The sequence below is a fragment of the Saliphagus sp. LR7 genome, assembly GCF_003344565.1.
GTDB classification, from domain to species: Archaea; Halobacteriota; Halobacteria; order Halobacteriales; family Natrialbaceae; genus Saliphagus; species Saliphagus infecundisoli.
On sequence record NZ_QPND01000005.1, the window covers coordinates 172,138 to 227,304 of the forward strand.

Below are 55,167 nucleotides of genomic sequence, written 5' to 3' on the forward strand. Positions count from 1 at the left end.
ATTTAGGGAGGGGGTATAGGCTACGAAGTTTACGACGGGGGTCCCACCGAGTGACAGGATTGCTGCGACAGGATGCATAAGATGGTTTGTAGAGTATATCACCTCAACGTCATGACGAAGGCGGTAGATTGCTGCATAAAACAGGAGGCATATGGCAGCAAGGAACTCACCAAAAACGTTCAGCGGGGTTCCAACCGGCCGGTCATGAAATGGTGATTGGATCGGTCGATGAATCTCAACACTGTTCCGCGTCTCTATACTCGGCGACTCATTCAATCGGAGCGTGATCACCGATATATCAAACCCCTTCTCGGCAGCATTCTCTGCGACTTCAGTGTCGGTGAATGCCCCACCAGCACTAATTGGGTAGTAATCCCTGGCAAGGACCAAGACACTCATATCAGTTCAAATGAGAGCACCTCCATCAGTGTTTGGACTGCTTCTTGGTAAGGGACGATGCCAATAACGTCTGGGTCGGGATCGGCATTACCAGGAGGATGACAATCGACCCGAACGCGTGAGGCACTCCTCCGTAGCGAGAGACACAAGTTATTAGCAGACGGTAGTTTCAACACTACCTATGAACCCGGTCTTGTTTATCAGCGTGGACTGTCTCCGGGCGGACCACCTCGGGTGTTATGGGTATGATCGACCCACTTCACCGAATATAGACTCGTTTGCTGATACAGCGACCGTCTTCGAACACGCATACTCAAACTGCCCAGGTACTCGATGGGCGTTTCAGTCCTTGCATACGGGAGTGTCAACGCTACAGATTGACGGACTTGGCATCCCAGAAGAGTATTGCCCGCTGGCATCATATTTCTCCGACCACGGGTACGCGACTGGAGGCTTCGCAGTCAACGGCTTCGTGAGCAGGGATTATCGGTATGACACCGGATTCGACACCTACTATAGCGTCCAAGACTCGTCAGATCAGCACGGCCTTTTGGGGCGAGCTGGACAGGCGATTAATGACACCCTCAATAGCGACCTCGTCCTTGAGAAGGTTCTGAGACCTGTGCGTGAGAAATTGCGCTCCTCTCAAACAGGAAAGGGCAACCGCTTTCAGCCCAGTCACTCGGACAGGGATACGGTTGATCAGGCCCTCTCATTCGTTGACGACCATCAGAACGAGGCGTATTTCCTGTGGGTGCACTTGATGGACGCCCATACCCCATATGGGTACTGGCCCGATCACCTCGAAGCCCTCCGTGGTGATGCCGATATCGAACACACGATCCATCCGGGGCAAGAGGAGTTGATAGAGCAGGGCGAGGAACCGCCACAGAACGTTATCGACACCTATGACGCGGGGGTTCGGAGTACTGATGAACAGATTGGTCGCCTGCTTAATGTCATTCCTGATAATGCCACTGTCGTCCTGACCGGGGACCACGGTGAAGAGTTCGGCCGCTTCGGCGACTTCCACGACGCATCGCTATATGGCTCCATGACTCAGGTCCCGATCATCATCCGCACTCCAGGGATTGAGATCGGCCGATCGCAGACCCCTGCTCAGCATCTCGATATCCCACCGGCGTTACTCCATGCGGCTAACATAGAGGCCCCTGAGGCCTGGGAAGGCGAACCACTACAAATATCTGAAAGGACTGTTGATGAGCCCATCTATCACACCCTGGGAAAGGATAAAATCGCCGTCAGAGAGGGTGACTGGAAATATATCGAATCAGAGGGGAGCGGGGAACTCTATCGGGCCCCCCATTCGGAGATTGAGGAGGAGCCAGCAGACGACCCGGATCAACGCGACAAACTCCGTACATTGGCCAATGAGTATCGTGCTTCGGCTGGGTCTGCCGGGGCCGGAGCGTCTGAATTGGGTGAGGGCGACCTATCCGATGAGGTTGAGGGTAATCTCGAGGATCTCGGGTATCTGTGACCTTCAGTATTGATACCCATATATAGGTCTCGGGGCACAAACTTTATAGATACTCTCGAATAAACAGATTAGTATGACAAGTATCCCATACATAATGGATATATTAGATAAAGGCGCCCCAAACACTGACCTCACTTACCTTGGGCAAATATCCGAGGAATATGGGCTTAATCCTACTTCCGCGGTTGAATTTGAACGAGTAGCACGATTTTCTTGGAGGGGGTGCAGTCTGCCGGTTTTAATTGGCGGCCTGAGAAGACATCACCGATTTGACGCACTTCGCCGTGGTGCTGACGTGGTAACCTACCACCACTGAAACGGCACAGACGCTGAGAAGAACCTGCCTTGTCACACGCGAAAACGCCCTCAAAACGACGATACGCTAAACCGCGGAAGTAGGATTAATAAAGAGACGATAAAGAAAGCGGTGAAGGACTCAAAAGAGGTTAGTAGGGTTTTAGACACCGTTATTCGGAGGCCCATCCCGAGGGAATCAGCGACGAATCCCGCATGGAGTTGGAAGCAGCGCTCAGGGCATGGTTGATGGAGAATCGCTATATACTCCTCTCGATACACCAAGCACCCCCGAAAACCCAAAACTCAACTAATACTACTTCGGCGGTTGGGCGAGACTGGCGTTTCAGACTGATTCACGAACCTCGTCGTACGGGCTATAGACTCGAACAGGGGGTAGGTGTGGGGTTTTCGAGGCCATACGTTCCGAGGGGCATCACCCCACTTGTCACGGGAAGTTAGCAGTTCTCTTCTTCTTGAAAACGAGAGACCGCGACGACTTTGAACCCGTCCACGCTACTCGTTCATCGGCAACCGCCGAAATACTACTAAGACCTACACTCAAATTCGCTGAGAGCAGTCTTGGAGGCACTAAATAACTAACAAAAATACCAATATCATCAACCCCACCTCAAAGACAACACACATTCCAAACTTAATCAGAAAATCCTGGTGCTCTCTGACGGTCATATTGGTCCGTGGGCCTCCATACAGATAATCCCACTTGTTGGCCTCTAAGCTCAAGGTGACACGCCGTTCACGCTGGTCAGCCTGTAATTTAGTCTCAGTACTTCACAAAGCCAGTTAGTTGAGGCGTCTGCTTGCTGAAGATGTGCCTAAGACCCAGTGGCGACGCCCCGCCAGGGCGGGCGTCGCCTCTGGTGATGGCCTTTTGAAGAGTTCGTCGACATGGTAATTAGGGCGGCGTGGACGGCCCTCGCAGCGCGTCGGGCCGTCCCCGCAAACCGGCCACCGGATGGCCGATTCCACCGATAACTGGTGACCGAGCCCGCCCTGCCGATCAGTGGCAATGCCGTCGCGTCAGCGGCTGACCGCCGCCGACTGCGACGCTTCCTCGTCTCCTGACGCCTGGATGAATCGTTGGAGCACACGTCCAGCCCAGATTCGTCGGTAATTCAGGCTTCAGCGGCAGTGAGCTGAGGACGCTTTGTGAGGTACTGAACATCTCAATCAGTTCTTCTTGTTGGTCTTCGTCGAGTTTCGGGGGTCGGCCACCCCCGAAACTCGGCATTAGCCCCTCTATTCCGTCCTCGTTCCAGGCGTCCACCCAGCGACCACCGGTGGTCGCCGACCGGCCTTCGCGGTCGGCGGCCTCTGGGATCGAGTCACCTTGATAGAGGTTTTTGAGGAAGCCGAGGCGCCGAAGATGATGGTCGTCGTCGGCCTCACAGAGCAACTCGTCCATCTCTTCTTCGGATAGGTGGCGCTTGACCTCTTTTCGACGTGACCGTTCCATTGCGTAGATATCACACGTAAGTCTCAAAAGTTTTCAGACTCATTATTCCGCGCGCTCGTCGAAGAAATGTTCCTCGATTTGACACAGCAACTCAGCTTCGCTGCTGCCTGGCTCGATCAGTTCCTTGATGTCAATAGCTTACGCTAGACCCTATCACGCCCGAGGTCGCGTCCACGCACGAGCGCAGGTGTTTCTTGCGCTCTGCCTTCGTCTCGTTATCGCACTCACCAACCACGAACGCGGAGACAATCCAGGGAGCACGATCATCACGGAGTGAGAACTCTTCTATGACACCCTCAGACGCTTACCCTAATCCGATCTGATCGGCTGAATGTGTCTAAGGAGAAAATGATATAACAGTGGGATTGAATTTACCAGTATGGTTCGAGTTGGGTTATATTTGGGCTCAAAAAACGACCCCATAGGCAATATAGAGCAGGTATTCGCCGATTGGGGCGAGTATATCGGCTCTGATTTCGATCTTGAGGCATTTGGCAGTGCACCCTCCCCCCAACACCTTCATAAATATTATACGAGGGTTGAAACCACCCAGAGAGGCAGTAGAACCCCGTTCGGGGAGATATACGACGCCTATAAATCCACGGTGGAGTACGCGAAATCTCGCAATCCGGATGTCCTAATCAACGTTTGGAAATACCACACTCATGCCCCAGGGGTGGCAATTGCGGGACGGCGAGAGGGTGTGCCTACGGTGACGCGCATAACTGGAGATGTATATAATGAGTATCATTACTACAATGGGGCGAAACGGGTAGGGTTATATTTTCTTGGCAATGTCCTCGGACACATCCCCCCGAAGTTATCTAATAAGATGATTGCTCTCGGGCCGTATGAGCGAAATCAGGCAACAGCCCGTGGCATTTCACACGACGATGTTGTTTTGCTCCCCCCACCGAAACCTGGGTCAGACCGCTTTTCACCCCCGGAAAATAGGGGGGGTTACAAAGAGGATCTCGGCCTCCCAAGTGATTCAACAGTTGCATTATTCGTTGGCCGCCTCACAGGCGAAAAGGGAATGCCCTTTCTCGCCGATGTCATGCGGACCGTGCTCGCCAAGCAGGATATGACGTTCGTCTTGGTCGGGGAGGGTCCGTTCAGCCAAGAATTGAAAGAGGAATTTGGTGAGGATGTCATTCTCCCGGGAAAGGTCCCCCATGACGTTATTGACGAGTATTACAAGGCAGCCGATACGTACGTTCACCCCTCCCCATACGAAGGCGTCCCGCTGGTTATCCTCGAAGCACTTTCCTGTGGATTGCCGGTTGTCGCTCGTCCTGCGGGGGACATTCCATTCATAGTTGATGGCGGAAACCTGGTCACAGAGTCCGACGAAATGGCTGATTGGCTACTCCAAGGGCCGCACCCCCCATCGTGGAAGAATCAAGAATATTTCACCGACGAATATCAGAGCCAAGCACTCCGAAAGTTGGTGTCTGAATTGGCGTAATCATAACATCCTACGCTCATCTTGATAAACCATAATACCGATTTTGCTGGTGACTCAACAGCAGCCAACGATGGACGAGGAGTCAGCTCATTCTTTCTCCCACGGCGTGAGCGATGCTTCGAGCGTTTCCGTCTCGCCGAAGCGGGCGAGACGGTGACGTGTGTCCACTACGAGAGTGAGACCGTTGTCAACCGAGGTACCACGGGCAAAGACGCCCAGCAGTACTGGTGCAAGGACTGTGAAACCTACTTCAATGACCTCACGGACACGATCTTCGGCCAGCATCGGTTCGCTCTCGAAGAGATGTTCTACATCGTAAAGGAGATGCGATCTGAGCCGACCGCTCAGATCGCTCGTGACCTTGAGCGAGACTACGAAGCCGTCCTCAACTTCGTTCACAAAGTTCAGGACGTCAGCGGCGATATCGACGAGTTCGAACTCTTTGACGTGTGCGAAGCTGATGAGGTCTACGTCACCGCTGGTGAGAAAGGACTCGAAGACGAGGATGGGAGTCCGCGCTGAGTGATTGGCGTAACCTTTGAGCGTTCCAGATCTGTAAACTCCGTCTCGTCATCCCGTGGGCTCCGGTCTCCGTGAAGGGATGATCAAACGTTGCGCAGACCACTCCGCGCGGACTCTCAAAAAGGGGCGCGGAACCTTCGAATCAGACAAACCGCCAGTATTGACACTCGTCCGTCGGATCGACGGACGAGTTCGGTTTCTGGTCTGTGAAAATCTCCAAAACGCTGACGAGGATATCGCCGAGTACGGCGACGGAAGCGTGATCCTCTGCACCGACGACTACACGATCTACGACGACATCGAGGAGACGGAGGGGGTGGACGGCCATCTGGCCGTCACCCACTCTGAGATCTACGTGATCGGTGACGCCCACACAAACACGTGTGAGAACCGCCACAGCTTCCTTCGCCAGTGGTTGGCGAAGTTCCGCGGCGCCTCGAAGCATCATCTCCAGAAACACCTCCATTTTCTCGCACTGAAGCTCAATTCACCGGACGACTGGTTCGAGAAACTGCTGTGTTACAATGTGTCGGGATGAGCGATAATACTTACTTCTCAGGCGGCTGTTTTCGGTTGCTACCGAGGTGTGTGAAGAGTTCTATGACACCCTAAGTTGGCCAACTGTAACGAAATCTTCTACTAGCTTCCAACTGACCGATCGAATGTGAGTTCGATCGCCGATAGTCTCAGTGGACTTGTGAAGAGTGCGGGTATCGTACTCGCAGGGACTGTCGTAGCAAATATTCTCGGTCTTCTCGCAGAGATTTTAATCCCGCGGGCGCTGGCTCCAGCAACGTACGGACGACTTGGTCTCGCGTTCGGAATCGTCAGTGCAGTCAGTTCGCTGGCAATTCTGGGAATTCCGAACGGCGTGACTCGATCCCTTTCAGAAAAAGAATCAGCCCACGACGAGTTGGACGTGCTCCGGAGTGGGTACGCGATTTCGTTCGCAGGGGCCGTCCTTACAGCCGCTGTCATCTACCTTGCGCGCTTCGAAATCGCTGCACTCATGGATGATCCCGAGGTTGCGCCGCTACTTGTCGCGTTTGTTCCTTATCTCCTCGCGTTTCCGATCGCGAAAGTGAGTGTAGGAATCCTCCGTGCCGAGGAACGCACTACCGCCGCAACGCTGGCCGAGCGAGTCGGTCCTCGAATGCTCGGCTTAGCACTTGTTGCTGGACTTATCGTTGCCGGTCAGCCGGTCGCCGGGGCTATCGGCTACTGGCTCTCCTTTTCGATAGTGGGCGCACTGTTGGCGCTCTATGCTGTCCAACAGCACATCAACTTCGGTTCGTTCATTGCTCGTCTTCCGAAGCGCGAAACGGTTCATGAACTCTGGTCATTCTCGTGGCCACTGGCTGCAGCTGCTTCGTTGCACATCATGCTTGCGAACATCGACATCATCATGATCGGCTACTTCCTTGAGTCGGAGTCTGTCGGCTACTACCGTTCGATCCAACCGCTAAAACAGGTGATCTTCTTTTTTTCAGGATCGTTTGCATTTCTCTTCTTTCCTCTCGCCACGAAACATTACTCACAGGGTGATTTCGACGGTCTCGACACGCTCTATACCGTTACGACAAAGTGGATTGTCTGGCTGACGTTCCCCGCAGTCCTCCTGTTCACGCTATTCTCGCCGGCCGCCATTCGTCTATTTTTCGGGACGGCATACCTCCCTGCAGCTCCCGCCCTTTCCGTACTGATGGCAGGGCTGTTCTACCGTGTACTTGTCGGATTGAACGGCGATATGGTCAAAGCGATCAACCGGTCACGCATCGAGTTATATTCGGCAATCGCCGGCGTCGTCGTGAACGTCTTGTTGAACGCAGCGCTTATTCCCCGCTTCGGGATCATCGGGGCGGCGTTCGGGACTGTCGTTGGTTATTTCATCTACAACACAGTCGAAGTCGTCGCGATTTACTTGGCGATCAAGAGCCACCCGTTCTCAGTGGCTGCATTTAAACCGCTGGTACCGCCGACATTAGTTGGTATCGGTACCCTTGTACTCATCTCTCAGCAGGCACTCGGGTTACTTGCGTTCGCCGGTATCGGTGTGTTGCTGTGCGTCACCCAGTTCGTTTCGATGATCCTGACTCGGAGCCTTACTGACACAGACCTCCTCCTTGTTAAGGAGTTCGAAGCACGCTTCGATATCGATCTGTCATGGCTTACGTCTCTCATTCGTAGGAGATCTTGATAAGGACTATCTACATTCGGTAGTTCCCATCGATCCTGATTGCTGACTCGATTTCTGGAGCAAAACGAACGAGATCAAAAGAACCGATTCCGTGAATCGAGCAAAGACGGCGGTCTCACGTTAGTGAGGGCGCCGTCACTAGAGAGATGATCCATAGCGGTCGCTCATTCACAGGACTGGCGCTGGACGCGGGCAGGCTCAGCCCGCGTCCAGTTGGCTGTAGGTCGCTGGGATGCCGACGCCGTTGGTTGGTGCTTCCCACTTCCGGCACAACGCGTCGTCGAGTACGTGATCAATCCACTCACGGGACACCTCGAAGCGAAACCAGACAGGCAGTGCTCGCCCGCCGCTCGAGTGGTCTGCGCAATGTTTGAGCCTTCAGAGAGCCTACTAAGCCCAAATGGCGACAGGTCGTCGGATAGACATGACGAGGCATTTGTCGGAAGAGCAGCTCAATGAGGTGATTAACGACGCCCAGAAGGCGGACGAGACCCGTCTCGTCCGGCGGCTCTGTTTCGTCAAAAACCTCTATCTCGATGATTCAACCAGCATGGCCGCGCGACGCGTCGGCGTCTCGCGTCACACCGGTGATCGATGGCTCGCTCGGTGGAACGCGGAGAGTGTTGACGGGCTTCGACCGAGCTTCGCGGGCGGGCCGCCCGCGAAGCTCTCCCCTGACCAGTTCGAGGAGTTCTTTTCGCTTCTCGAAGACGGCCAACCCTGGACACCACAGGAGATCGACGCCCTGCTCTGGGACCGCTATGGCGTCACGTACGATCGAGCCCATCTTGCTCGCATTCTTCGGGCTGACGGCATGCAGTACGCGAAACCGCGACCGATGGATCCTCGACAATCACCCGATGCTGAAGCGGATTTTCGTGAGCGCCTGGGAGAGGCGCTCACGAAGGAGACCGATGAGGAGCCACTCGTTCTCGGGTTCTTCGATGCCTCGTGGCCACAGCCGTTCGAGAACTCCCAGCGGATGTGGTCGTACGACCGAACCGTCGAAATCGATAAACCGCTGGTCACGGTTCCCTGGAAAACGCTCGGCTTCTACGCATTACTCGGGAAGAGTACGCTTATTGTCCGAGAACGGACGACAAAAGAGAGTATCTGTGCAGCGTTAGAGGCGATCCGCGAGCAGAATCCGGTCGGCCGGATTTTGCTCATCGCTGACAACGATGGCGGTCACCACGCCCATCTCACCCAACAACGGGCCGACGAACTCGGTGAGTGGTTGGCGTAACCTTTGAGCGCTCCAGATCTGTAAACTCCGTCTCGTCATCCCGTGGGCTCCGGTCTCCGTGAAGGGATGTTCAAACGTTGCGCAGACCACTCATCGAGTTCGTCTTCCTTCCCCCATACTCGCCGAACTTCAATGCAATCGAACCGCTCTGGAAAACCCTCAAGCGAAAGATTTCGCCAGAAATATTTGAGGAACAAGATCACTTCAGATGGTTCGTTACTGACACATTCCTAGACCTTTCGAACCGTCTTGGGTTCGCAAACAAGTGGATCGACACGTTCCTCCCCGATGTGCAAAAGTTACGCTAACCACTCATGGCTTCGACTCCGGGGATCGGTATCTCGTCCAGTAGCCCAAGCGCTAAGGTTTCAAGGTCAGAGGCCGTAAGAACAGTGTCTGGTTGGTAGAGAAATCTCATAATCACCCCAACTAGACGTTCTCTGAAAATCTAACCTCGTCAGTTGTGACTATCCGATGACTCGATGGGAACTACCGACATTAGGAACCCTCGATTCAAGATTCGGCGATTGTGCCATGTTAAATACTAATACAGTCAAGTGCACTCGAAGATAACGTCCAGTGGCAATTATACGGACAATAATCGCTGAATCGAGTTCTTGACAGTGTGAGTACGATGCCACCCTAATTGCTCATGGGCCTTTTCAGTATTCACCTCAAACTCTTCAACGAGAGTCTCATTTTCGCGTGGATTCTCAATGAGTTCGATTGGTATATCGAGACTACGCTTCTCGATTGCTGTTTCCCGAACCAATTCAGCAATCGCCACCACCGACAGGTCCTCATCACTAGCAACCTCGTACCGTTCGATGCCCGTCTCACCGGTCGCGAGTTGTTCGAGTAATCGTTCAGTACTCCGGATATACACGCGCGCGACATCTTTCACATGGATAAAATTCCGAGATTGTGTCCCTGGCTCGTAGACTGTCAATGGCTCCTCCGAAAGCGCTCGATTCACGAAGAAGTTGATTACCGTCGGCTTCGAGACAGAGGTCCCCTCAATCTCGTGCTCACCATAAAGATTCGATTTCATGTACATATGGACAGGAAAGGCTCCGTCAGCCAATGACTCCACAGCGCGTTCTCCGAGTACCTTCGTCCGTCCATACCAATTCATCGGGTCACGAGGATGATCGACTGTAATCGGGAACGACTGCGGATCGCCGATTGAGGCCATACTAAACGGAAAGACTAGTCCCGCACCAGTTTGACGGCAGAACCAGGCAACGTTGTTCGTCCCTTGTACATTCACTTCGTACGCGAGATTCTCGTTTTCTTCACAGTCCTCGACACCGCTTACTGCCGCCAGATGTAGTACGACATCGGAGCCCTCAAGAGCTGACTCGAGTCGCTGACGGTTACGAATATCGACGTGGTGGATATCTACCTCCTCAATCAACTCCACCTGTCCACGATACTGATTATCGAGTGCAATGATCTCCCACTCCGGATGAGTTTGCTGTAGTTGCTGAACAACACGGCTCCCGATATATCCTGCAGCGCCCGTTACCCCAATTGTTGGTGAATCACTCATGGTCACACATCGATCGTCAATGAACGGCTAATTGGCTGTGAACTCGGTTGCGCTCCATTGAACCGATCAATCAGATCGCGAACGCCCTCTTGTATCGTCCACTGTGGCTCGAATCCCGTCTCCGACAGTCGATCGAAATTGACGTGATAGGAGGGTCCAGGCTGTTCGTCTTCGAGGTACGTAATTTCGAGTGAATCGTCGAGTTCATCAGCGACGATACGAGCGATATCTGCGATCTGGTAGTTGTGATCGGAATGTCCCACGTTGTACACGTCATGCTCCCACTGATCCGGATGAAACACGGCGTGTTTGTACGCACCCGCTGCGTCTTCGACGTGGATGAATGGCCGCCAATTGTTCCCGTCTCCATACACAGTCAACGGACGATCCGTCAATCCCCGAAACACGAAGTGGTTGACGACGAGATTGAACCGGATACCAGGAGAATACCCGTAGTTCGTGCTCATGCGCAACGACGTCGCGTCGAACCCGTACTCCGCAGCCCCCTCCTGGACCAGCTGCTCGGCCTCGACCTTTGATTCGGCGTACGGATTCAACGGGTCCGGTTCCGTCGCTTCATCGATATTCCTGCTCGCAGCACGCCCGTAGTTGTTACACGATGAGGCGAAGACAACGGTTTCGACATCAAACTTCCCAGCGGCAGTAACGACGTTCTCCGTTCCCTCGTAGTTGACCCCGAACGTCTCCTCACGCCGGTCGTGTGTACTGCTCGCGCCAGTAATAGCAGCGAGATGAACGACGCGATCGACACCGCGCATCGCACTCTCTACATCCCCATAGTTGCGGATGTCCCCCCGAATGAACTCGAGACCGTCCCCAACAGCACCCATTAGCGAACGCGGCGTCCCCGAGACGAGAGAATCGAGGACAACGACCTCGGAGACGTCCGGTTCAGCAAGCAAATCCGGAACGAGCACACTTCCGATATATCCACAGCCTCCGGTAACGAGAACCCGCATCTATCAGTCCTCCGTGAGCACACCAGGGAGGAACCGGTCTTCGTGAGATGTGATGGTATCCTCGTACTCGACGAGCGTGGCGAGTACCGACCGCATTCCCTCCTCAAATGTCATTGACTGCCCATCGATAAGATCGTCGTATCGGTCGTATTCGATCTCCATCTTGTGAGTCTCATCTTCCTCACGTGGGTTCTCGAAGTGTTCGACCTCGACACCGAGATCGAACTCGTTTGCGACGTCGGCGATCGTTTCGGCAATCTCGACGATGCTGATCGCCCGGGTGACCTGGTTGTAGACGGTATGATCCGCCGGGCGATCATCCACATCGGAGACCGCCAGCTGAGCCAGTCCCTCAACGGCATCTTCGAGCGCAACGAACGGCTTGCGCTGTTCGCCACGTCCGTAGACAGTCATCGGGTAGCCGGCGATCGCTTGGGCACAGAAACGGTGGGCGACGACCCCGAAGTAGTAATCGAAGTCAAATCGGGTCGACAGTCGGGGGTCGGAGACCGTCTCTTCGGTTTCGGTCCCGTAAGTGATGGCTGTCCGCACGTCAGAGATCGGAATGCCGAACTGCTTGTGCGCCAATCGCATGTTCGCGGCATCGTGGCTCTTCGTCAGGTGATACCACGAGCCAGCCATTGCCGGAAATGGAACCTCGTCCTGATCGCCCTGGTTTTCCATGGTGGCGCCTCCCTCCGGAATCGGGAACTCGGGGGCCCCATAGACGCCAGTCGTCGTGGTCTCGATGAAATGCGTATCCGTGAGGCCGTGTTCGTCGAGCCCCCACAACAGATTCCGGGTCGCCTGCATGTTGTTGTGTTGGGTGTAGTTCGCCCGTTCACCGTTGATCTGGGAATAGGGAGCCGAGGGTTGGGCTGCTGCATGAACCACCGTATCGGGTTCGTGCACCGAGAGGAGTTCGTCCACGAACGACCTCTCGGTGAGATCTCCCTCGACAAAGGAGAGGTTCCGGAGTCCGTGCACTTCTCGGGCAGCGGTGAGACGTTCATCAATCGACGAGACGGGAAGTGCACTCGTCGACCCGGTCGATTCGACCCATTCCCGTCGGGCGAAGTTATCTACAGAAATGACGCGATCATCCGCTTGTGATGCGATTCGCAACGACGTTGGCCATCCAATATACCCATCTCCGCCAGTGATGAGAATTGTCATATCTATCTACCAAAAACTCACAAACCACAGGCAAAAAGATTGCTATTCATAAGCTGGAACGATAATGGAATAGAGACAAATATTGTATAGAAAAGTAACAGTACGTATTCGCTGACGATCGCAGAGTCGTATAAACTCATAGATAGATTAAGTATTAAATATGTAGTTTCAGCTTGAGGGTAATACTTAAGGAGGGGTGCGAAGATGCCTAAGTAAACATGAGTAACTTATCTGTGGAAGCAAACGAGAGTGCTGACGAGAAGATTGACGAAGAACCCGATCACCTTAGTGAGATTCCAGATGGAGCGGGTTGTGTCGAAATCTGGGAGAAAATCAGTGAATCGCGCGTCGAGAACGACTGAACCGAACTCACACTCACGCGCCTACAGGCGGATCTTGTCTCTCAAGACACTGATCTAACTGATTTGTCGGCTCGTAGCCAAGTCGGTCTTGGGCACGTGTGATATCTGCCTGACTGTCCTGGGTATCGGCAGTACGTTCGTCGGTATATACTATCTCTGCATCCGGGTTCACATGCTCTTGAACGGTCCGTGCCAGTTCATTGATCGTTGTTCGTCGCCCACTTCCGATGTTGTACGCATTGCCAACGTAATCCGTAATTCCAGCACGGAGGTTCGCCTGTACGACGTCGGAAACATGCACGAAGTCGCGAGTCTGCGTGCCATCCCCTTCGATCGTGATTCGGCCGTCAGCGGCTTGGTCGATAAATGTCCCGACGACACCACAGAATTCCGACCCCAATAGACGTCGGCCGTAGATGTTGAAATACCGGAGGACGACGGTTTCGAGTCCATAGAGGTCGTTCCATATCCGGGCATAGTGGTCGATAGTGAGTTTCTGTACTCCATACGGTGAGCTTGGTCGTGTCGGTGCTGTTTCGGGAATCGGTAGCGTTGACTGGTTACCGTAGATCGCAGCGCTCGAGGCGACCACGATGCGGGCATCGATATCACGAGCTACCCTGAGAAGGGTGAGCGTTCCATCGACGTTGACTGAATGTGCTTCCATCGGGTTATCAATCGACACCGACACACCTCGAATAGCAGCCTGATGGAAAATAAGATCAACGTCCTCCGCAGCGCGGCGAACCCTCTCCTGATTACGAATATCCCCATCTACGATCGTCGCTTCCGCTGGGATCTGATCCCGGGAATTCGTATTGAAATGGTCGAAGGCAATAACCTGATTATGATCTACAAGCGTATCAGCGAGATAGCTACCGACAAAGCCAGCAGCCCCAGTTACAAGGATAGTTTTCCCTCGCATCATGTTCCTAGTTGTCAGAGCAGTAGAATTGACTTGAGTATTGTTATCCTGCTACTAATTCTATCCGTAGCTGTTAGATAGTGTGCATTAAGGAGAAAGTGGGTCACAGCGAATGTCCGTCAGAATGCGCCGAGAACCCTATCTTCGACGGCGTCTCTGTCCACGCTCCGTGGGCCGAAAGCGATTCCAAAGTATGGCCATCAGTTATCCGTCGCTAACGGCGATCCACACCCAGTCGATCACATCAGTGACCGCACGACTTCATCCGGTACGTGCTGAACCGACCTGATCCGTGCTCAAAGAGTGTGGGGGGAGTGGTGAAGCCGATGAGTCGCTCTGGGCAGTCGCTGTCGGCACGGATCGCCGCCGACGCGACAGCGTTTCCACTCACGAGGGGTGCCTCTCGCGAGGACACCTTATCGGAAGAACCGGTCGTCAAGTGGTTGATTCGCTGGAACAGACCTGCGAACGCCAAGCGCTGTCCACACAGCGCGCAGCACCATCTCACAGAACTCCATAAACGACCACTCCCAGAGGCGGCGCCCCCCGCGGCGGGGCGCCGCCAGGCTTCACACCGCATCCAAGCAGACACTCGCTCTAACCCGATGTGATCGACTGCCACTACTTCGAAAAAGCGTCGTTAATACTTAAATATCAATTGAGATAGTAGTTTCGATCCGAGATCGGACTCGGTTCAGCGAGACGGCGTCGAGAACGGATCCGACCGCCCCAGACGATCCGACTCCGCTGGCGCCGCTACTCCGGCGCTTAGAGGCCGGGAACCCGAATCCGAACTCCGCAGACACCGCGCCTCGTTCGAACTCGTCGTCTTCGAAACAGTATTACCCTCGTGAACGTACTCCCGAGCCGATGGATGTTGCGTTCGTGAGCAACGTCGTCTACCCCTTCGTCACCGGCGGCGCCGAAAAACGAATCCACGAAATCGGCACCCGCCTCGCACGCAAAGGCCACGACGTCACGATCTACGGCCGCCACTACTGGGACGGCCCCCAACTCACCACCCACGAGGGCCTAACCCTCTACGGCGTCGCCCCCGCCCAAGAACTCTACACCGACGATCGGCGCTCCATCACGGAGGCGATCGACTTCTCGGCCCGACTCCTCCCCCATCTCCGCCGAACCATCGACGACCACGACGTCGTCGTCGCCTCGGTCTTTCCCTACTTCCCGGTTCTCGCCTCGAAACTCACCGCCCTCCAGACCGACACTCCGGTCGTCACTACGTGGCACGAGGTCTGGTTGGACTACTGGGAGGGATACCTCGGACGGCTCGCTCCGTTCGGTAAAACCGTCGAACGGCTCACGGCCAAGACACCCCAGTATCCGATCGCCGTCTCTAGGGTCACCGCTGATCGCCTCACGAAAATCGGCCCCGCGAGAGACGAGATCGAGGTTGTCCCCAACGGGATCGACGTCGAACGGATCCGAACCACGCCACCAGCCGAGAACGGCTACGACGTTCTCTTTGCCGGACGACTCATCGAGGACAAGAACGTCGACCTCCTGCTCGAGGCGTTCGATCACGTCGCCGCAGCCCACCCCGACCGTACCCTTGGCATCGTCGGCGATGGCCCCAAACGCGAGCGACTTGAAGCCCAAGCGAACGACCTCGAGCACGCCGACCAGATAACGTTCGAGGGCTTTCTCGAGGAGTACGACGACGTCCTTGCCCACATGCAGGCTGCAGACGTCTTCGCCTCTCCCTCGACCCGAGAAGGGTTCGGGATCACCTACGCCGAGGCAATGGCCGCCGATTGTACCGTCATCGGCGTGGATCACCCCGAAAGCGCCGCCGGTGAAGTCATCAGTGACGGCGGGTTCGTCGTCGAACCCACGAGCGACACACTGGCGGCCACGCTCGAGCGCGCACTTGGAACAACCCAGTTGTCGGTAGAACCGACTGCCGTCGCGAGTCAGTACGATTGGGATGCGATCGCCGAGCGCGCCGAACGGGTCTACCAGGACGCAATCGACCAGTAGTCACCGCGTCCTCCCAATACCCACCGATACCGACCGATCAGATACGAATGCTGGCGACGCTCCGGTCACAAATCCTCGCCTCGAGAAGCGTCACCACCAACTCCCCATCATCACCCGACCCTGTCGAGTTTCGAACCGACCGCTGGACGGTCACACTCGGATGCACCCTACCCATCTCCAGTGAACCGCGGTGAAACGACCAACACGAAGACGAGCATCGAGAGCACGCCGTACTTCTTGAGAAAGGCATACGTCCCCGGGCCACCGCGCCCACCGGGGACCGGTTGTGGCTCCCGAATCGAAACGGAGAGCAATTCCCCCTGGATCACGACCGGCCACTTCCCGCCCAACACCACATCGCCCGGATACCCCAGCTGGATCCCGGTCTCGAGAAGCGGCGCGAACAGAACCATGAAATTGCCGTCGATGACGTCAATCAACAGGTGACTGTACAACAGCGCAATCGCGACGGGCGCGTACCGAAGCCGCCCCGCCACTCCCCGCTCGACGAGCACCACGATCAGCGCGATCGGAAGAAGCGTCACCACAGAATGGAGCCCGCCCGGCACGGCCACGATCTTGTCGGCATCCGGCAGGATCGCAAACCCGGCCAGCGCGAACGCGAGCGGGTGTTCGAACAACTCCGAGCGAAGGACGTAGACGACGGCGATCGGCAAGAAGAGATGGGTGAAGAAATCCATCATCCACCCGGTTTCCCGCCACGCCCATAATCACACTGTCTCGACTGCGCCCAGCCGACCACCCCACGCTCGTCGTCAGCCGGACTGCCATCCTAGTAAATGTCTAGCCCTAGACGACGGTCGAACGGGCTTACGGCCTAGATTCCCCTAGTGGCGTGTCGGAGACCACCGTCTGGGGTACTGTCGATCCGATCGCTCCACAACAAACCCAGAACGAAATATCTCTATTCCACACCAAATTATTAGTATTCAGCGCTCAAACCCATCCTCATGGCCGATCACCCACCCGTCTGGCCGGATGGAATGGATGCGGCCGACCGTGTCCAGCATGTGGCACTCACCCGAACCAACCCACGGAATGCGGGCTGGATCGCCGAAGAAGCCAACGTCTCACGGGACACGGCCGCCAAATATCTCAGCCGGATGGCCGACCAGGGAGAGCTCACCGTCGTCGAGACGGCCGACGGGACCTGCTACAAACCCGACGGCGTCACCCAGTTCCTCCGTGACGTGAGAGGACTCACAGAAGAACACTCCGTCGCGGAGTTGACCGACGAGCTCCGGGCGATCGGGGACGAAATCGACTCCTGGAAAGCGACCTATGATGTCGCCTCACTCGAGGAGCTCCGTCGGACCATCGGCGACGATACGCTCTCGGAGGACGAACGCCGTGACCGCCACGAATGCATCGAGGAGTGGGAGTACAACGTCCAGATGCGCGAGGCCCTCCAACTCGCGATCAGTCTCCACCAGTCGCTTACGAGATTGGATGTGGATCCACGTCTCGACACGTCCGATTCAGACACGCTCCCCCAGGAAGGGTAGCCCAATGGTGGTCTTCCTTGTGGGCGGTCCGGGTCGAGGATTCACCCGGCGCGAGGGGCTTCGGCGTCTCAAAGAACGACTCGAGAAGGAACCCGGACTGTCGGGTATCGTCCATCGCGGCTTCGGCCTCGGTCCGTCGTGGCCGACGTCGATATCGAGGTGTTTCTCGGCACCGAATTCCCGCGCTCGGAAGCGACCCTCGAGGTGGCGTGGCGACCACGAACGGCGACGGACGTCCAGCGTGTCCAGTGGGCGGACTCGGTGGTCAGTCTTGGATGGCACAAGGATGACGACCACGACGATCTCGGAACCACCCATTTTCAGCGAGACTCCGGAAATCAGACCGTCCACGAGCCAGGGAATCTCGATGTCGAAGCTCCGTTGAGCTTCCTCGAAACCTGTCTCCAGCGACTGCCTCCCGAACTCGATGAGACGATTGACATGGAGAATCACTCCGGAGCCGATCACTAACCTCGCTTGCGTCCAAAGAGTCCCGACGCTGCCGCTTGAACGACCTGCATGACGAACCCCAGACCGTCGCCAAACGTGACCCCCGAGAAGGGGTCCTCGTGATGGTCGCGGCTCGCGACGACAGCGACCCCCTCACGGCCCGGAAGATCGCCGCTTTCTTCGGGTGCTCATCCGCGAGCACCCTCGAGTACCTCCACGATCTCGTCGACCGAGGCGAGGTCACGTCGAAGGCGGTCACTAACGACTTCCGCGTGTGGTGGGTCCCGAGTCCCGAGAACGAGCGTGACGTCCTCTCTGGGTATGGCTCGTTGACGGGAACGGATCGGTCGTCGAAAAGTGCCGTGAAGCGGGAGCCACCGGCCTTTGCGAGGACGGCCGTACGGGGTCCTGAACGGAGGCGTCTGCCCGACTACTCGTCCGACACGAGCAACCCCTCCAAAATTCGCAACTCCTCGTCCTCGGAGATCGCCTCCGACTGCAGACAGGCGTGGGCGACCTTGTGAACCAAATCGGGGTCGAGAGCCACGCCACCGCTCACCGACCGGTCCTCGAGCTGTTGGTCGAGCCGGTCGACGCGTGCGGAGAGTACGTCGAGCTGATCGGCGAGAGCGGGTGCTTCCTGAACCGTGGCCTCGTCACCGGATTCACTGGGATTCCCACCCGGTTCGTCTCCGACCGCCTCCACTGTGTCCCCACCGCTGGTCCCGGCCCCCTCGATCCCGGTCGCCGTACCACCGTCGGGTTCGGCCGCCACCGCCCCCTCACTAGCCCCAGCAGGCGCCCCGAACACCAACTCGGTGAACGCCTCGGGATCCGGGCTCGCAGGCTCGTCCGTCGTCCTCGTGGGCTCACCGTCGGCCCCCGTAGCGGGCCCGCCATCGCTTGCCACCACGGCCTGTCCAGCATCCTCGCCACTCACCTCAATGCCCTCACCCTCCGCAGACTCGCCGTCATCCTGATCGGGCGACCCACCGCCAGTCTCCTCGGTGGCCGTCCCGGCCGGATCGCCGTACTCCTTGAGCACCTGCTCGACGAGTGCGGTGGTCGCCCCGCCCACTTCGTCGGCGATGGCCTCCATCGCCGCCTCCGGCTGCGACGCAGCGACATCCAGGATCTGTTTGTGAACGATCGCTCGTGGGCTCTCGGTACTCGACGTCCGTCTTTGGTCCGCTGTCGTGTGTCCTCGATTACTCATAGCTCCCCCACATGATCCCCTCGACCGACTGAACGGCACGCACCACCAACGTCCTCGCGTCAGGTCATCTCGTGCACGCTAATAGAACCACTGGCTATATCTGGAAGTAAGCTTATATAATATAAAGAGTATGCACACTGATCCTCGACCCCAGTCCTCGTACTCGTCGAGATACTCACCGGAGAGGCGCTGGAAGCGCGCGACCCCGAACCCTAGTCCTCGTCGATCACTAGAGCGATCACACAGCCCACACGCGACGACCCTCCCTCGATTAATCACACGTCACAGGACCCACTAGCGATCGTTCCAAATATCGTCATATATGAACTGTTTTGATGCCTGACCTGAACGGGACAGTAAGGACGCCATCGTCCTCGCAGGGGGCTATGCCACGCGACTCTGGCCGATCACCGTAGACCGGCCCAAGATGTTCCTTCCAGTCGGCGACACCACCGTCATCGACGACGTCCTCACGGACCTCGAGGCCGACGACCGGATCGAGACGGTCTACATCTCGACGAACGAGCGCTTCGCCGACGCGTTCGAGAGCCACCTCCAGGAAGAGACCTACGACAAACCCGAACTCTCGATCGAGGATACGAGTGACGAGGACGAGAAGTTCGGCGTCATCGGCGCCTTAGCCCAGCTCGTCGAGCGTGAGGGGCTTGCGGACGATACGATCATCGTCGCGGGCGACAACCTCATCAGCTTCGGGATGAGCGACTTCATCGACTACTTCGAGGAACGAAATCGTCCGGTGCTTGCGGCCTACGACGTCGGTAGCACCGAGCACGCCACCTCGTATGGCGTCCTCGACGTCGGCAACGATCATGAGATCCGCGACTTCGAGGAAAAGCCCGACGAGCCGCCGAGTACGCTCGTTTCGGTCGCCTGCTATGGGTTCCAGGCGAGCGACCTCAACTCCCTCGAGACCTATCTCGCGGGCGAGAACAACCCCGACGAGCCGGGCTGGTTCGTCCAGTGGCTCGTCGAGCGCGACCGCGTCGACGCCTTCACGTTCGACGGTGCCTGGTTCGACATCGGGACGCCCGAGAGCTACCTCGAGGCGGTCGCCTGGCGCCTCGAGGGCGAGTGCTAATCCATCCCGGGGCAACGATCGACGAGGCCACGATCGGGGCGAACGCCTACGTCATGGACGGCGCTCACGTCGAGGACGCGACCGTCCGCGAGAGCGTCGTCTTCCCCGACGCCACCGTCTCGGGGAGTACGCTCACGGACTCGATCGTCGATACGGGAGGCGAAGTCCACGAGATGGACGTCGACTCGGCGTTGATCGGCCCGGAGCTGACCATCGACGGATCGTCAGTCGATCCCTACTAATTCGAGCACCCATCGAAAGACCGGAGCAAAAGTGGTGGGGGATCACCCCGATCTTTCACACGGCCCCGGGGGCGCATACCCACGACCGCGACCGTGTGGTGCTGGATCAAAGCCATTGGATCAAAACACCACTGCACTAGAGAACACAACTAGTGGCTACCTCCCCTCGTCACGAGATGCGCCCGTTGGTCCATGGGTTCGAACGAGGATCCCCGACAGCGAATGGATAGGCCAGTATATCGCTCCAGAACGGTACAATCGCGTATAGAGAACGGTGTTCGCCTCAATATCGGCGGTTCGTCACCCCAACGTTTATCTCTTCGACTGAGTAGTTAGCAATCAGTATGGAGCAACTCGGTGAAGAGTCAGTCGAGCGTGATCCAGTGCTCGCTGTCCTCGAGGGCGACGACTGTACGCACTGTGACTCGGGGACGCTCACACGCGACGACTACAAAGGCGACGACGCCGTCGTCTGTGAGGAGTGTGGCGTTCCTGGCGCCCGATCCCTGTAAGGCCCGGCGAACCTAGAGACGTTCGTTCCGTTCGGTTCTCGGTGTGTGCCATCCGTAATCGACGTTCACCGTCCTCGAGTGTTCCCAGGTGACCCGATGGAGACCGAGCGACCACACTCGAGACACACAGAACCCGAAACCGACGGGAATTATCACGGTCGCTGAATACTCTCTGCGTATGCAGGACCACCGCGTTCTCGTCACGGGCGGGGCGGGCTTCATCGGCTCGAACCTCGCGATCCACCTCGCAAGCGACAACGACGTGATCGCGATCGACGACGAATACCTCGGCACCCCCGACAATCTCACGAGCGACGTCGACTACCGCCCGGTGGGCGTCCTCGACGACGACCTTCCCACGGACGTCGACGTGGTCTTTCACCTCGCTGCACTCTCCTCGTATGCGATGCACGAGGAGGACCCAACCAGAGGCGCCCGCGTCAACGTCGAAGGGTTCGTCAACACCGTCGACCAGGCGAGACAGGACGGCTGTGACACCGTCGTGTATGCCTCGACCTCCTCGATCTACGGCAGCCGAACGGAGCCCTCCCCCGAGGAGATGCCCGTCGCCGTGAACACGGGCTACGAAGCCTCGAAACTCGGTCGCGAGCGCTACGCCGAGTACTTCCACAACCACTACGACATCGCCACCGCAGGAATGCGCTTCTTTTCAGTCTATCAGGGCTACGACGGCGCCGAAGGCCACAAGGGCGAATATGCAAACGTCATCGCCCAGTTCGCCGACGACATCGCTCACGGGCGCTCGCCCGAATTATATGGCGACGGCACCCAGACCCGGGACTTCACCCACGTCGACGACATCGTCCGCGGGCTCGAGGCTGCCGCCGACAACCGACTCACCGGCGTCTATAATCTCGGCACGGGCGACCCCTACAGCTTCAACGAGCTCGTCGAGCGCCTGAATGACCACCTCGACACGGACGTCGATCCCGAGTACGTCGAGAATCCGATCCCCCAGGACGTCTACGTCCACGACACCTGTGCCGATATCACCAAAATCCTCGATGACGCCGGCTGGAAACCCCAAATCGACCTCGCGGAGGGCCTCGAACGAGTCTGTGTACCCTACCAATAAGACAACAAAGCACTCCGTGAAGCGACCGTCACGGAAAACAGGACCACGTCCTGGATAGCTCGCTCATTCCGAACGCACCCCCGGCACGGTCAGGATGATGAGAGACCGGCCACGTGAATCTACGCCTCGAGTTCGACGTCCGAACTCCCACAGGTCGCACAGACGTCGTCTTGCCAGCTAACGGTTTTATGGATCGAACGCTCCGCCTGACACCGATTACAGTAGCCCTCCACCGTGGTATCACTCATCGTCTGGATGCCCCCTTGTGACACGAATGACGTGTGAGTCGCATAAGTCCTGCCGTGGGAGCAATCAAAGACGATTCGATGAGGCGAAATAAACGAGCCGCACAGGCACAGTCGACACCGATCTCCGTCTACGATGAGCGGGCCAGTGACCACCGGAACGCGGTGGGCGGCCACGACCCTAGTACTAGTGCCTTCCCAACCGTGGAGTTGCTAGTTCTCCGCTGCTTCGATTGACGGATACAGCCGGTGAAGTTGTATCCGCGCATCCTCATTTGTGAACTGCCAGTCAACAGTAACATCCTGCTCGTTGCGTGCTCGTTCCCACGCAGCGACCTCCGTTCGGAGGGTCGCTGCGTCCGGAATACGGCGGTTGAGACACTGCGTCTGGAGCGTACTCCAGACGAGCTCGGCCATATTCAGCCAACTCCCGTGCGTGGGCGTGTAGTAGAACTCGAACCGATCAAGATATTCGCGTGCTTTCTCGGGTGGGAAGAACCGATAGAAGGCAGCTGGATTGTGTGTGCTGAGGTTGTCCAAAACTACCCGGATGCGGTCTGCATCCGGGTAGTCGTCTGCAATCGCTTGCATGCAGTCGATCCACTCACGTGTTCGTCGCCGTTCGGTTACCTGGAGGCGACACCAGCCAGTCAAGGGTTCAGTCGCGACGTGAAGCATGCGTTTGCCGTTGCGTTCGTAGTGGTGATCTGTTCGAGCGACCGCTCCCGGTGTCGCCGGGAGCGGGTCGCGGACGTGCTTGCGCAGTTCCTTGCTGGACTCGTCGAAACAAATGACCGGGCGGGTATGGTCGTACGGTTCTTGATACAGTGACAGGAGCGTTTCCATGCGGTAGACGAACTCCGGGTTCTCTTTGGGAGGAATGAGCCAGTACTCAGAGCGATGGGGCTTCAGATCGTTTTTTTAGCCGCTGTCTCACGGTTTCTTCGGAGATCGAGTCGAACTCGATCTCCTCAAGGGTGACAAGGCGCTCAGCGAGGAGTGCGTAGGTCCAGCGGGACCGTCCTTCTGGCGGCTCTGAACACGCGAGAGCGACGAGGTGGGCTTCACCGCGGCCATCGAGTTTTGGCGTGTAGTCTCGGTCGGGTTTGCGGCGATGAATCGCCGCAATCCCTCGCTCGGAATAGGCTCTACGTGCATTGTAGACGGTTTTGGTGTGACAGCCGACGTGCTCACTGATTTGGGAATCAGTGAGCCCGTCATCAGCCTTCAGAAGGATCTTTGCACGGGTGATATCTTCAGCCCGGTGGGTGCCTTTCGAGGTGAACGTCTCCAGTTCTTGGCGCTCCTCCTCAGACAGCTCAACAACGTGCTGCTTTCTGCTCATTCCAGCAGATACGTGCTCAGGAGAGATAAACTAGCATGTCCGCGGTTGGGAAGGCACTAGTGCGGCTTCAGCCTTGAGCTGCTAGATACGAACTAGAGGCGCTGTAGGCTCTGAATCTATCGATTCACTATTGAAGCGGCACTAACCTAGAGCGGTGCGGCTGGTGGCGTCGGTGACGACCGATCAACGACATCCTCATCCGAGTCCGAATCGATATGAAACGCTCGGATATGATGTTTCATCGGCCGGTAGTCGGATTCCCCTATCTCGAACACACGGTCACAGAACGGACATGTCTGGTACATCCCTTCCCCCATGAGGGCATCACTCATGGATTGATTTCACTCTTTCGTCCCTTACCGAATCGGCTGGAATCAAGTACGGGCGCGGATGGCGGCTAGAATCATCCCGTAACCGCGCGTGTCGAGCCGTGTGCGTCGTCGTTCACTAGTAGAATCGCGTTCAGGCGAGTGCCTGGAGCACGGTCCACTCGTCGCCCGTCGAGACGACGAGCGCGGGGTCGCCATCACCAGTCGGATCCCAGCTCTCCCCGTCAGCGAGGACGATCCGCCCGAGCTTTCCTTCTGGGGGCTCACTGTGGGGCTCGAAATCGACGTGGGTGAGGTCGTTCAACCCGCCGCCGTAGCGATCGCCTTGGTAGGTCTGGACGGTCGTCGATGGCCACCGTCGCGTCGAACCATCGACGTACACTGCGCTGTCGTCGATCTCGGCGATTCGTTCGACGGCGCCAGCCACGAACGGATTGTGAAAGTACGTCCCCTGATCCGAGACGTCTGGAAACCGCTCGTCCTCGTTGTCGATCTGCTGGGTGAAGGCGGTCCCGAAAACGTTCGCGAAGTAGGCGTTCTGGAAGACGTTCCCGATGGCCCGGGCCTCCTCGATGTGGATGCCGTCGTAGGTAGCTTCGATATTGAGATACGAAAACAAGTTGCCGAACGAGTACTCTTCGATGTTGAGCGCGACGTCACCCTCGTTTTCGCCGGAGCTAAAGCTCCCCTCGAGACCCGAAAACTGAACGCGCCGGAGGTCAAGCCCGGTGCCACCCGCCGAGTTGTGGACGCCGTAATGGTAGGTGTTGAGCGCGAAGTTGATCTGGCAGGCGCCGTCTCCGTCCGGGTTTTCGTTGGCAGTCGCAAACCGGGTGAAACAGCTATTGTACGGGTCACGCAGATCCTCGGATCCCCAGACGAACGTGTACCCATCATTATCGCCCTCGAATCGGACACCGATGATCTCGACGTAGAACATGTCGGTGCCATCTGAATCCCGGATCTGGATCCCGGCCCCATCGTCACTGCCGGCACGAATGCGCGACGATTCGAGCCCATCACCGTAGATCGCCCAGTTGTTGCGAAGGCTCTCGTACTCCGCGAGATCGATCTCCCACGACGTGGTTCCGTCGCCGTAGAAGCCGCTCGGATAATAGATCACGCCGCCGCCGAGGTCGTTCAATCGGTCGAACGCCTCGCGCATTCCCGCCGTTCCGGACGGCGACGTATACGGATCGTCCGGCGTGCCGGCTCCGGAGACACTCGGGAGCTCCGAGACGTACACGACTCGGTTTTGCTGCGCTGCCGAAAGCCGATCGACGATGATCGATTCGACTGGCTTGGCGTCTCCGAGACGGTTCGTTCCTCCTCGCTCCCCGCTGTGGTCGTGATCTTTCGGAGCAAACGGACGTCGACCGCTCTGTGCGTTCGCACCTTGGGTGCCCGCAAACAGCGCGCCTGTGCCAAGTCCCGTGAGGGAGCCGAGTAGCGTCCGCCGACTGTGTGAGGCATCACTGCTCGGTGATCGCGTATTGTCTCCTGACATCGAGTGACAACTGGCGTCTCCGTATGAAAAGGTAAGTGTCTAGTAGTATTGTATCGATTATCTCGGAGAAAGTCTCGATATATTGCAGTACCATCAACGATATTTGGGTGTAGTAAAATCGTCTTTTTCGGAGACTATGGTTCCGTGACTCATCCTCTCTCGGTCGTTCTGGACCCTGAGGAGCTCCAGTGGCGAAGAGAATTTTCTATCGTTTGGAGAGTATGAATCGCAGCTAAACAGATAATTGGTAGGTAGCGAGGGTGACTCCATGAGAATCCCGCTGAAATACCTGGAGCGTGAAGTATGCCATGGAGTTACCCTCTCTCAGTAGCTAAATTACCGCCCTGTATCGAGCACGAGATTCGGTCAGGAACCGGCTGGAATTGAAATGCATCCGATGCTCACTGCAGATGCGAACGCGAAGGCACACACGTTGTGACCGGCGACCAAAGGCGGATGATGGCGCCTTCTACGACGTGCCCGGTATTGTTTAGTACATGAATGTTTGCATCAATGAATACAGTATCCGGAAGATAACAATGGGTAGCTTCCGTGTTGCCCCTTCTATGTGCGGTATTGTCGGTGCATACGGATGGGTGGATGAGAGTACGCTGTCTTCTATGGTCGACTGGATCGAACATCGCGGGCCGGACGAGGAGGGGAGATATCTCGATCGAGACGCTGGAGTAATGATGGGGGCACGCCGCCTCTCGATCGTTGACCTCTCCGGCGGATCGCAACCGAAAGGCAACGAAGATGGAACGGTCAACGTCGTTTTCAACGGGGAAATCTATAATCACGCGCCCCTTCGGGAGTCGCTCGAACAGAAGGGGCATCGATTCGAGAGCGAGTCCGACACCGAGGTCCTGGTCCATCTTTGGGAAGAGTACAGAGAGAAGATGGTAGATCACCTCGAGGGGATGTTCGCCTTCTCGATTTGGGACGAAAAGGGGGATACGATCTTTCTAGCGCGCGACCGTCTCGGAATCAAACCGTTGTACTACGGCCAGACGGACGGCGGCTATGTATGGGGAAGCGAGCTCCCCGCATTACTGATCGGGGGGGTCGATCGAACGGTCGACCCCGCGGCCGTTTTCAACCACTTCTCGCTTGAGTACACGCCCGGTTCGCAAACGCTGTTGCGGGATGTCCGGAAAGTGAAACCAGGTCATACAGTAGAAATCGGACCCGAGGGTGTTCGGGAGCGGGAATACTGGAACGTTCTGGATGTCGAAACCGGCGGCTCAACGATGAGTTTCGCAGCGGCGGCGGATCGACTGCGGAATATGCTGGAGCGGTCAGTCGAGAACCGCCTCATGGCGGACGTTCCAGTCGGGGCGTTTCTTTCCGGTGGCCTCGACTCGTCGGCCATCGTGGGCATAGCCTCACAGCGCAGGGACGATCCGCTCGATACCTACGCCGTCTCCTTCGACGACGCGCGGTTCGATGAGAGCGAGGAGGCTCGTCTTGTTGCCGACCACTTTGGAACGAACCACCACGAGGTCAACGTCGACCTCTCGTCGATGGAACTGTTCGATGAAATGATCCGATACCTCGGCGAGCCGACAGGCAACTTACAGATGCTCCCCCTCTTTCTCCTCTCTGAACGCGCTAGCGAAGACGTGAAAGTCGCCCTCGCGGGCGAAGGTGCGGATGAGCTGTTTGCGGGCTATCCTCGATATCGAAAGGTGTCGGAGTATAAACGAAAAACTGACTTCCTCCCGCAGTTTACTCACGACATCGCGGGCTCTATCGCCCCGGTTTCGCCGGTCGGCGATAAGTACTTTCGGTACTACTCCTGGCTGAGAGACAACACCGAGGTGACGCTGCACCACACGTGCGGGTTCATGCCGTTTCGCCCGGAACCCGGCGAGTTCCTCAATACGGCTGAAACCGCCGAGTCGGCCGGGCTTCGCACACATGTGAATGAAGTAACTAGAAAGATTGACGATCCGGCTCCCGAACAGCACATGTCTGCTTTCGAAGCCAAGTACACGCTCCCTAACTTCCACCTGTTCAAAGCGGATCGCACGAGCATGGCGCAGTCGCTCGAGCTCCGAGTCCCGTTCTTGTCAGCCGATATCGCTAAATTTGCCCACTCTCTTCCGATCGAGTACAAGATCACGGAGGGGGGTGTCAAACGGGTGCTGAAACGCGCCGTCGCCGACCTGCTCCCCGAGGAGATCATAGAGCGGAAGAAGATGGGGATGCGACCGCCCGTCACGGACTGGTTCCGGGAGGAACACGAGGCGATCGAAACGTGGTTCGCCAGAGAGACACTCGAGAACGTGCCCTATGTCGACGCTGACAGGGCCACGGCGCTGCGGACCGCTCACCGGCGCGGTGACGAGTCGGTAGGGCGCACGCTCTGGATGATTCTCACATACGTCGCGTGGTATCAGACGTTCATCAACGAGCACACCGCGATCATCGATGGCGCCGCGAACGATATCCGTACGACGGATCCGAATCCGTGAACTACTCCGCCCTACCGCGCTCGGGCCTACCCGACCCTCGCTTGTTGAGGACGGAGCTTCCTGTTTCTGTGTCGGGACTTGCAGGAACAGATCCCACAGCGGTCCCAGACTCCGCAGGCGACTTCCCTTCACGGGTGGTTCGGAGTGTCCCTCTCCTACCGAATCGACACTCGACCACAGCCGACGATGCACGCTTGTTGTCGCGTTTGAACAACGCCGGAAGCGTGGTGAGTATCTTACTACCCACCTCGTCCGCCGGGGTAGTAAGAATGCCGATTCGCACGAAAACAAGACGTGCGGGCGCTGTATCCCCTCTCTGCTCGCTTCGCTCGCTGAGGAAGGGGGCTTAACGGCCTCAATTACAGCTAATCGACCGGAATTAGTCGATCTTCTTATCCGACCTTCTTGATTTTGACTCCCCCACAAGAATTACACGTAGTGATTTCACTTTCCGTATAATATTTCTTGCCACACGTCTCACAAATATAGGTTGGGTCTGCTTTAACTGTATCTCCCGTTATGGTTACGGGATGGTTAGCCTCGAGTGTCACGGTTTGGCTGACGCTGCCAAAAATGAGCGAGCCAAGCTTCGAGCGTTTACGGCCACCCAGAATGATATTGTCCGCGTTGAGTTCGTCTGCCGCTTCGACGATTTCTGAGGCTGGATCGCCGTATCTGCTTTCAGTGTGGACAGAAACCCCTTGATCGGAAAGATATTCGGCAACTCGATTTCCGACTTCGAGTTGGGTTACCGACGTCGTTTCCGCCCTGTCACGATCATCAAAGACGTGAAGCAAGGTAGCTTGAATGTCGCTTCCCTCACGATGTAACGCTGCAGCCGCTCGAGCCTGTGACAGTGCGCGGTCTTCGTTCGTGTCAATTGGTACTAATACATGATACATGTCAACGCCTACCTTGCGCATTGGCATAACTGTATGCCTTGAAAAATAATGTAATTTTCAATCGAAACTAGCCGCCGTGTTACTCGTGCACCTATATGTATCACCATATCCCCTGGAAATAATACGAAATAATCTTTATGACGAGTTCTATGACACACTAAGGTAGCGCTAGAGCTGACGCACCGGAGAGACACGGGGACCGCCCGAAACCAGGCCGACCCTAACGGGTCATCGGCGCCCGGGCGAATCGGGTGGTCTCCTGTTCGGGGAACAGCCACTCGCCCTCATACTCGATGATCCCACCCCAGCTCCCGGCCGGCTCCGGTGCAAAATCAACAGGCTCGGTCGGATCGGCCATCGAATACAGCAGCTGCCCGGACGGCGGGTATTCGTCGCCGTCGGGATTCGTCGTGTGGAGACGCTCGCGAAGGTCGTCCGTGGGCTCGTAGTTGAACGTCATGAGCAGCTCGTCCTCCCGGCCCGGGATACCCGCGAGCAGTGAGGCGGGCTCGTGAATGGCCTCGATTCCCCGATCCGGCATCGGGTCGAGGAAGGTGGTTGTCTCGAACTCCCAGTGGCGCAGGTCGTCGGACCGACCGAGCAGTTGGTGGTCGGTGGCAAGTTCACCGACGTACATCAGGAACTCGCCGTCGATTCGGACCGGACGGCCCTCAGGGTCCTTCGGGATGACGGCGCCTTTGGCCCAGCCGCCGGTCAGCGACGCCGGGACGAGCTGGCCGTGTTTCTCCCAGTGGATCAGGTCCTTCGACGTCGCCAAACAGATGTTACAGCGGATGTCACCAGGATCACCCCAGATCCCTTCGGACTCCCAAACCGGGTTGTAGAACATGTAGTAGGTCCCCTCGTACGCGTAGAGCTTGGGGTCCTCACAGCCCCGTTGTTCGTAGGATTCGGTCGGTTCGAGCACCGGGTTCTCGGCATGTCGCCGGAACGACCGGCCGTCCTCGCTCCACGCGAGCCCGATGCGGGAGTCCTGGTCGATGCGGTCGTCCGGCGTCGCCCGGTAGTACGCACACAGGACGTCCGCGGCCTCGATGACCGAGAGGTTGAACAGGCGGCCGGCCTCCCAGCCTCGGTCCGTCGGTTCGAGGACGGGCTCGGTGTCGACGACAAAGGGGCCGATCGCCCAGTCGGGAAGCGAGTCGGGCTCTTTAGTGGCGCCGATCGGGCGCTGTTCGGGGGGTACAGAGCCCATGGCGGCCGCCGCGTCGTCACTCGACATCGATCCCTCCGTCCGCGACGGTGTCGACGCCGTCCTCGGTCGGTGGCGCGTCGGCCGAGACCGAACTCCGGTCGGTAACGGTGTACGCCCTGTCGTCGGTGCCGGTCGTCTTGAGCGCGGTTCCGTCGGCCCCAAAGAGATGGAGCGCCTCCAGATCGAACGTGTACTCGATCGGTCGGCCTGCCTCCGGGGAGACGCCGTCGCTCACGCGGGCCGTCCACGAGGCGTCGCCGACCTCCAAATACAGGTAGTTGTCGCTCCCCATCGGTTCCACGACGTCAAGAACGGCCTCCTGGGTCTGGTCGGACTCCGCCTGGCGATGGGTCTCATCGTGTGGGACACGGATGTCCTCGGGCCGGACGCCGAGCGTGAGCCGGTCACCCGAGGTGATGCCGGAGCGCTCGACCGTCGTCTCGTCGAGCCGATAGTCGAACGTCGACTCGCCGTCGGCGACGAGGTGAACAGTATCGTTACGGTCGATGGCCTCGACCGAGAGGAAGTTCATCGACGGCGAGCCGATGAAGCCCGCGACGAACTGGTTGACCGGGTGGTGATAAATTTCGTTTGGCGGCCCGACCTGCTGGAGGCGGCCATCGTTGAGGACGGCGATCCGGTCGGACATCGTCATCGCCTCGGTCTGGTCGTGGGTGACGTACACCGTCGTCACGCCCAGTTTGCGGTGGAGACGCTGGATCTCCGTTCGCATCTGGGTCCGCAGCTTCGCGTCGAGGTTCGACAGCGGCTCGTCCATCAGGAAGACGTCCGGATCGCGGACGATCGCTCGGCCGAGCGCGACGCGCTGTTTCTGCCCGCCCGAGAGCGCCTTCGGTTTCTTATCGAGGAGCTCCCCGATATCCATCATGGCTGCGGTCTCCTGGACCCGCTGGCTGATCTCGTCGTCGGACTGGTCGGTTTTCATCTTCAGCCCGAAGCTCATGTTCTCCCGGGCAGTCATGTGGGGGTAGAGCGCGAAGTCCTGGAACACCATCGCCATGTCGCGGACCTTCGGATCCTGGTCGGTGATGTTCTCGTCGCCGAGCCGGATTCGCCCGCCGGAGGGGGTCTCGAGACCGGCGACACACCGGAGCGTCGTCGACTTCCCACAGCCCGAGGGGCCGAGCATGACGAGGAACTCGCCGTCCTCGACGTGCAAGGAGACGTCATCGACCGCGACGATCTGGCCACCTTCGTCTGCTGCCGGGAACGTCTTCGTGAGGTTCTCGATACGGAGATCGGCCATGGTTGCCGACGCTGGGTGATCGACTTGCATAATAGTTGGTCTGGGGTTCGTACTCCGTGGCGCATGTTTGACTCACACCAAATCCGATCGTGACCGCCCGTCCCAGACCCAGACGAAACCTGTAGGAAACCAGCGGACGCCCCGAGGAGACGTCAGTGACAGCCTCCACACGACTGAAGTCGTGGGATTCCTCGCGCTCGGGGTGATCACTCAGAGCGCCAGTGATCGTGCTCGAACGCCGCGAACTCGTCGAACTGCGAGGCGACCAGCTCCCACTGGCCCTCCGAGAGGGTGCTGACGTTGGCGCCGGCCGAGAACAGCGAGACGCCCTGGGCACCGCCATGCAGGGCCATCTGGATGGCGGTCTTGAGTTCGTCGTCCGGGACGTATGTGGGCGGCCGTTGGTCGTCCGCGGTCCGGATCGACGGGACGATGGGGCTCCCGGTTCGCTCCTGGAGCGAGCGGACGACGTCGCGGATCCAGAGCGGGTGCATGTCGACGTCGATGTGGGCGGTCCGCAGCGTGAGAACGTCGGCGAGGTCGGCCAGCGAGAGCTGGTCCACACCAAACGTCTCGCGGCTCTCCTCGACGGCCGAGTCCAGATCCGTAAAGGCCTCCAGCTCGACGTTCACCAGCAGCTCCTCGCGCTCCCGTAGCGGCGCCGAAAGCTCCTCGATCAGCCCGGTAATCGTCTCACAGCGCCCGGCAGTCCACTCGACGGAGCCGTCGTCGGCGTTCCGTGCGTCGTGGTGGGTGAGACAGGCCTCACAGAAACAGGAGAGGTAACTCGATTCGTCGTTCATCACCGGCTGGTACTCGAAATGCGTGAACTGGAGCCCATCGATGTCGTACGCTAGGAGTTCGTCCACAACGCCACGGAGGTGATCGCGAACGACCTCGTGGTTAGGACAACTCCAATGCATCCACTCCGCGGAGACGTTCGGATACCTGATCTCGGTCCCCTCGCGGGCGATCTGGACGACCTCCGGGTGTTGTTCGACGAGATACTTATCACAGAGGACGAACAGCGACGGAACGATCGCCACCTCGCGGCCGGCCGCTGCCGTGAGGAGGTCGTCGAGGAGGTCGCGGTCGGGCACCTGGGGCGGAGCCACCTCGGAGTCGTAGAACACGCGCCCGTCGCTCTCTTTCATGACGACGAAGACGACGTTGACCCCGCGTTCGGCCAGGCGGTCGACGACCGCCTCGGCGTCCATCGTCGCCCACGGGTACAGGGTCACTGATCGGAAGAGCGTCTCCTCCCACCAGGCCCCGTGCCCCTCAGGTCCTACAGCCATCATCAGGTTCGTCCTGATCAACCGCGTTAAGCCTACTGCTCCGATCGGCTTCGAGACCCGTATGTTCTATGCTCGCCATAGATGTTTGGCTCGGGCCAAATACAAGCGGAACGTTCTTAATGATCGTTCATCGTTCGCAAGGTAGCACCCCAATGAGCAAATCTCGATTCACACGCCGCATTCCGAACGCCCAATCGAAAGTGCGGCCCTCGGAGAGCCAGGAGGTCGATGGCGAGGACGCGTTCGATCTCACGGCCGCCCTCGGGTCCGAGACCCGCTGGAAGATCGTCCGTGCGCTAGCCGAGGACACGCTGACGATCCAGGAACTCACTGAGGAGGTCGACCTCTCGAAGGGGACCGTGTCCGTTCACGTCCAGCAACTCGAAGACGTCGGCGTCGTCGGCTCGCGGTTCAACGTCAGCGACAGCGGGGGCGTCGAGAAGGAAGTGGCGCTCGTGCTCGACGAGGTCGTCGTCAAGCTCTCGGATCGATAACCGATCGCGACCCATGCGGTCCACGCCGTGTGAACGACCTCGGGGTCAAGCCCCGTGGCATCCGTCTTAGACAATCTGTGAACGACTTCATCGTGTTTTGGTGGTATACAACCCGAATAGTCCGGCGAGCAGCGCGTGAATGATGACGACGACGGGCCAACCTTCCGGCCATACGCCCGGCGCGTTCTCGAATGCCCCGAGGACGCCGAGGACAAGCGTCGTGACCGAAAGGACGGCGAACAGACCGGTGAGCGTCGCGGCGGGGCGCATTTCGTGGGACTCCGTCCTGTGGGATGGTCAAAGGACGGGATTTCCATGAAAGCAAGCAGGAAGCTCACGGCTTTAGTCGTGGATAGCTGACTCCGCCGGTTCGCCGGCGAGATACCGGGCCGCCAAGAGCAGCGTCGCTGCGAGCACCACCGGCGCGAGCAAGACGAACCCCGCGACGGTAAAGGCGAGAAGTATGCCCATCGAGGTGACGAACAGGGCGAGCCCGACGGAAACACTCACACGCGAGAGGGCGATGGTCGCCGATGCCCGGCCCAATTCGAGTGCCGTTGGGGGCGAGGAGCCCTCCATCCGGACGGCCTGGCGGAGACCCTCGTCGACCAACAGCGGGCCATAATACAGCAGGAGATACGCGTACACGACGAGCGCGTCGAACGCAACGAACGCCAGCACGCCAAGTAGCCAGTCGCCGGTCGCGGCCGCACGAAGCCAGAGCCAGCCCGCCGCGTTCACGAGCACGAACGCGGGGACGAACGCCGCCTGAGCCCGCCAGAAGTAGCGCCTGAACGCCCGGATCGCCGCCCGCAATCTAAAGGATTCGTGCATCAGCGTGCTCCGGGCCGCAGCGAAGGCGACGGCGGTCGCCGGCGCGGCGAAAACGACCGTCACTGCCAGCACCGACCAAACGAAACTCACTGCCAAGACTCGCGGCAGGTGGGCGTAACCGTCACGAACGACCTCGCGGGCGAGGCCGAAAAAGTGGACGCGACCGGTCGTGACGTCGTACGTCTTAGACATGCATGAAGAGAAGAGATGAGACGCCTAGGACTTGAGTCCCGACATCGTGACCCCGCTGATGAAGTAGCGACGCAACAGGAGGAACAACAGGATCGTCGGGACGGCCAGCAGCGTCGCACCCGCCATGAGCGGCCCGGTGCTGTCGCCGTACAACCCGGTCCTGGCGAACAGCGTGATGCTCACCGGCAGCGTGTACATCGCCTCGTTGCGGATGACGATGAGGTCCCACAACATCTCGTTCCACCGGTTCATGAACGTGAACAGCGCCACGGTGGCAATGGCGGGCAACGAGTTCGGCAGGACGACCCGGAACACGACGTCCAGTTCAGAGCAGCCGTCCATCCGAGCGGCGTCGATGAGGCTATCGGGCAGCTGCTTGAAGAACTGCGCCAGCAGGAAGATGCCGAAGGAGCTGATCGCGAAGGGGACGATCATCGCCTGGTAGGTGTTGACCCAGCCGAGCTCGACGACGATGATGAACTGCGGGATCAACAGCAAGACCCCGGGGATCATCATCGTCACCAAAATGAAGTTGTAGGTGAACTGCCGGCCGAACCAGTCGAGTTTCGCGAGTGAGTAGGCGACGACACAGGAGGTGACGACGACGCTCGCGACGACCGAGAGGGTGACGATCACGCTGTTGAGCATCTGCCGGAGGATCGGCACGTTCTCCAGCAGGAACTGGTAGTGGGTGATCGTCGGCTCCGACGGCAACAGCGCCGACGAGTACATCTCGCCGGCAGGCTTGAACGACATCGAGACCATCAGCGCAAACGGGAACAGCGGGGCGATGACGCCGATCGTCAGCGCCGCGTACACCGCGAGCTTCTTCGGGGTGAGCGACTCGACGAACGACTCCTCGTCGGTGCCGCCGAGCAGTTCGTCGTCCGTGATCTCGGGGCTCTCACCGGCCATGGGCGCTCACCTCCGTGGACGAAGTGACGAGCGGCATGAGCGACTCCGCCATCACATCGACACCTCCGTCTCGATGTAGTTGCGTTCGACGTAGCTGATGACGAAGATCATCGTCGCCAGGACGACGCCGATGGCGCTGGCAAAGCCCATCTCCAGATAGGAGAACGCCCGCTGGTAGATGGTGAGGACGAACGTCTGGGTCGCCCCGTCCGGGCCGCCCTGGGTCATGATGAACGGCTCGGTAAAGATCTGGAACGCCGTGATCGTCGAGAGGATCACCACGACGAGCATGCTCGGGTTGAGCAGCGGGAGCGTGATGTGTCGGAACTGTTCCCACTCGTTGGCGCCGTCGAGTGATGCCGACTCGTAGACACTGTCCGGGATGGACTGGAGGTTCGCCAGGAAGATGATGGCGTAGTAGCCGACGAACTTCCAGGAGACCATCATCGCGATGGCAGGCATGGCAATGCGTTCGTCCCCGAGGAAGCTGACCTGGGTGCCGAAGATGGCGAGCATATTGTTGAGGAAGCCGTCCGGCGAGTACAGCCAGTTGAACACGACGGCGACGACGACGCCGCTGGTCACGTAGGGGACGAAGTAGCCGGCCATGAACAGCGCTCGACCACGGATAATCCGATCGAGCAACACCGCGACGGCGAGTGCGAACACGATCTGGGTCGGGACGTTCACGAGGAAGAAATACAGCGTGTTCCCCATGAGCTGGATGAACATATCGCCCGTAAGCAGCGTGATGTAGTGATCGAGACCGACGAACGGCCGCTCGGGCGAGATGACTGCCCACTCGTGAAAGCTGAGGTAGATGGCAAACAGGAAGGGGAACAGCAGGAAGACGGACGCCCAGGCGAGCCAGGGGAGGATGAGGACGAACCCCTTCAGGTTGTCATCGTACTCGCCCATCCGGTCGAGGGCAGAGCCGAACACGGGCAGGTGGGCGACGCGCGATGCAACGCCGGACGTCGCCACTGTGCCAGCCCCGCGGACGCGTCGGACGATTGGGTCGAGCATGCGGCCTCTCTCTCACTCGAGTTCGCTCGTGATCTGTTCTTCGGCGCGGTCGAGCCCTGTCTGTGGGTCCTGGTTCCCGCGCGTCACCGGGACGAACGCCTCCTCGCCGAAGATGTTCATCACCTGGGTGTAGGCGGGGGTGTACGCCGGCGGGTGGGAAGTCTCGAGCGCCTCGGCGTAGGGCTGGACCTGTGGGTTCTCCTCGAAGAAGGAGCTGGCGACGTCCGTGATATCCGCCCTGAGCGGGATCTGGAGCGTGTCCTCCATGAACGTCACATCCCGTTCTTCGCCCAGTTCGTACTCGATGAACGACCAGGCCTGAGGTGCCACGTCCGAGGACTGGAAGATGGAGGTGTTTTTCGGATCGGCGTACGTGTGGCTGTTCTGCTCGACACCCTCCGGCACCGGCGGGGTGAGGTGGCTCATCGAGATCTCCTCGTTGACGTCCTGGAAGTACGGGATCACCCACGGGCCGCCCGTGTTGATCGCGGCGAGATCGTTCGGGAACTTCGGCTCTTCGGTCGACTCCTGTGGGATGAGATCGTTCTCGTACAGTTGCTGGAAGAACTCCAGGACCTGAACCGCGGTGTCGTTGTTGAACGCGGGCGTCGTCTGTCCGTCCTCCTGGGTGAACATGCTCTCCTCGCCCTGGGAAGCAGCCAGATAGATCGGCAGGAAGTCGAACCAGCGTTCGGACCAGGTCGGCATCGGTGGGCGGTCCCAGAGGACCTCCGCACTGCTGGATTCGACGACGTTCGGTCCCTCCTCGAGAAGCGCCGAGAACGTCCGGGGATAGTCCTCCTGACTGTAGCCAGCCTCCTCGAAGACGGTGTCGTTGTACTGGAACAACACGGGGTTGGTCTTCCAGGGCGTCTGGTAGAGGCCGCCGTCTGGCGACTCATACTGGGAGAGCAACTCCTCGCCACACCGCTCCGTGAGGAACTCCTCGACCCCATCGAGCTCGTAGAGGTCGGTCGCGGCCTCGTTGGCCTCGAGCTGGGCGGCGAACCCGGGGAAGACGTTCGCGAACACGTCCGGCTCGGTCCCGGAGGCAAGCGAGGAGAGAACGACCTGTTCCGAACTGTCCCCCTCGGGGACCGGGCTCACGTCGACCGAGACGTCGCTGTCGGCGCCGAACTCCTCGGCCGCCGACTCGTGGAAGGTAAGCTCCTGCTGGTTGGGCGACGACCAGAACTTGACGGTGCCGCCACCGCCGCCGTTGCCACCATCGCTTCCGTTGCCGCCGTTGCCGCTATCGTTTCCGTTGCCGCCGTTACCACTATCGCTCTCGTTGCTACCATTACCGTTACCGCCATTTCCGTTACCGCCGTTTCCGTTGCCGCCGTTTCCGTTGCCGCCGTTTCCGCCATCGCCGTTACCGCCAAGGCCGCCGACACAGCCGGCCAGCGAGATTATGGCTGCCGTACTCAATCCCGCGGTCCCCTCGATGAAGCGGCGGCGCGTGTGGTTGCTATCTGATGTCACGGGTGGATCACATGTGCTGCGATCCGATTCGGGAAGATAAATCCAGCCCTGGTCTTTGGCTGCAGCCAAAGACGTTCTACTTCCCTAAAACAGTCGTTTCCGAAATCAGCTCCAGGAGCGGGGTGGAATGGTATGAACGCCATCACGAGCCGCGAGACGCGTGCGTCTTCCGAAGGGGGTACAGCTCTAGATCAAATGGAGTCGATCGGCGCGTCTCAGCCAGCGAGACAGCCATCGAGATAATCGATCGCCCGCGGTACCGCCCCAACGGAGTCCCCTTCGCCTTCGTACTCGAGGGTCACGAAGCCCTCGTAGCCCCGCTCATCGAGGGCAGCCAGGATGTCGTCGTAGTACCCATAGGAGGGCTCGGAGCCGTTCGGGGCGACTTCGTCGTAGGCCGCGTGGACGTGGTCGGCGAGGTGGAGCGAGCGCCGGACGGAGTCGACGCCGTCCACGTAGTTCGCGAGGTCGAGTACCAGGCCCAAGTCGCCGTTGACACCGGACCGAACCCTGAAGACGTCGTCAGCGGTCCGAATGAGGCCATCGTGGTTGTGGTTCTCGACGGCGAGGGTCGTCTCGGCGGTCCGGGCGTAGTCGACACACTCCTGGAGACACGTGGTGACGCCGCGCCAGACGTCGGGGTCGTCGTGGTCGCGGTCGTGGAGCCCCGGGAAGCCCGTGAACGCCCTGAGGACGTCCGCGTCGAGGCGGTCGGCAGCCTCGAGTGCGTCGATGACGGCCGCCACGTCTTCGCGGCGTTCCGTTCGTGTCGCCTTCGCGAAGTCGTTGTAAAACACGGAGAGACAAGCGATCTCCAGGTCGCGGTCGGCCGCGAGATCAGCGACGCGATCGAGCGACTCGGGGTCGGTTCCGGGGAGATGCTCGTCGATGAGTTCGACGCCGTCGACGCCGAGGTCGTCGGCACAGACGTCGAAGAACTCCGCCAAGTCCATTCCGTCCTCCAGTCGGTCGTTGTACGAATAGCTGCTGCAGGCCAGCTTCATTCCTCGTCCTCCCGCGGCAGCGGTAGATCGACGGCACCACCGCGCTCGGAGGATCGGTAGACGCCCATGACGACTTCGAGGGCACGGCGTCCGTCGGCGCCGGTGACGGTTGGCTCGGTGCCCGCGATCACGCTGTTGACGAAGTGGGTGATCGGACCACCGTACTTCGAGCCCTCGGGGACAGGGACCTCCAGGACGCCGCTGTCGTCGGCGAACTCGACGCGAATCGTCCCCTCGATCTTGTCTGCGTAGATGACTCCCTCCTCGCCGACGATCTGCATCGTGATCGATTCGGGGTCCGTCCGCCAGGCGGTTTCGAACGTTCCCAAGGTGCCGTCCTCGAAGCGGAGGACGGCGACGGCGGTGTCCTCGACCTCCGTATCCATCGAGAGGGTGTCGCTGTACCCCATCAGTTCGGTCACGTCGCCGAAGAGATGGTTGATCAGATCGGCGTTGTGGATGCCGATATCGATGAGCGCGCCGCCGCCCGAAGCCTCGGCATCGGTAAACCAGGTCGAGCGGGGCGACCACCCCTCTGGACCGGGATGGCTGAAGCGACTTCGGACGTTGTGGACCTCGCCGACGATGCCCTGATCGAGCAGCTCCTTCGTCTTCTCGTAGACCGGCCCGAAGCGCTCGGTCTGGTCGATCATCAGGCTCGCAGCACTCTCTTCTGCCGCCGCGACCATATCGTCGGCCTCGGCCAGAGAGGTGCTGATCGGCTTCTCACAGAGGACGGCAATGTCCCGTTCCAGTGCCGCGACGACGACGTCTCGGTGCAGGTGGTTTGGCAGGCAGACGCTGATGGCGTCGAGGTTACCGTCCGCGAGCATCGTCTCGTAGTCGGTATAGTAGTTCGGGACGTCGTACTGGTCGGCGACAGCACTCGCCTTCTCCTCCTCGACGTCACAGATCGCCGTGACCTGGGCCTGTTCGTGGGCCTCGTATTCGGGGATGTGGAGTCGCTGGGCGATGGCGCCAGTGCCTACGACGCCGACGTCGATCGAATCCGTGCCCAATCCTTCTCGCTCGGAGGCGATCATGATCTCGGAGCTCATCGAGAGGTGATGATGGAAGCGTGGTTATCAACTTCAGCCCCATATTGGATTCTCTCCGGTGTTGTTTGGGACAAACCAAACAGGCGAAGACAGTGCGAACGGGGATTCCCGACCGCTCTCCAGCAGGCCAACTCACGAGAGGAGGGTGTTCGGATTTCACCGACGAGTATCGATCATACCGTCCAGGTGGAGACCCAATCGCGGTCCACTCCGACTTCGAGCGCCCTCCATAGCGAGATCCACCCCCTGCTGGAAGGATAACCCGAATATAATCGAATTCTTACACATGTTGGATGGAAGAACCCGCGTTCATACTGATGAAGATGTATTACTTACCTGAAATTAAGTTTATAGCGAAGGTCGTAGTCACCGGACTGTGCGGTTGGGGAACCAATACCAATGAGCAAGCACGATAACCGAACGGAGGCAGCAGAATCGGATGGGGACCCGAACCGGTATCCCTACGAAGAAGCAACGGAACTCGACGAGAGCGCCTTCGACGGCGGCAGTATCGGACGACGAACGTTCTTGAGCGTCGCGGCCGCGACCGGGGCCGCGCTCACCCTCCCGGGGGCGGTTTCGGCCCAGGTGAGCGACGACGCCCTCACCGACGTCGCCGAGTTCGCCGTCAACGCGACGCCCGATGGCCACGAGGTGACGCTGGTCCTCGAGTTCGCGGACGTAGCCTCGATGACCGCCTTTGACGACGAGTTCGGCGAGCCCGACTGGGACATCGATGAGGACGACCTTCCGCCAAAGGTCGAAACCCGTGAGAACCCGACGCCGGCCGCCCACGCGTATCTGACCGAGGCCGAGCTCGCGGATGCGCTCGATATGGGCGGTATCGAGTTCGGCGACTTCTCGCCGGGCGCGAACCCGTTCTGGAAGCTCGACGACCCGTACCAGGATGGCGTGTTCCCGTCCTCGGAGGATGCTCGTGACTTCGTCTCCCACGAAGAGGCCGGCGAAGCCTTCCAACACCTCGAAGAGGAGTATCCCGACCGGGTTCGCACGCACGTCATCGGCCAGGGCCCGGGCTACGAAAACCAGCGCACGGGCGAGCTCGACCGGCGCGGCCTCTACGTCGTCGAGCTCACCGAAAACGTCCGGGACGAGGCATCCTTCCAGGAGAAGGACAAGGCAGTCTTCATCGTCGGCATCCACGGCGACGAACCCGCTGGTCGCGAGGAAGCCCCCCGGATCATCGAGCAGTTCGCGAAGGGCGAGGCCGACGACTTCGCGGACGCCCTCGAGGACGTCGTCATTTCCTACGTCTTCGTCAACCCCGACGGCTGGTTCGTCAGGGAACCGATGTACGAGTACGAGGGGTGGAGTGGCACCAACCAGACCCGGTTCCGGCGCGGGAACTCGAGCGGACTCGACAGCAACCGGCAGTATCCGACGATCGGGTGGGCCAACCCGGCGTTCTGGCCCGCCGAGCCCGAGGAGGCGCCCGATCCGCGCCCCGGCTACGACGCGGGCTACGAGGACCTGGTCCCGGACTCATTGGCAACCGTCGAGTTCCTCCGGGAGTACGACAACGTCGAGTACGTCTGTGACTATCACATGATGGGCTCGTCGGCGTCCATGGTGTTGAACCTGGAGTCGAACGCCCCCTACGACCACAACGGGACCCACAACTTGGACGAGGTCAACCGTCGTATCCGCGGCGGAATGAACGACCACTGGGGCAGTCCGGACGCGATCGCCGACGATACAGCTCGTGCGGACGACGGCTATGTCCCGGACCGGTTCATGGATTACGGGTCGATCTACGATTCGCTGGGATACAACATCACTGGCGGATTGCTCGGCTGGGGCGGCCAGCCCGAGGAGTTTGGCGGCCTCGGTGCCGTGACGGTCGCTCCCGAGCTCGTGCTTCGCGACGGCTACGATTACAAACCCTACATCGAGCGCCACCTCCACACCGCCTACCGGATCTCGATGCGGGAGTTCGCTGACATGACCGCCGCGAGTACCAACTCGACGGTCGTGACCGGCGGCAACGATACCGCCTACGTCACGACCGACGAGCTGACCCGCTCGTCGGCGGACCTCTCGCATACCGACGAGAGTCCCGGAACGGGCAACGGCAAGGGCCAGCAACGCGCGACCGACGTCCAGCGGCGCCACGGGACGGTCCAGCCCGGACCCGGCGGCAGCGCGAGCGCGGCGACAAGTTCGCGGACGCACTCGCTGGGGGCACGGTTCGACGCCGGCGGTGTCGACGAGGGCGTCGTCAAACTGGTCAACCCCGGCGGCCAGGTCGTCCGGGCGATCAACCTTGCCGAGAGCGACGAGAACAGCTTCTACGTCCCTAATCCCGCCGACGGCAACTGGTCGATCGAGTTCGACGGCGATGGGGAGTTCGAGGCGGAGTTTACCACCATCGAGACCGACGAGGAACACCCCGATCCGGAGGAAGCCTTCGGCTATTCACAGACCGAGTACGTCGTCAATCCGATGCAGTTCTTCGCCGACCTCGAGCCGTTCCTCGAGGACGGCGGGATGGACGGGCTCCGCGTTCACGACGTCCGCATCGGGCGACTCATGCGTGGAAACTCGGGGAAGCGTCATTACGACAAGCTGGTGATCTCCCACGACGTCGGGCGCGACGACGACCGATACATCTCGGAAATCGAGGCGTTCGTCGAGGCTGGCGGAGACCTCGTGCTCACCGACACCGGTCTCTATCTGCTCGCGGACCTCGAGGTCGGCGAGGCGGCCGCCATCTCTGAAACGGACCTAGAGACAACGGAGGTTACAATAGCCAATCTCCGCAACCGAAACTTCGACCACTACCTGCTCGAGGACATCAGAGAGCTCCAGCACGAGATCTGGAAGAGTCCACAGGTCGGCTACTCGGCCAATGAGGAGGACCAGCCAGTGACGGTTATTGACGAAGATGCGTTCGAGGCCACCGGCGGGGAGATGGCGGGGACGATGGGCGGCTTCGCAGGCTGGGTATACGATCCCGAAGACGGTTGGGAGTACATCGAGGAACGGGGCGACGTCGCCGCTGGCTCCCTGTCGGCCGGCGAGTCGGAGATCAACTTCATCGGTTCGGTCCTGCCACCGGCCAACCAGCGTGAACTCCATCCTTTCGGGATGGCCAACTACGCGGTGACGTTCATGGGCCATACGTTGCTCTGTAACGCGCTGGGCTTCGAACAACACCGGTACGTCAACGGCGACCTGATCGACGTCTGGGGTAAACTCCGGTAACCCAGAGACGCTCCAGAACGGGAGTCGGTCACCGTGACAGTCGGCGACTCCCGTGGTCCGTTCATCGGCTCAAGGACAGAAAACGAGGCCCTCTGTGACGGCCTCTACAGTATTACAGCGAGAGTGCCTCGGGGCTTGACCCCGAGGTACTTCACACGTTTGCCGTCGTGGTCGTGAGAGTCTGTCGGGGTTCGGCTCGAGTGTGGGCGTGCCGGGTCCCGTCGGCGTGTCGGTCTCCTCCGGATCCTCGCGATTACTATTAGTCAGGGTGTGGTAACCACAGTCATGGAGGGCGCAGGTATTCTGATTCCATCCTTAGCGATATACTTTTAAGTACATCGGTAGAATCGGAATCGGTGAGGGAAGCGGCACTACGGGTTGTCGACTGTTTACGTGACCGGTCCTCCGCCGTCGGCGAATTAGCTGAGGCGATCGGCAAAAGTCAAAGTTGGACGTCAGAGGTCGTCAATGATCTCGAGGACACGCACCTCGTGGAACGAAATGACGGGGTTCGGCTGGCTACCACCTATGAAGCGACACTGCTTGCCGAGCTCCTCGAACGATATGCACTCGAAAAAGTGCTAACAGGGACGAAAGAAGATTTTCTTGTTGCGCTACTTCAGGGTCCAAAATCAATCGCTGAGTTGCAAAAACAGGGCTTCGCCAAATCGACGCTCTACAAGCATTTAAACGAGATTCAGGAAACCGGTGCGATCGTACACACGGACGACGGGTATGCCATCACCGATGACACGCTTCGGTCCTTCCTCGAAGCCAGAACCCAAACGACACCGTTCGAAACCGAGTACCGCGCGAACGGCGACCGACTCGTCGCGACGAGCAAAGAGGACGTCGACGGTACGCCGACTGCGTTCTCGGCGTTTACACGCTACGGTGTCGACTATCACCCAGCGAAAACCTACGTATACCGAGGCGATCGCTCGCTGGATCTCGAAGATGTTTTGATCCATGCAGTGACCGTCGCTGAGACCAAGAAACAGATGACGATGGCTGCCGTCTTCTATCTCACACACCGCGCGACCCTTGATTCCAACGACCTCTGGCGGCTCGCGAACAGGTGGGAGTGCGTCGAGAAGTGGGCTGACCTCTTTGCATACATCGATCAGCGAGAGGTCCATCAGGAAGATCTCTTTCTCCCGTGGGGGGAATTCATCGATCTTGCGAGCGAGTATGAGGTCTACCCGCGCGGTCAACATCCTGAGGACAGCCTCCAACGGGGTCTCGAAGAGCTTGGAGACTATCTCGAAACAACCATCGACGCGTATCTCCTCGGGGGCGGCAACCTCATCTTGCGCGACCTGAAGGACTCGACCAAAGACGTCGACCTCGTTGTCGAAGACGGTCAGACGTTCTTTGCAATTGCTGAGTCATTACAGGACTTGGGATACGAGGAGCGCGGCGATCTGGAAGCGGCGTACAACCAACTCGACCCCAGTATTGTTCTCGAGAAGGACGGGTTTCCGCGTTGGGATGTCTTCGTGGAGACGGTTGCAGGTCAGCTTCAGTTGACCGAGGCAATGATCGAACGGTGTGACCAGTCATTCGAGTATGGCGATCTCCGCGTTCATCTGCTCTCGCTGACCGACATCTTCGTGTTCAAATCGATCACCGAACGGGAGGGCGACCTCGAAGACGTCGCGTTGATCGCCCAGCAAGCCGATCTCGACTGGGAGGGAATCTTCGAGGAGATCAAGACCCAGGAAGACCGCACGGGCCGATTCTTTTCGTTTGCCGTGCTCGATACCCTTGATGTCCTCGAACAGCGGTACGATATCGTCGTCCCCCTCACAGACCGGCTCGTCTCGTACTGTCTTGAGAAAGCACTACTCCTGTCGCTGGACGAACCGAAAACGATCGAAGACCTCCGCGAAGACCTGGATTTTCCCGATCACCGGATCTACAACAAACTCCGCCAGCTCGAGGAGGATGGCCGGATTACTGTCGATCGGAGTGGTCGGCTCAACACGTACCAGCGAATCGAGAATGTAGGGTAGGGTCGCAGCACTCCGCGCCCTCAACCACAGTATCACTACGGGTCTCCCTCGGAGATACCAGACGACCGATCGATGGTGTCCCCTGATCCGACACTCACCGACGCAGCCATCCAAGATCTGGCACGCCCACGGTCGTACGACCGGGGAGAGAACTACTATGACCAGAGTACCGTCGTCGAAACAACTCCATCGGTTCGGTCCTGCCACCGGCCAACCAGCGTGAACTCCATCCTTTCGGGATGGCCAACTACGCGGTGACGTTCATGGGCCATACGTTGCTCTGTAACGCGCTGGGCTTCGAACAACACTGGTACGTCAACGGCGATCTGATCGACGTCTGGGGTGAACTTCGATAACCCAGAGACGCTCCAGAACGGGAGTCGGCCACCGTGACAGTCGGCGACTCCCACTTTCTGCTCGTCGGCTCGAGGGCAGGAACCGAGGCCCTCGGTGACTGCCTCCACACGCCTGCCGTCGTGGTTGTGGGGGTCTGCCGGATTTCGGCTCAGCCAGGCGTGGGTGCGTTGGGTCCCGTCGGTGTGTCGGTCTCCTCCGGATCCTCACGGTTGAGGATCGCCTCCCGAACGCGCTCGAACGCCGACTTGTCGGTGCGGACGATGGGAACGGTCATACCACGCCTTCGTGTTAGAGAGTGACACGCTTAGGTCTGGCGGAACCTATCACTTTCCCCGGATCAAAATGGGGTCGAGAACCGAGTCGGGGTTGGCGTTCGGATAGAGCAAGTCGCTGCCGGTCCGACCCGCCCACACGAGCCTATCTGATTGACCGCTCACCACGAGTGGTCATCCCCGATCGAGACGGATCGTCACCCGCTCGCCGGTCGGATCAGCGAGGATCAGCGAGGATCAGCGAGGATCAGCGAGGATCAGCGAGGATCAGCGAGCGCGACGGCCGCTGTCGCCGTCCGCCCGTTGGCCCGCACCGTCAGGTCGTAGGCGCCGAAGACGGCGTCGGCCGTATACCACCCCGCGGCGTCAACATCGCCCGGTTGGTCCACCACTCATCGAAGACGAGGTCGTGTAGACGTCGTACGCCGGTTTGGACGACCAGTCGGCCCGGAACAGCGGCGCGTTCTCGTGTTAGTGGATCTCGTCCCAGATCCCCTACATCACGAAGGCATCGACAACGGGGTGGTTGAACCGGCCTTCAGAAATCGACGCAGATACGCCGCTTCCATGGCCTCGGTCCACTTCTCGCCCCAGGTATCGTACTCCGTGAGCACGATCGAGGGGACGAGGTCGGCGAAGCGATCGAGCGTCGCGAACACCTCGTCGGGCGTCCGCCGATGGTCGACGAGTGGAGATCACGATGGACGGCAGTGACGGAAGCCGTCTCCCCGGTTGCGGTTCGTCTCCGCTGTGGACGAACGGCGAACCGGACGCGTCCGGGTCGGCTCTACGAGCGGCCAACCGAGCACACGGAACGTGTGATCGACGGCTGTCGGCGTGTGGCGGCAGGGAGCCCCGTCTCCGAGAGCGAGCAGAAATCAGACAGCAATACCGCCTAACCCGGCCCGGGCAAAGCGAGCGTACCAGCCACTTCAGACGATGTGTCCTCGGCTACCGGCGGCCCTTTTCAATCTCTGCATGAGCGCGTATGAGGTTCTGGCTGCCCATCGCTCACCAGCCCCCCGTTGTCCGCCGGATGAGGCACGGTCAATCTTCCGTCCACCACATGAGTTGTTCCTTTTCGACGCCGCAGTTCGGACACTGCGCCGGCATCCCATCGTCAATCGCGCCCATCTCACCGCAGTTCTGACATCGCCACATGAGGTGGGCCTCGCCGAAGTCGTGGCCAGACCGGGCGTGTTCGATACTCCTCGCTTCCATCCCCTCACGCGTCGAGACGAAGAAGCCGCCCTCCTCGTAGCCACGGATCCGCCCGAGCGGTTTACCAGCCTCGTTGAACACCGTCTCGCCGGGGACTACCGATTCGGCGTTCTCTTCGGCCTGTTCATCGCCGTCGTCCTCAGCTGGTCGCTCACCACGTCCACTCATTGCACAATTGCCATACCGATGCAGTCGGCCATCCGATCGTTCTCGCTCACGGGGCCGATTTGCTGGAGTATCATCGCGCATTGTTCATGGGAGGTATGGGAAAGAGTTGCACCTGCGAGTGATGGGAGCATCCATGACCTCGCCACAGGACACTCCGCCGTCAAGGAATGGCCCCTTCCGTATGAGGCTCGGAGAGTTCGTCGTGGAACCTGCCTGGCATCCGGCCGGGTTTCCCCATTGTGCAGGAAGCCCCGTCCTCACCGACCGAGGTCTGTGACCGAGAGAGAGGGCGGAGAGGATGTCACGAGCGCAACCGGCGTCTCAGGAAGGGGATAATATCGTCGAAATAGTCGGCCCCCCAGACGGCAACGATGAGCCCACCAACGGTGTTGAATATCATGTCCGTTACGATGTCGTCGATTCCGAACACTTTGACGGGAGAGGTCACACCGAGGAGTTGAGAGAGCCAGACCGCGCTCACCTCGAAAACCTCCCAGACGACGCTAAAAGCGAGCACGAAGACGAGGATGAAGATGCCGCGCAATTTCGGCGGGAGGTCAATCTCGGAGGAGTGCCGTTCGAGAGCCGTCAGTGTGGCGTACCCGGTACCGGCGACGAGAACGGCCGAGACAGTGTGTGTGATCTCATCATACCACGAATAGCGCACGTACAGTCCTAAGGAGCCGATAGCATGGAGAAACACTGCCACGGACAGAAGAAGCACGAGGCCTGCATCCATCGTATAGCTATACTCCCGGCGAAGATAGGCAGGGAAGAAGGTAACAGCCAGCGGGAGGCCGGCGTTCAACACCAACTCGAACTGGAGTCTCACTACCCCATAGACGACGATGGCCGCAAGCGCGACTTGTAGCACCCGGACGAGGCGTTTCTCGAACGCGTCTGAGAACTCCAGAAGGCTACTCGTCATCGAGATCTGGACGAGTTGCTGGGGCGGATATGTGACCCGATGTGCGAGACTCTCGTAAAGTACCACTCGGAGAGCAGGCCTATGGTTACGCCGACGACGGTCACGATGACGATATCGATCTGCAGTTCTCGTTGAGAGGTGAGGAAGCCCGTCTCGAACCACACGTCCGAGTAGTATTGCCCGATCGTCCAGAGACCCTGGACGGCGAGCGTCGATAAGACGGCAAATCCGAGCGCGAAGCGCCGAGTCATCTCGACTGAGGTAAAGACATCCAGCTCGATGGCTATCAATACCCCGAGTGATCCAACGGCGACATAGCCGGCCGTCTCGGGATACAGCTGGTTTCCGCCCGCGAGGACGCCGACCGTGACAATGAGGAGGAGCGGGCCAGGGGCCATCGCCTTCCAGTTTCTCATGCGCCACGGTGGGAACAGACTCACCAAGAGACAGCCAAGCGTGAAGCTCCCCCACAGCCACTCGCCCGCGAGACAATAGTGGACGACTGCAAGCCCCATTACGGCCATCAACAGCCAACCGAGGATCGCGTTCAGTCCCCCACGAGACGCGGCGATATCGAATGGCGTCACTACGAGGGCATTCATGATCCTCGGTAAAAGCCTCTCCGACACTGCGAATGAGCCAAGCCCGTCTCCTGGGCAACGGGAGACCGCAGTTCGTCGGTGCTGGCGATCGTGCTGTTCCGAGGACTGGTGACCGAGCGCGAGGCCGCGATCGCGGCTACCCAGTTTCGTATCGCTCGGCGAGCATCTCGGCCCAGCGCCGGTTCGCATGACGGGTTCGACCGGCGATGTGAGGCGTATGGACGACGTTCTCGCGGCCGACCAGTGGGTCGTCCAGCGGGATCGGTTCGCCGGCGAGCCCGTCGAACACGTCCGCCGCGAGCGCGAGGTCGTCCGCGAGCACGCGTCGGCGGAGCGCGTCGCCGTCGACGATCCCCGCCCGAGTGGCGAGCACGACGAGCGCACCCTCGGGGAGGGTGTCAACCAGGTCCGCGTCGATCAGCCCCTCGGTCTCGTCCGTTTTGGGGACCATCGGCGCGAAGATATCGGCGTCGGAGACGAGGTCATCGAGCGAGTGGACGCGGTCGGCGCCCGCCCGGTGGAAGCACGGCTCATCCGCGTATGGGTCATACGCGGCGACGTTCGCGCCCAGCGACGAGGTCACGTCGGCATACCGGGACCCGATGTTGCCGACGCCGACGACCCGAACACGCTTGTCGGCGATCGTCCCGTGAACGTGGTCCGGCGGCGTCGCGACGTACTGGTAGCCGCCCATCCCTGGCTCCTCGCTTGCCCACTCCTCTCGGTCCCAGTCGTCGTGGGATTCGGTGATCGATGCGTGTTTCTGGGGGAGCTGTCGCAGGGCAGCGATCGTGAGCCCGAGCGCGTGTTCGGCGACCGACGGCGCCCAGAATCCTTCGCTCCCGTGCCAGCGGTGGGTCACACCTTGAGCCTCGACCATCGAAACGACGTCCGAATCCGGCGCGTATGCGTTGTCCGTCAGTACCGTGGCCTCCCGCAGGTCCTCGAACGCGTCGAGGCAGGCCTCGGTGACGGGGACGCCGAAGCTTCCCAGCCGGGTTATCCCCTCGGGGTCATCGACGATTTCGTCGAGCCGCCGGTCGTCGCCCGGTTCGAGGTCGACGTACTTGGTGGGGCCCTTCTCGGCCCAGAGTCGATGCAGTTCCTCCGCGGCAAACGGCCAGACTCCCTCGAAGGTGGGGTGAACGACGACGAGGCTGCGCATGGCGGGGGATCGCGCGATCGGGACAAAACCATATCGGCAGAGGTGGCCTGGACCGCCCCAATCGGAGACCGAAGGGAGACGAGTCCCAGACCCCCCTACCAGTCCTGGCATCTAAGGGCCCCTCTCACGCCGAGACGAGTTCCGAGCGAGATACCGCCGGACCGACGCCAGAGAAACGCCAGCACTGTTGGACCTCCCTCGAGGGCCGTCAACTGATAGGGATCAGCGTGGATATTCGGAGGCCCTCGCAAGGAAAACGGTGTCTCGGGAGAATCGCGCAATGAGAGAAACCACGAACTAATGTGCTGATCCCTATGAGATCCACCCGTAGATGATCGAACTGCCAGCGTGAGCACTGTGTTACGAACGGCTGCATATATCGTGCTGCAAAGATATATATCGACGAGTGCCGAATCGAAGCGTATGTCCCCTGCAGGTCATCCCGATACCACCGACGCTGCCGAGACGGAACGCCAGCGATGGGATCGGAATGCCTCGACGCGCGATCGAGTCTACGAGACCGCGATCCAGCTCTACGAGCCGGCGACCGCCGCCGAGGTCGCCGAGCGAGCACGCTGTTCTCCCGATGGCGCGCGCGAGCAGTTGGAGTGGCTCGCCGACCGGGGAATCGTCGAACCGATCGACGGCCGTCCGAAGCGCTATCAGCGAAACAACGCCTACGTCGAGTGGGCTCGCGCGAACGAGCTCCGGCGCGAGCGCACCGATAGCGAGCTCGAAACCACCCTTCGAGAGCTCCTCGCGGAACACCGTTCCTTTCAGGAGCGCTACGGAGTCGATACGCCCCACGAGGTCGATGCACTCGAAGAGGAATCGATCGAGACGACCTGGGAGGAGATCGGGGAATGGAAGACGGTTCGTCGTGACATCCAGCGGATCGAACGTGCCCGCAAGGATCGGGACGTGTTTCGTGAGACGGGACGCGCGGATTGAATGGACGAGACCACTACCGGGCCGCTGGACGAGGAGGTATGTCGAGCGATCCACGGCCGGCTCACGAGAGACGATCGATTCGAGACGATCGCGTTCGAGCCCGCATCCGACCGGATCCGAACGGTCGTCGCTACCTATGATGGCTCGCTGTTCCCCGAGGCCGTACGGGCCGCACGGCTCGATATCCGATGGTACGTTGGGGGCGATTTTTCGATCCACTACTACGAACGGTGGACGGACGGTACACGGTGGGAGTGTCGGTGGGATCGGCATCCAAAAGACATCGGCCGAGCCCACTTTCATCCACCACCGGACGCTGGCTCTGCCGTGGGGACCGACTTCCCACGTGATTACCGTGACGTGTGGTCGATCGTCACCGCCTACGTCTCGGAGCGAATCGAAACGCTGTGGGCGGAGACGTGACGGCCGTCTCGGGCACGTATACCGGCTCAGCCTCGGTTGGCACAAGGACGACGATCACGACGATCTCGGAACGACCCATTTCCAGCGAGACGTTGGGAACGAGGTCATCCACGAGCATGGAGATCTCGACACCGAAGCGCCGTTGAGTTTCCTCGAGACCTGTCTCCAGCGCCGTCCTGCCAGACTCGATGAGACGACCGACTCGGAAAGCCGATCCGGAGCCGATCGATACCCCCACCCCCTTTCGTTCGGCGTCAGTACTCCTCGACCTGGACGATCCGCTTCGTCTCCGGGTGCGTGAGGTCCCGTTTCCGGAGACCACCGGTGCGTCGAACTCGCATCCGACCGCAGCGATCAGGGCATCTGGGCCATCCACGTAGGGACCCCCGGGTGCGATCTCGTCAGCGATCCGTCCCGCGGCGATCGCCGGCCGTTCGTCGACAGGATGGACGTCGACCCACGCCAGGTCCGCGCGGGCACCGTCGACATCCCCGTTCGGGAGGTTCCCCTCGCCGACGAGGACCTCGGCGAACGCGGGCATCGGGGCGACCCATCGGAGCTGCTCGCCGCCGTTCGTTTCGTAGAACTCGCGAGTCGACTCGACGCCCGCAAGATAGTCGATCAGGAAGGTCGCGTCGAGGACCTTTAGGCGGTGTCGTCGACTCGCTCGCGCATTCGACGCTTCCGCCGTTCCTTCGCCGATCGACGACCCTCGCGCACTCGGTCGACCTCGTCGGCCGACCACCGACCGAATCCGTCGGCGAAGTCACCGGCGCTCTCGTCGGCGAGCAGGCGCTCGAGAGCGTCGTTGTAACTCTCACCCTCCCGCCGGTGACGGTCGATCGTTCGCTTCACCGTCTCGCTCACTCGAATCTGTTCGTCCGCGACGCCCATATGACGTTGACGGTAGCGTTGACGCTACTTTACCGGTTGGCGTCCACCGGTCTCGGAGAGACCAATTACGACCACGTCTTGGGTCCGGACGAATTCCGGATAGCGATCCGAGAGAGACCGTTCGAGTTGGCCGGCCTACCGGAAGCATATCGAACTGGTCGCCGGTACCGAGATCGGCTTGATTCCGACTCGGTCTCCCTGCCAACGACATCGTTCCTGACCGGCGCCGGGGAGACGTCCCAGCCAGTGGGACCGCCAGCTCTCCAGCTGGGAACCCGAAAGCAAGAGCGCCGAGGGCCTCGAACGCATCCGTGCGCCCTGCCAGTAGTGGCGACGTCAGTATTTAGGTTTTCCCCAGTTCACAATAAACGAGCCGTACAGCTACACTCTACACCGATCTCCGTCGACGAAGAGCAGGTCAGTGACCACCGGAATGCGGTCGACAGCCACGACCCGAGGACGAGCCTAGAGCGGTGCGGCTGGCTGCGTCGGTGACGACCGATCAACGACATCCTCATCCGAGTCCGAATCAGCGTGGAACGCTCGGATATGATGTTTCATCGGCCGGTAGTCGGATTCCCCGATCTCGAACACGCGGTCACAGAACGGACACGTCTGATACATCCCTTCCCCCATGAGGGGATCACTCACGAATTGGTTTCACTCTTTCGTCCCTTACGAAATCGGCTGGAATCGAGTACGGGTGCGGACGACTGGCAACCGATCCCATATACGCCCCCCGGTCCGCAAAGCGCGGTGATCCGGACTCCCCCGAAATGATTTGTTGCTCCGGTTGTGAGGTCCTCCTCGATGAGTGAGCAGACGCCGATCCCCCAGCACTGGGAACGCGGATTCGTCGAGGCGAACGGCATCGAACTCCACTACTGTCGCACCGACGGGTCGGGGCCGCCGTTCGTCATTTCCCACGGCTTCACCGACGACGGGTACTGTCGGCTCGACCTCGCCCGTGAACTCGGAGACGACTTCGACGTCGTGTTGTACGACGCTCGCGGCCACGGCCGTTCCGACGCCCCCGATGCGGAGTACGGCGCGTCCGAGCGAGCGGCGGACCTGCTCGGTCTACTCGACGCCCTCGCGCTCGAAGACCCGATCCTGTTCGGTCACTCGATGGGTGCCGACACGGTCACGGAGGCCGCGGCCCGCCGACCCGACCGGCCGCGAGCCGTCGTCCTCGAAGACCCCGTCTGGCGGCTCGAGGGAGTCAACGACGACCTGATCGAGGACAGATCTAACCACGATATCGAAGACCAGATCGCAGAGTGGCAAGACCACAGCGTCGAGGAACTCCTCGACACCGATACGATGTTCCGGGACCTCGCCGAGTCCGGTCAGCCCGACCTTGCCCGTCGAGTGGCCGCAGCCAGACACCGCCTCCGACCCGAGATTTCCCGCGTGCTCGAGAGCGGACTGGTCGACCCCACCGAGAAATACGGCGATATCGAGGCACCGACGCTGATCCTGAAAGCCGACGCGGACGAGGCGGAACGCGAGCGAGAACGGGAGATTGCTGCGGTCCTCCCGAACGGGCGACTCGTGCACGTGGACGATGCCGGCCACTGTGTCTTCTGGGATGAGCGCGCGCGTGCCACCGAGGAACTCCGGGCGTTCCTCACGACGGTCTGGTGACATCCTCCCCCGCGTGAACGGTGCAACACCAGGTGTCTACAACCTCGGGACGGGCGCCCCTCAGCTTCAACGAGCTCGTCGACCGGCTCAACGACCACCTCGACACGGATGCCGACCCCGAGTACGTTCCAAAGCCGATCCCCGAGGACGTCTACGTCCACGACACCTGTGCCGACATCGAGAAGATCCGCGCCGAGGCCGGCTGGGAACCCCAGATTGACCTCGAAGAAGAGCTTGAACGCGTCTGTCGACCCTACCAGTAAGACACAGGATCGCCACTCCGACGCGGCCGTCACAGGGAAACAGGCGGGCGTCCTGGATGGCTCGCGATCGCGGTACCACGACCCTCGGAAGGGTTATCCGAGAGTCGGCCATACATTTGTTCGTAATGGCAAACGGTAAGGTTGATTTCTTCAACGACACAGGCGGTTACGGTTTCATCGAGACTGACGACGCGGACGACGACGTGTTTTTCCACATGGAAGACGTTGGCGGCCCGGACCTCGAGGAAGGAACTGAGATCGAATTCGATATCGAACAGGCCCCCAAAGGCCCCCGCGCGACGAACGTCGTCCGCAACTAAACTGCGTTCACTGTCGTTTCAGCGACACTGATCGACGATTCATTTCTTTGGACCCGACCGACGAGCCATTGGTCTTCGTCGTGTTGTGGATTACTAGTCTGCTCGAAGGGGCGCACGACGCTGATGAGCGGCCAAATCGTCATCCGAATCAGTCCCATTGTGTAAGGGATGGCAGATGACAAACAGGGCCGAGACAAGCAAGCCGATGACGAAGAGCGACGCCAACGAGAGCGTGAGGTAGAGGAGGCTCGTACCCGCGCTGATGAAACCGAACCGATGCACGATGACCCTGGCGAGCAGCTTGGTGAGCTTGATGAAGCGCTCGAGACCCACGACTATCCAACCACGACGGACGAGTTGATCGAGACCTATGGCGACTACGAGATCGAAACGCAGGATGGGCAGAAATCCCTCGAAGAAGTACTCGCCCCGACCGACGGCCAAACGTTCGATTCTGCCGATGACGCTCGAAGCCGGATACAGGGACTAGTACACCGCTAATGAGACGTAACTACCCTCCTGGCCCGGACGATGTCACAAAAATGGGGCCTGCAAGCCACACCTCTATTGATCTCCAGTATCGTCTCTTCGAATGCACGACCCGATCTGAAGGCACATCTGATCGGAGGGTCGTGCTGCCTGTCAGAGGCACACGTGCGGGCGGGCTGATCCCCTTCCCCCATCGCCCGCTCGCTTTCCTGAACCGTTCGCGAGCAGTGGTGCGTGTGAACCAGTGACGTCCCCCCGCCGTAACCAGTAGTTGCCGAACCTAACTGACGACTCGGTTCGTAGTCGTCGGCATGGTCGACACCGACGAAGCAAAACAGGTCTGTCGTGCCGCCTCACGCGTCGTCTATCCAGAACTGGATTTTGGTATCAAA

49 protein-coding genes and 8 pseudogenes (1 of these 57 only partly in view) are annotated in these 55,167 nt (G+C 59.5%); 24 read left to right on the forward strand and 33 right to left on the reverse strand.

All coding sequences use genetic code 11. The features are described from left to right. A protein-coding gene (locus DVH23_RS09550; protein WP_114577210.1) for a glycosyltransferase crosses the window boundary here: on the reverse strand, nt 1-399 show its 5' portion. The gene continues 753 nt to the left of window position 1, outside the view; 399 of the gene's 1,152 nt are visible here — the first part of the coding sequence; its start codon is at nt 397-399; its stop codon lies beyond the left edge, outside the window. Between the two features lie 181 nt (nt 400-580). Here DVH23_RS09550 and DVH23_RS09555 point away from each other — a divergent pair, with 181 nt between their 5' ends. After that, nucleotides 581-1,900, forward strand: coding sequence for a sulfatase (locus DVH23_RS09555; protein WP_114577211.1), 1,320 nt, complete (start codon nt 581-583; stop codon nt 1,898-1,900). A gap of 1,140 nt (nt 1,901-3,040) precedes the next feature. Then, nucleotides 3,041-3,190: pseudogene (locus DVH23_RS09560) on the forward strand (ISH3 family transposase); the annotation flags it as partial. Between the two features lie 172 nt (nt 3,191-3,362). Here DVH23_RS09560 and DVH23_RS09565 read toward each other — a convergent pair. Further along, a pseudogene (locus DVH23_RS09565) lies at nt 3,363-3,671 on the reverse strand (transposase); the annotation flags it as partial. A gap of 154 nt (nt 3,672-3,825) precedes the next feature. On the opposite strand from DVH23_RS09565, the pseudogene DVH23_RS09570 reads away from it, so the two are divergent. From DVH23_RS09570 to DVH23_RS25260, 6 genes and pseudogenes are all read left to right on the forward strand, one after another. Then, nucleotides 3,826-3,948: pseudogene (locus DVH23_RS09570) on the forward strand (IS5/IS1182 family transposase); the annotation flags it as partial. A gap of 102 nt (nt 3,949-4,050) precedes the next feature. After that, nucleotides 4,051-5,139, forward strand: coding sequence for a glycosyltransferase (locus tag DVH23_RS09575; RefSeq protein WP_114577212.1), 1,089 nt, complete (start codon nt 4,051-4,053; stop codon nt 5,137-5,139). Nucleotides 5,140-5,209: 70 nt separating this feature from the next. Further along, a pseudogene (locus DVH23_RS25255) lies at nt 5,210-6,199 on the forward strand (IS1595 family transposase). A gap of 126 nt (nt 6,200-6,325) precedes the next feature. Then, nucleotides 6,326-7,858, forward strand: coding sequence for a flippase (locus DVH23_RS09590; protein ID WP_114577213.1), 1,533 nt, complete (start codon nt 6,326-6,328; stop codon nt 7,856-7,858). 424 nt (nt 7,859-8,282) lie between these two features. Next, entirely contained in the window at nt 8,283-9,104 is an 822-nt protein-coding gene (locus DVH23_RS09600; RefSeq protein ID WP_157972375.1) for an IS630 family transposase, read from the forward strand. 77 nt (nt 9,105-9,181) lie between these two features. After that, the gene (locus DVH23_RS25260) at nt 9,182-9,412 is read left to right on the forward strand and encodes a transposase (RefSeq protein WP_114577215.1); all 231 of its coding nucleotides are present in this window, start codon (nt 9,182-9,184) and stop codon (nt 9,410-9,412) included. Between the two features lie 278 nt (nt 9,413-9,690). On the opposite strand, the gene DVH23_RS09610 is transcribed toward DVH23_RS25260, so the two are convergent. The 5 genes and pseudogenes from DVH23_RS09610 to DVH23_RS09630 all read right to left on the reverse strand — a co-directional run. After that, nucleotides 9,691-10,656 carry an NAD(P)-dependent oxidoreductase gene (locus tag DVH23_RS09610; protein ID WP_114577216.1) on the reverse strand — a complete coding sequence of 322 codons (966 nt, stop codon included), beginning with the start codon at nt 10,654-10,656 and terminating at the stop codon, nt 9,691-9,693. 2 nt (nt 10,657-10,658) lie between these two features. Continuing rightward, a complete protein-coding gene (locus tag DVH23_RS09615) occupies nt 10,659-11,636 on the reverse strand; it encodes an NAD(P)-dependent oxidoreductase (RefSeq protein ID WP_114577217.1) in 978 nt (325 codons plus the stop codon). 3 nt (nt 11,637-11,639) lie between these two features. Further along, nucleotides 11,640-12,812, reverse strand: a complete 1,173-nt coding sequence (locus tag DVH23_RS09620; protein WP_114577218.1) for an NAD-dependent epimerase/dehydratase family protein — start codon at nt 12,810-12,812, stop codon at nt 11,640-11,642. Between the two features lie 375 nt (nt 12,813-13,187). After that, complete coding sequence (locus DVH23_RS09625; protein WP_114577219.1) at nt 13,188-14,102, reverse strand: NAD-dependent epimerase/dehydratase family protein; 915 nt, start codon at nt 14,100-14,102, stop codon at nt 13,188-13,190. 413 nt (nt 14,103-14,515) lie between these two features. Continuing rightward, a pseudogene (locus DVH23_RS09630) lies at nt 14,516-14,665 on the reverse strand (ISH3 family transposase); the annotation flags it as partial. A 304-nt stretch (nt 14,666-14,969) separates the two neighbouring features. On the opposite strand from DVH23_RS09630, the gene DVH23_RS09635 reads away from it, so the two are divergent. Further along, on the forward strand, nt 14,970-16,100 hold the full coding sequence (locus DVH23_RS09635; protein ID WP_114577220.1) for a glycosyltransferase family 4 protein: 1,131 nt from the start codon (nt 14,970-14,972) through the stop codon (nt 16,098-16,100). Between the two features lie 167 nt (nt 16,101-16,267). Here the strand turns inward: DVH23_RS09635 and DVH23_RS09640 are convergent, their stop codons facing one another. Then, nucleotides 16,268-16,804 (reverse strand): metal-dependent hydrolase, encoded by a 537-nt coding sequence (locus tag DVH23_RS09640; protein WP_114577221.1) that lies wholly within the window; start codon nt 16,802-16,804, stop codon nt 16,268-16,270. Nucleotides 16,805-17,071: 267 nt separating this feature from the next. Here DVH23_RS09640 and DVH23_RS09645 point away from each other — a divergent pair, with 267 nt between their 5' ends. Together DVH23_RS09645 and DVH23_RS09650 are read left to right on the forward strand one after the other, a co-directional pair. Next, entirely contained in the window at nt 17,072-17,626 is a 555-nt protein-coding gene (locus DVH23_RS09645) for a hypothetical protein (RefSeq protein WP_198667898.1), read from the forward strand. Nucleotides 17,627-17,764: 138 nt separating this feature from the next. Then, a complete protein-coding gene (locus tag DVH23_RS09650; protein WP_232833731.1) occupies nt 17,765-18,097 on the forward strand; it encodes a hypothetical protein in 333 nt (110 codons plus the stop codon). A 409-nt stretch (nt 18,098-18,506) separates the two neighbouring features. Here DVH23_RS09650 and DVH23_RS09660 read toward each other — a convergent pair whose 3' ends face one another. Further along, on the reverse strand, nt 18,507-19,292 hold the full coding sequence (locus DVH23_RS09660; protein ID WP_114577223.1) for a hypothetical protein: 786 nt from the start codon (nt 19,290-19,292) through the stop codon (nt 18,507-18,509). A 367-nt stretch (nt 19,293-19,659) separates the two neighbouring features. Here DVH23_RS09660 and DVH23_RS09665 point away from each other — a divergent pair. The 3 genes and pseudogenes from DVH23_RS09665 (at nt 19,660) to DVH23_RS09670 (ending at nt 22,241) form a co-directional block, all read left to right on the forward strand. Then, nucleotides 19,660-20,633 (forward strand): annotated as a pseudogene (locus tag DVH23_RS09665) (sugar phosphate nucleotidyltransferase). 344 nt (nt 20,634-20,977) lie between these two features. Next, on the forward strand, nt 20,978-21,145 hold the full coding sequence (locus DVH23_RS24220) for an HVO_A0556 family zinc finger protein (protein ID WP_198667899.1): 168 nt from the start codon (nt 20,978-20,980) through the stop codon (nt 21,143-21,145). A gap of 178 nt (nt 21,146-21,323) precedes the next feature. Next, nucleotides 21,324-22,241 (forward strand): NAD-dependent epimerase/dehydratase family protein, encoded by a 918-nt coding sequence (locus DVH23_RS09670; protein WP_114577224.1) that lies wholly within the window; start codon nt 21,324-21,326, stop codon nt 22,239-22,241. A gap of 119 nt (nt 22,242-22,360) precedes the next feature. Here DVH23_RS09670 and DVH23_RS25005 read toward each other — a convergent pair whose 3' ends face one another. The 4 genes from DVH23_RS25005 to DVH23_RS09680 all read right to left on the reverse strand — a co-directional run bounded on the left by DVH23_RS25005 (nt 22,361) and on the right by DVH23_RS09680 (nt 25,406). Continuing rightward, nucleotides 22,361-22,489, reverse strand: a complete 129-nt coding sequence (locus DVH23_RS25005; RefSeq protein ID WP_255565237.1) for a hypothetical protein — start codon at nt 22,487-22,489, stop codon at nt 22,361-22,363. Between the two features lie 210 nt (nt 22,490-22,699). Continuing rightward, complete coding sequence (locus DVH23_RS24225; RefSeq protein ID WP_198667902.1) at nt 22,700-23,398, reverse strand: IS630 family transposase; 699 nt, start codon at nt 23,396-23,398, stop codon at nt 22,700-22,702. Continuing rightward, complete coding sequence (locus DVH23_RS24230; protein ID WP_198667900.1) at nt 23,379-23,831, reverse strand: helix-turn-helix domain-containing protein; 453 nt, start codon at nt 23,829-23,831, stop codon at nt 23,379-23,381. Before DVH23_RS24230 ends, DVH23_RS24225 begins: the two co-directional genes overlap by 20 nt. Before the next feature lie 462 nt (nt 23,832-24,293). Next, entirely contained in the window at nt 24,294-25,406 is a 1,113-nt protein-coding gene (locus DVH23_RS09680) for a hypothetical protein (protein WP_114577225.1), read from the reverse strand. Between the two features lie 827 nt (nt 25,407-26,233). Here DVH23_RS09680 and asnB point away from each other — a divergent pair. Beyond that, nucleotides 26,234-28,144, forward strand: a complete 1,911-nt coding sequence (asnB, locus tag DVH23_RS09685) for an asparagine synthase (glutamine-hydrolyzing) (RefSeq protein WP_114577261.1) — start codon at nt 26,234-26,236, stop codon at nt 28,142-28,144. A 392-nt stretch (nt 28,145-28,536) separates the two neighbouring features. Here the strand turns inward: asnB and DVH23_RS09690 are convergent, their stop codons facing one another. The 4 genes from DVH23_RS09690 to DVH23_RS09705 all read right to left on the reverse strand — a co-directional run bounded on the left by DVH23_RS09690 (nt 28,537) and on the right by DVH23_RS09705 (nt 32,827). Next, nucleotides 28,537-29,067: a universal stress protein gene (locus tag DVH23_RS09690; RefSeq protein WP_198667901.1), complete on the reverse strand. Its 531-nt coding sequence runs from the start codon at nt 29,065-29,067 to the stop codon at nt 28,537-28,539. A gap of 199 nt (nt 29,068-29,266) precedes the next feature. Then, nucleotides 29,267-30,289 carry a hypothetical protein gene (locus tag DVH23_RS09695; RefSeq protein WP_114577226.1) on the reverse strand — a complete coding sequence of 341 codons (1,023 nt, stop codon included), beginning with the start codon at nt 30,287-30,289 and terminating at the stop codon, nt 29,267-29,269. Beyond that, complete coding sequence (locus DVH23_RS09700; protein WP_114577227.1) at nt 30,279-31,529, reverse strand: ABC transporter ATP-binding protein; 1,251 nt, start codon at nt 31,527-31,529, stop codon at nt 30,279-30,281. Before DVH23_RS09700 ends, DVH23_RS09695 begins: the two co-directional genes overlap by 11 nt. Nucleotides 31,530-31,735: 206 nt before the next feature. Continuing rightward, nucleotides 31,736-32,827, reverse strand: coding sequence for a family 10 glycosylhydrolase (locus DVH23_RS09705; RefSeq protein WP_157972378.1), 1,092 nt, complete (start codon nt 32,825-32,827; stop codon nt 31,736-31,738). 152 nt (nt 32,828-32,979) lie between these two features. Between DVH23_RS09705 and DVH23_RS09710 the strand changes: the two genes are divergently transcribed. Further along, a complete protein-coding gene (locus DVH23_RS09710; protein ID WP_157972379.1) occupies nt 32,980-33,321 on the forward strand; it encodes a transcriptional regulator in 342 nt (113 codons plus the stop codon). 87 nt (nt 33,322-33,408) lie between these two features. On the opposite strand, the gene DVH23_RS09715 is transcribed toward DVH23_RS09710, so the two are convergent. From DVH23_RS09715 to DVH23_RS09745, 7 genes are all read right to left on the reverse strand, one after another. Next, the gene (locus DVH23_RS09715; protein ID WP_114577230.1) at nt 33,409-33,591 is read right to left on the reverse strand and encodes a hypothetical protein; all 183 of its coding nucleotides are present in this window, start codon (nt 33,589-33,591) and stop codon (nt 33,409-33,411) included. A 72-nt stretch (nt 33,592-33,663) separates the two neighbouring features. Beyond that, nucleotides 33,664-34,347 carry a hypothetical protein gene (locus tag DVH23_RS09720; protein ID WP_114577231.1) on the reverse strand — a complete coding sequence of 228 codons (684 nt, stop codon included), beginning with the start codon at nt 34,345-34,347 and terminating at the stop codon, nt 33,664-33,666. Nucleotides 34,348-34,371: 24 nt separating this feature from the next. After that, nucleotides 34,372-35,262 carry a carbohydrate ABC transporter permease gene (locus DVH23_RS09725; protein WP_114577232.1) on the reverse strand — a complete coding sequence of 297 codons (891 nt, stop codon included), beginning with the start codon at nt 35,260-35,262 and terminating at the stop codon, nt 34,372-34,374. A 51-nt stretch (nt 35,263-35,313) separates the two neighbouring features. Beyond that, on the reverse strand, nt 35,314-36,288 hold the full coding sequence (locus tag DVH23_RS09730) for a carbohydrate ABC transporter permease (RefSeq protein WP_114577233.1): 975 nt from the start codon (nt 36,286-36,288) through the stop codon (nt 35,314-35,316). Nucleotides 36,289-36,300: 12 nt separating this feature from the next. Continuing rightward, nucleotides 36,301-37,773 carry an extracellular solute-binding protein gene (locus DVH23_RS09735; RefSeq protein WP_114577234.1) on the reverse strand — a complete coding sequence of 491 codons (1,473 nt, stop codon included), beginning with the start codon at nt 37,771-37,773 and terminating at the stop codon, nt 36,301-36,303. Nucleotides 37,774-37,988: 215 nt separating this feature from the next. After that, the gene (locus DVH23_RS09740; protein ID WP_114577235.1) at nt 37,989-38,777 is read right to left on the reverse strand and encodes a sugar phosphate isomerase/epimerase; all 789 of its coding nucleotides are present in this window, start codon (nt 38,775-38,777) and stop codon (nt 37,989-37,991) included. Then, entirely contained in the window at nt 38,774-39,835 is a 1,062-nt protein-coding gene (locus DVH23_RS09745; protein ID WP_114577236.1) for a Gfo/Idh/MocA family protein, read from the reverse strand. Before DVH23_RS09745 ends, DVH23_RS09740 begins: the two co-directional genes overlap by 4 nt. A gap of 399 nt (nt 39,836-40,234) precedes the next feature. On the opposite strand from DVH23_RS09745, the gene DVH23_RS09750 reads away from it, so the two are divergent. Both DVH23_RS09750 and DVH23_RS09755 read left to right on the forward strand, forming a co-directional pair. Beyond that, on the forward strand, nt 40,235-43,060 hold the full coding sequence (locus DVH23_RS09750; RefSeq protein ID WP_114577237.1) for a M14 family zinc carboxypeptidase: 2,826 nt from the start codon (nt 40,235-40,237) through the stop codon (nt 43,058-43,060). A 356-nt stretch (nt 43,061-43,416) separates the two neighbouring features. Continuing rightward, nucleotides 43,417-45,075, forward strand: a complete 1,659-nt coding sequence (locus DVH23_RS09755; protein ID WP_114577238.1) for a DUF6036 family nucleotidyltransferase — start codon at nt 43,417-43,419, stop codon at nt 45,073-45,075. Nucleotides 45,076-45,580: 505 nt separating this feature from the next. Here the strand turns inward: DVH23_RS09755 and DVH23_RS25010 are convergent. The 7 genes from DVH23_RS25010 to DVH23_RS09780 form a co-directional block, all read right to left on the reverse strand. Beyond that, nucleotides 45,581-45,706, reverse strand: coding sequence for a hypothetical protein (locus tag DVH23_RS25010; protein WP_255565238.1), 126 nt, complete (start codon nt 45,704-45,706; stop codon nt 45,581-45,583). Nucleotides 45,707-45,961: 255 nt separating this feature from the next. Then, nucleotides 45,962-46,093 carry a hypothetical protein gene (locus DVH23_RS25015; RefSeq protein WP_255565240.1) on the reverse strand — a complete coding sequence of 44 codons (132 nt, stop codon included), beginning with the start codon at nt 46,091-46,093 and terminating at the stop codon, nt 45,962-45,964. A 111-nt stretch (nt 46,094-46,204) separates the two neighbouring features. Next, complete coding sequence (locus tag DVH23_RS23535; protein ID WP_157972380.1) at nt 46,205-46,363, reverse strand: hypothetical protein; 159 nt, start codon at nt 46,361-46,363, stop codon at nt 46,205-46,207. A 388-nt stretch (nt 46,364-46,751) separates the two neighbouring features. After that, nucleotides 46,752-47,093: a rubredoxin-like domain-containing protein gene (locus tag DVH23_RS09765; protein ID WP_114577240.1), complete on the reverse strand. Its 342-nt coding sequence runs from the start codon at nt 47,091-47,093 to the stop codon at nt 46,752-46,754. 301 nt (nt 47,094-47,394) lie between these two features. Then, nucleotides 47,395-48,021 (reverse strand): hypothetical protein, encoded by a 627-nt coding sequence (locus DVH23_RS09770; RefSeq protein ID WP_114577241.1) that lies wholly within the window; start codon nt 48,019-48,021, stop codon nt 47,395-47,397. Next, on the reverse strand, nt 48,018-48,623 hold the full coding sequence (locus DVH23_RS09775; RefSeq protein WP_114577242.1) for a hypothetical protein: 606 nt from the start codon (nt 48,621-48,623) through the stop codon (nt 48,018-48,020). The genes DVH23_RS09770 and DVH23_RS09775 overlap by 4 nt, the downstream gene beginning before the upstream one ends. Nucleotides 48,624-48,759: 136 nt before the next feature. After that, complete coding sequence (locus DVH23_RS09780) at nt 48,760-49,788, reverse strand: D-isomer specific 2-hydroxyacid dehydrogenase family protein (protein WP_114577243.1); 1,029 nt, start codon at nt 49,786-49,788, stop codon at nt 48,760-48,762. Nucleotides 49,789-50,211: 423 nt separating this feature from the next. Between DVH23_RS09780 and DVH23_RS09785 the strand changes: the two genes are divergently transcribed. Both DVH23_RS09785 and DVH23_RS09790 read left to right on the forward strand, forming a co-directional pair. Further along, nucleotides 50,212-50,739, forward strand: coding sequence for an ArsR family transcriptional regulator (locus tag DVH23_RS09785; RefSeq protein ID WP_114577244.1), 528 nt, complete (start codon nt 50,212-50,214; stop codon nt 50,737-50,739). Then, entirely contained in the window at nt 50,740-51,162 is a 423-nt protein-coding gene (locus DVH23_RS09790) for a hypothetical protein (protein ID WP_114577245.1), read from the forward strand. A gap of 254 nt (nt 51,163-51,416) precedes the next feature. Here the strand turns inward: DVH23_RS09790 and DVH23_RS25265 are convergent. Together DVH23_RS25265 and DVH23_RS09805 are read right to left on the reverse strand one after the other, a co-directional pair. Further along, nucleotides 51,417-51,865: pseudogene (locus DVH23_RS25265) on the reverse strand (VapC toxin family PIN domain ribonuclease). After that, entirely contained in the window at nt 51,808-52,056 is a 249-nt protein-coding gene (locus DVH23_RS09805) for an antitoxin VapB family protein (protein ID WP_114577247.1), read from the reverse strand. Before DVH23_RS09805 ends, DVH23_RS25265 begins: the two are co-directional and overlap by 58 nt. Nucleotides 52,057-52,866: 810 nt before the next feature. Between DVH23_RS09805 and DVH23_RS09810 the strand changes: the two genes are divergently transcribed. The 4 genes and pseudogenes from DVH23_RS09810 to DVH23_RS09825 all read left to right on the forward strand — a co-directional run bounded on the left by DVH23_RS09810 (nt 52,867) and on the right by DVH23_RS09825 (nt 54,787). Continuing rightward, nucleotides 52,867-53,703: an alpha/beta fold hydrolase gene (locus DVH23_RS09810; protein WP_114577248.1), complete on the forward strand. Its 837-nt coding sequence runs from the start codon at nt 52,867-52,869 to the stop codon at nt 53,701-53,703. Nucleotides 53,704-53,734: 31 nt separating this feature from the next. After that, nucleotides 53,735-53,966, forward strand: a pseudogene (locus DVH23_RS09815) (nucleoside-diphosphate sugar epimerase); the annotation flags it as partial. A gap of 125 nt (nt 53,967-54,091) precedes the next feature. Beyond that, on the forward strand, nt 54,092-54,286 hold the full coding sequence (locus DVH23_RS09820) for a cold-shock protein (RefSeq protein WP_114577249.1): 195 nt from the start codon (nt 54,092-54,094) through the stop codon (nt 54,284-54,286). Between the two features lie 168 nt (nt 54,287-54,454). Then, nucleotides 54,455-54,787: a hypothetical protein gene (locus DVH23_RS09825; protein WP_114577250.1), complete on the forward strand. Its 333-nt coding sequence runs from the start codon at nt 54,455-54,457 to the stop codon at nt 54,785-54,787. The last annotated feature ends 380 nt before the right edge of the window (nt 54,788-55,167 follow it).

What these genes read in the sequence shown, in the direction of transcription:
- DVH23_RS09555 (WP_114577211.1), top strand. Translation starts at nt 581, where the DNA reads ATGAACCCGGTCTTGTTTATCAGCGTGGACTGTCTCCGGGCGGACCAC.
- DVH23_RS09575 (WP_114577212.1), top strand. Translation starts at nt 4,051, where the DNA reads ATGGTTCGAGTTGGGTTATATTTGGGCTCAAAAAACGACCCCATAGGC.
- DVH23_RS09600 (WP_157972375.1), top strand. Translation starts at nt 8,283, where the DNA reads ATGACGAGGCATTTGTCGGAAGAGCAGCTCAATGAGGTGATTAACGAC.
- DVH23_RS09610 (WP_114577216.1), bottom strand. Translation starts at nt 10,656, where the DNA reads ATGAGTGATTCACCAACAATTGGGGTAACGGGCGCTGCAGGATATATC.
- DVH23_RS09615 (WP_114577217.1), bottom strand. Translation starts at nt 11,636, where the DNA reads ATGCGGGTTCTCGTTACCGGAGGCTGTGGATATATCGGAAGTGTGCTC.
- DVH23_RS09620 (WP_114577218.1), bottom strand. Translation starts at nt 12,812, where the DNA reads ATGACAATTCTCATCACTGGCGGAGATGGGTATATTGGATGGCCAACG.
- DVH23_RS09625 (WP_114577219.1), bottom strand. Translation starts at nt 14,102, where the DNA reads ATGATGCGAGGGAAAACTATCCTTGTAACTGGGGCTGCTGGCTTTGTC.
- DVH23_RS09635 (WP_114577220.1), top strand. Translation starts at nt 14,970, where the DNA reads ATGGATGTTGCGTTCGTGAGCAACGTCGTCTACCCCTTCGTCACCGGC.
- DVH23_RS09640 (WP_114577221.1), bottom strand. Translation starts at nt 16,804, where the DNA reads ATGATGGATTTCTTCACCCATCTCTTCTTGCCGATCGCCGTCGTCTAC.
- DVH23_RS09645 (WP_198667898.1), top strand. Translation starts at nt 17,072, where the DNA reads ATGGCCGATCACCCACCCGTCTGGCCGGATGGAATGGATGCGGCCGAC.
- DVH23_RS09660 (WP_114577223.1), bottom strand. Translation starts at nt 19,292, where the DNA reads ATGAGTAATCGAGGACACACGACAGCGGACCAAAGACGGACGTCGAGT.
- DVH23_RS24220 (WP_198667899.1), top strand. Translation starts at nt 20,978, where the DNA reads ATGGAGCAACTCGGTGAAGAGTCAGTCGAGCGTGATCCAGTGCTCGCT.
- DVH23_RS09670 (WP_114577224.1), top strand. Translation starts at nt 21,324, where the DNA reads ATGCAGGACCACCGCGTTCTCGTCACGGGCGGGGCGGGCTTCATCGGC.
- DVH23_RS25005 (WP_255565237.1), bottom strand. Translation starts at nt 22,489, where the DNA reads ATGAGTGATACCACGGTGGAGGGCTACTGTAATCGGTGTCAGGCGGAG.
- DVH23_RS24230 (WP_198667900.1), bottom strand. Translation starts at nt 23,831, where the DNA reads ATGAGCAGAAAGCAGCACGTTGTTGAGCTGTCTGAGGAGGAGCGCCAA.
- asnB (WP_114577261.1), top strand. Translation starts at nt 26,234, where the DNA reads ATGTGCGGTATTGTCGGTGCATACGGATGGGTGGATGAGAGTACGCTG.
- DVH23_RS09690 (WP_198667901.1), bottom strand. Translation starts at nt 29,067, where the DNA reads ATGCGCAAGGTAGGCGTTGACATGTATCATGTATTAGTACCAATTGAC.
- DVH23_RS09695 (WP_114577226.1), bottom strand. Translation starts at nt 30,289, where the DNA reads ATGTCGAGTGACGACGCGGCGGCCGCCATGGGCTCTGTACCCCCCGAA.
- DVH23_RS09700 (WP_114577227.1), bottom strand. Translation starts at nt 31,529, where the DNA reads ATGGCCGATCTCCGTATCGAGAACCTCACGAAGACGTTCCCGGCAGCA.
- DVH23_RS09705 (WP_157972378.1), bottom strand. Translation starts at nt 32,827, where the DNA reads ATGGCTGTAGGACCTGAGGGGCACGGGGCCTGGTGGGAGGAGACGCTC.
- DVH23_RS09710 (WP_157972379.1), top strand. Translation starts at nt 32,980, where the DNA reads ATGAGCAAATCTCGATTCACACGCCGCATTCCGAACGCCCAATCGAAA.
- DVH23_RS09715 (WP_114577230.1), bottom strand. Translation starts at nt 33,591, where the DNA reads ATGCGCCCCGCCGCGACGCTCACCGGTCTGTTCGCCGTCCTTTCGGTC.
- DVH23_RS09720 (WP_114577231.1), bottom strand. Translation starts at nt 34,347, where the DNA reads ATGTCTAAGACGTACGACGTCACGACCGGTCGCGTCCACTTTTTCGGC.
- DVH23_RS09725 (WP_114577232.1), bottom strand. Translation starts at nt 35,262, where the DNA reads ATGGCCGGTGAGAGCCCCGAGATCACGGACGACGAACTGCTCGGCGGC.
- DVH23_RS09730 (WP_114577233.1), bottom strand. Translation starts at nt 36,288, where the DNA reads ATGCTCGACCCAATCGTCCGACGCGTCCGCGGGGCTGGCACAGTGGCG.
- DVH23_RS09740 (WP_114577235.1), bottom strand. Translation starts at nt 38,777, where the DNA reads ATGAAGCTGGCCTGCAGCAGCTATTCGTACAACGACCGACTGGAGGAC.
- DVH23_RS09745 (WP_114577236.1), bottom strand. Translation starts at nt 39,835, where the DNA reads ATGAGCTCCGAGATCATGATCGCCTCCGAGCGAGAAGGATTGGGCACG.
- DVH23_RS09750 (WP_114577237.1), top strand. Translation starts at nt 40,235, where the DNA reads ATGAGCAAGCACGATAACCGAACGGAGGCAGCAGAATCGGATGGGGAC.
- DVH23_RS25010 (WP_255565238.1), bottom strand. Translation starts at nt 45,706, where the DNA reads ATGACCGTTCCCATCGTCCGCACCGACAAGTCGGCGTTCGAGCGCGTT.
- DVH23_RS09765 (WP_114577240.1), bottom strand. Translation starts at nt 47,093, where the DNA reads ATGAGTGGACGTGGTGAGCGACCAGCTGAGGACGACGGCGATGAACAG.
- DVH23_RS09770 (WP_114577241.1), bottom strand. Translation starts at nt 48,021, where the DNA reads ATGACGAGTAGCCTTCTGGAGTTCTCAGACGCGTTCGAGAAACGCCTC.
- DVH23_RS09775 (WP_114577242.1), bottom strand. Translation starts at nt 48,623, where the DNA reads ATGAATGCCCTCGTAGTGACGCCATTCGATATCGCCGCGTCTCGTGGG.
- DVH23_RS09780 (WP_114577243.1), bottom strand. Translation starts at nt 49,788, where the DNA reads ATGCGCAGCCTCGTCGTCGTTCACCCCACCTTCGAGGGAGTCTGGCCG.
- DVH23_RS09785 (WP_114577244.1), top strand. Translation starts at nt 50,212, where the DNA reads ATGTCCCCTGCAGGTCATCCCGATACCACCGACGCTGCCGAGACGGAA.
- DVH23_RS09790 (WP_114577245.1), top strand. Translation starts at nt 50,740, where the DNA reads ATGGACGAGACCACTACCGGGCCGCTGGACGAGGAGGTATGTCGAGCG.
- DVH23_RS09805 (WP_114577247.1), bottom strand. Translation starts at nt 52,056, where the DNA reads ATGGGCGTCGCGGACGAACAGATTCGAGTGAGCGAGACGGTGAAGCGA.
- DVH23_RS09810 (WP_114577248.1), top strand. Translation starts at nt 52,867, where the DNA reads ATGAGTGAGCAGACGCCGATCCCCCAGCACTGGGAACGCGGATTCGTC.
- DVH23_RS09820 (WP_114577249.1), top strand. Translation starts at nt 54,092, where the DNA reads ATGGCAAACGGTAAGGTTGATTTCTTCAACGACACAGGCGGTTACGGT.
- DVH23_RS09825 (WP_114577250.1), top strand. Translation starts at nt 54,455, where the DNA reads ATGGCAGATGACAAACAGGGCCGAGACAAGCAAGCCGATGACGAAGAG.